This is a genomic window from Pseudomaricurvus hydrocarbonicus (assembly GCF_011602365.1).
GTDB classification, from domain to species: Bacteria; Pseudomonadota; Gammaproteobacteria; order Pseudomonadales; family Cellvibrionaceae; genus Pseudomaricurvus; species Pseudomaricurvus hydrocarbonicus.
Window position 1 is genome coordinate 115,344 of sequence record NZ_JAAONZ010000016.1, and the last position, 46,355, is coordinate 161,698.

At 52.7% G+C, this 46,355-nt stretch carries 41 protein-coding genes and 1 pseudogene (1 of these 42 only partly in view); 15 read left to right on the plus strand and 27 right to left on the minus strand.

Annotated features, from left to right (window positions below; all coding sequences use genetic code 11):
- Positions 1-418: the end of a family 43 glycosylhydrolase gene (locus G8770_RS17800; RefSeq protein ID WP_167190005.1), read on the plus strand. It extends 1,223 nt beyond the left edge of the window; only the last 418 of its 1,641 coding nucleotides appear in the window; its start codon lies off the left edge, out of view; the stop codon is at positions 416-418.
- Positions 419-826: 408 nt separating this feature from the next.
- Here G8770_RS17800 and G8770_RS17805 read toward each other — a convergent pair whose 3' ends face one another.
- Positions 827-1,786, minus strand: coding sequence for an IS30 family transposase (locus G8770_RS17805; RefSeq protein ID WP_167190008.1), 960 nt, complete (start codon positions 1,784-1,786; stop codon positions 827-829).
- 86 nt (positions 1,787-1,872) lie between these two features.
- Between G8770_RS17805 and G8770_RS24735 the strand changes: the two genes are divergently transcribed.
- The gene (locus G8770_RS24735) at positions 1,873-2,049 is read left to right on the plus strand and encodes a DUF5597 domain-containing protein (RefSeq protein WP_167190011.1); all 177 of its coding nucleotides are present in this window, start codon (positions 1,873-1,875) and stop codon (positions 2,047-2,049) included.
- 288 nt (positions 2,050-2,337) lie between these two features.
- Here the strand turns inward: G8770_RS24735 and G8770_RS17815 are convergent, their stop codons facing one another.
- Positions 2,338-3,603: an FAD-dependent oxidoreductase gene (locus G8770_RS17815; RefSeq protein WP_208022347.1), complete on the minus strand. Its 1,266-nt coding sequence runs from the start codon at positions 3,601-3,603 to the stop codon at positions 2,338-2,340.
- A gap of 110 nt (positions 3,604-3,713) precedes the next feature.
- Here G8770_RS17815 and G8770_RS17820 point away from each other — a divergent pair, with 110 nt between their 5' ends.
- Both G8770_RS17820 and G8770_RS17825 read left to right on the plus strand, forming a co-directional pair.
- Positions 3,714-4,676, plus strand: a complete 963-nt coding sequence (locus tag G8770_RS17820; RefSeq protein WP_167190014.1) for an AraC family transcriptional regulator — start codon at positions 3,714-3,716, stop codon at positions 4,674-4,676.
- Positions 4,677-4,958: 282 nt separating this feature from the next.
- Positions 4,959-6,146 carry a lytic murein transglycosylase gene (locus G8770_RS17825; protein WP_167190017.1) on the plus strand — a complete coding sequence of 396 codons (1,188 nt, stop codon included), beginning with the start codon at positions 4,959-4,961 and terminating at the stop codon, positions 6,144-6,146.
- A gap of 202 nt (positions 6,147-6,348) precedes the next feature.
- Here G8770_RS17825 and G8770_RS17830 read toward each other — a convergent pair whose 3' ends face one another.
- The 4 genes from G8770_RS17830 to G8770_RS17845 all read right to left on the minus strand — a co-directional run bounded on the left by G8770_RS17830 (position 6,349) and on the right by G8770_RS17845 (position 9,431).
- Positions 6,349-7,191: an SDR family NAD(P)-dependent oxidoreductase gene (locus tag G8770_RS17830; RefSeq protein WP_167190020.1), complete on the minus strand. Its 843-nt coding sequence runs from the start codon at positions 7,189-7,191 to the stop codon at positions 6,349-6,351.
- A gap of 5 nt (positions 7,192-7,196) precedes the next feature.
- Entirely contained in the window at positions 7,197-7,646 is a 450-nt protein-coding gene (locus G8770_RS17835) for a nuclear transport factor 2 family protein (protein ID WP_167190023.1), read from the minus strand.
- Positions 7,647-7,749: 103 nt separating this feature from the next.
- A complete protein-coding gene (locus G8770_RS17840; RefSeq protein WP_167190026.1) occupies positions 7,750-9,024 on the minus strand; it encodes a cytochrome P450 in 1,275 nt (424 codons plus the stop codon).
- Positions 9,025-9,113: 89 nt separating this feature from the next.
- Complete coding sequence (locus tag G8770_RS17845; RefSeq protein WP_167190029.1) at positions 9,114-9,431, minus strand: 2Fe-2S iron-sulfur cluster-binding protein; 318 nt, start codon at positions 9,429-9,431, stop codon at positions 9,114-9,116.
- 227 nt (positions 9,432-9,658) lie between these two features.
- Here G8770_RS17845 and G8770_RS17850 point away from each other — a divergent pair, with 227 nt between their 5' ends.
- Entirely contained in the window at positions 9,659-10,231 is a 573-nt protein-coding gene (locus tag G8770_RS17850; RefSeq protein ID WP_167190032.1) for a TetR/AcrR family transcriptional regulator, read from the plus strand.
- Between the two features lie 256 nt (positions 10,232-10,487).
- Here the strand turns inward: G8770_RS17850 and G8770_RS17855 are convergent, their stop codons facing one another.
- Positions 10,488-12,317, minus strand: a complete 1,830-nt coding sequence (locus G8770_RS17855) for a DUF3604 domain-containing protein (protein ID WP_167190035.1) — start codon at positions 12,315-12,317, stop codon at positions 10,488-10,490.
- 785 nt (positions 12,318-13,102) lie between these two features.
- Here G8770_RS17855 and G8770_RS17860 point away from each other — a divergent pair.
- On the plus strand, positions 13,103-13,390 hold the full coding sequence (locus G8770_RS17860; RefSeq protein ID WP_208022348.1) for a hypothetical protein: 288 nt from the start codon (positions 13,103-13,105) through the stop codon (positions 13,388-13,390).
- 284 nt (positions 13,391-13,674) lie between these two features.
- On the opposite strand, the gene G8770_RS17865 is transcribed toward G8770_RS17860, so the two are convergent.
- The 11 genes from G8770_RS17865 to G8770_RS17920 form a co-directional block, all read right to left on the minus strand.
- Positions 13,675-15,786: a TonB-dependent receptor gene (locus G8770_RS17865; protein ID WP_167190038.1), complete on the minus strand. Its 2,112-nt coding sequence runs from the start codon at positions 15,784-15,786 to the stop codon at positions 13,675-13,677.
- 554 nt (positions 15,787-16,340) lie between these two features.
- On the minus strand, positions 16,341-16,709 hold the full coding sequence (locus G8770_RS17870; protein WP_167190041.1) for a DsrE family protein: 369 nt from the start codon (positions 16,707-16,709) through the stop codon (positions 16,341-16,343).
- A gap of 176 nt (positions 16,710-16,885) precedes the next feature.
- Positions 16,886-17,575 carry a winged helix-turn-helix transcriptional regulator gene (locus tag G8770_RS17875; RefSeq protein WP_167190044.1) on the minus strand — a complete coding sequence of 230 codons (690 nt, stop codon included), beginning with the start codon at positions 17,573-17,575 and terminating at the stop codon, positions 16,886-16,888.
- A gap of 433 nt (positions 17,576-18,008) precedes the next feature.
- A complete protein-coding gene (locus tag G8770_RS17880; protein WP_167190047.1) occupies positions 18,009-18,257 on the minus strand; it encodes a DUF6868 family protein in 249 nt (82 codons plus the stop codon).
- Between the two features lie 760 nt (positions 18,258-19,017).
- The gene (locus G8770_RS24740) at positions 19,018-19,194 is read right to left on the minus strand and encodes a MerR family DNA-binding protein (RefSeq protein WP_167190050.1); all 177 of its coding nucleotides are present in this window, start codon (positions 19,192-19,194) and stop codon (positions 19,018-19,020) included.
- Positions 19,195-19,394: 200 nt separating this feature from the next.
- Positions 19,395-20,273 (minus strand): SDR family NAD(P)-dependent oxidoreductase, encoded by an 879-nt coding sequence (locus G8770_RS17895; RefSeq protein ID WP_167190053.1) that lies wholly within the window; start codon positions 20,271-20,273, stop codon positions 19,395-19,397.
- 24 nt (positions 20,274-20,297) lie between these two features.
- Positions 20,298-21,083: an SDR family oxidoreductase gene (locus tag G8770_RS17900; RefSeq protein WP_167190056.1), complete on the minus strand. Its 786-nt coding sequence runs from the start codon at positions 21,081-21,083 to the stop codon at positions 20,298-20,300.
- A 109-nt stretch (positions 21,084-21,192) separates the two neighbouring features.
- A complete protein-coding gene (locus G8770_RS17905) occupies positions 21,193-21,990 on the minus strand; it encodes an NAD(P)-dependent oxidoreductase (protein ID WP_167190059.1) in 798 nt (265 codons plus the stop codon).
- A gap of 12 nt (positions 21,991-22,002) precedes the next feature.
- Positions 22,003-22,767 (minus strand): SDR family oxidoreductase, encoded by a 765-nt coding sequence (locus tag G8770_RS17910; protein ID WP_167190062.1) that lies wholly within the window; start codon positions 22,765-22,767, stop codon positions 22,003-22,005.
- 6 nt (positions 22,768-22,773) lie between these two features.
- Positions 22,774-23,604, minus strand: a complete 831-nt coding sequence (locus tag G8770_RS17915) for a carboxymuconolactone decarboxylase family protein (RefSeq protein WP_208022349.1) — start codon at positions 23,602-23,604, stop codon at positions 22,774-22,776.
- Positions 23,577-25,055 carry an aldehyde dehydrogenase family protein gene (locus G8770_RS17920; protein ID WP_167190065.1) on the minus strand — a complete coding sequence of 493 codons (1,479 nt, stop codon included), beginning with the start codon at positions 25,053-25,055 and terminating at the stop codon, positions 23,577-23,579. The genes G8770_RS17915 and G8770_RS17920 overlap by 28 nt, the downstream gene beginning before the upstream one ends.
- A 255-nt stretch (positions 25,056-25,310) precedes the next feature.
- Between G8770_RS17920 and G8770_RS17925 the strand changes: the two genes are divergently transcribed.
- Complete coding sequence (locus tag G8770_RS17925; protein ID WP_167190068.1) at positions 25,311-26,033, plus strand: GntR family transcriptional regulator; 723 nt, start codon at positions 25,311-25,313, stop codon at positions 26,031-26,033.
- 235 nt (positions 26,034-26,268) lie between these two features.
- Here the strand turns inward: G8770_RS17925 and G8770_RS17930 are convergent, their stop codons facing one another.
- The 7 genes from G8770_RS17930 to G8770_RS17960 all read right to left on the minus strand — a co-directional run bounded on the left by G8770_RS17930 (position 26,269) and on the right by G8770_RS17960 (position 34,879).
- Positions 26,269-28,488: a TonB-dependent receptor gene (locus tag G8770_RS17930; RefSeq protein WP_167190071.1), complete on the minus strand. Its 2,220-nt coding sequence runs from the start codon at positions 28,486-28,488 to the stop codon at positions 26,269-26,271.
- Positions 28,489-28,670: 182 nt separating this feature from the next.
- Positions 28,671-29,237, minus strand: a complete 567-nt coding sequence (locus G8770_RS17935; RefSeq protein WP_167190074.1) for a nuclear transport factor 2 family protein — start codon at positions 29,235-29,237, stop codon at positions 28,671-28,673.
- Between the two features lie 92 nt (positions 29,238-29,329).
- Positions 29,330-30,190 carry an SDR family NAD(P)-dependent oxidoreductase gene (locus G8770_RS17940; protein ID WP_167190077.1) on the minus strand — a complete coding sequence of 287 codons (861 nt, stop codon included), beginning with the start codon at positions 30,188-30,190 and terminating at the stop codon, positions 29,330-29,332.
- Positions 30,191-30,261: 71 nt separating this feature from the next.
- A complete protein-coding gene (locus tag G8770_RS17945; protein ID WP_167190080.1) occupies positions 30,262-31,182 on the minus strand; it encodes an SDR family NAD(P)-dependent oxidoreductase in 921 nt (306 codons plus the stop codon).
- A 90-nt stretch (positions 31,183-31,272) separates the two neighbouring features.
- On the minus strand, positions 31,273-32,445 hold the full coding sequence (locus G8770_RS17950) for an FAS1-like dehydratase domain-containing protein (RefSeq protein WP_167190082.1): 1,173 nt from the start codon (positions 32,443-32,445) through the stop codon (positions 31,273-31,275).
- A 231-nt stretch (positions 32,446-32,676) separates the two neighbouring features.
- The gene (locus G8770_RS17955; RefSeq protein ID WP_167190085.1) at positions 32,677-33,750 is read right to left on the minus strand and encodes a helix-turn-helix domain-containing protein; all 1,074 of its coding nucleotides are present in this window, start codon (positions 33,748-33,750) and stop codon (positions 32,677-32,679) included.
- Between the two features lie 223 nt (positions 33,751-33,973).
- Positions 33,974-34,879 carry a LysR family transcriptional regulator gene (locus G8770_RS17960; protein ID WP_167190087.1) on the minus strand — a complete coding sequence of 302 codons (906 nt, stop codon included), beginning with the start codon at positions 34,877-34,879 and terminating at the stop codon, positions 33,974-33,976.
- A 128-nt stretch (positions 34,880-35,007) separates the two neighbouring features.
- Between G8770_RS17960 and G8770_RS17965 the strand changes: the two genes are divergently transcribed.
- The 5 genes from G8770_RS17965 to G8770_RS17985 all read left to right on the plus strand — a co-directional run bounded on the left by G8770_RS17965 (position 35,008) and on the right by G8770_RS17985 (position 40,062).
- Entirely contained in the window at positions 35,008-35,679 is a 672-nt protein-coding gene (locus tag G8770_RS17965) for a histidine phosphatase family protein (RefSeq protein ID WP_167190090.1), read from the plus strand.
- A 13-nt stretch (positions 35,680-35,692) separates the two neighbouring features.
- On the plus strand, positions 35,693-36,916 hold the full coding sequence (locus tag G8770_RS17970) for an acyl-CoA dehydrogenase family protein (protein WP_167190093.1): 1,224 nt from the start codon (positions 35,693-35,695) through the stop codon (positions 36,914-36,916).
- A 10-nt stretch (positions 36,917-36,926) separates the two neighbouring features.
- Entirely contained in the window at positions 36,927-37,958 is a 1,032-nt protein-coding gene (locus tag G8770_RS17975; protein WP_167190096.1) for a phosphotransferase family protein, read from the plus strand.
- Between the two features lie 95 nt (positions 37,959-38,053).
- Positions 38,054-39,229 (plus strand): acyl-CoA dehydrogenase family protein, encoded by a 1,176-nt coding sequence (locus G8770_RS17980; RefSeq protein WP_167190099.1) that lies wholly within the window; start codon positions 38,054-38,056, stop codon positions 39,227-39,229.
- Positions 39,230-39,282: 53 nt separating this feature from the next.
- Positions 39,283-40,062 carry an SDR family NAD(P)-dependent oxidoreductase gene (locus G8770_RS17985; RefSeq protein ID WP_167190102.1) on the plus strand — a complete coding sequence of 260 codons (780 nt, stop codon included), beginning with the start codon at positions 39,283-39,285 and terminating at the stop codon, positions 40,060-40,062.
- A 124-nt stretch (positions 40,063-40,186) separates the two neighbouring features.
- Here the strand turns inward: G8770_RS17985 and G8770_RS17990 are convergent, their stop codons facing one another.
- Both G8770_RS17990 and fdhD read right to left on the minus strand, forming a co-directional pair.
- Positions 40,187-42,568 (minus strand): FdhF/YdeP family oxidoreductase, encoded by a 2,382-nt coding sequence (locus G8770_RS17990; protein WP_167190105.1) that lies wholly within the window; start codon positions 42,566-42,568, stop codon positions 40,187-40,189.
- A gap of 130 nt (positions 42,569-42,698) precedes the next feature.
- Complete coding sequence (fdhD, locus tag G8770_RS17995; RefSeq protein ID WP_167190107.1) at positions 42,699-43,616, minus strand: formate dehydrogenase accessory sulfurtransferase FdhD; 918 nt, start codon at positions 43,614-43,616, stop codon at positions 42,699-42,701.
- 203 nt (positions 43,617-43,819) lie between these two features.
- Here fdhD and G8770_RS18000 point away from each other — a divergent pair, with 203 nt between their 5' ends.
- From G8770_RS18000 to G8770_RS24745, 3 genes and pseudogenes are all read left to right on the plus strand, one after another.
- The gene (locus tag G8770_RS18000; protein WP_341771169.1) at positions 43,820-44,914 is read left to right on the plus strand and encodes a substrate-binding domain-containing protein; all 1,095 of its coding nucleotides are present in this window, start codon (positions 43,820-43,822) and stop codon (positions 44,912-44,914) included.
- Positions 44,915-45,391: 477 nt separating this feature from the next.
- Entirely contained in the window at positions 45,392-45,541 is a 150-nt protein-coding gene (locus G8770_RS23935; protein WP_208022350.1) for an IS6 family transposase, read from the plus strand.
- A 114-nt stretch (positions 45,542-45,655) separates the two neighbouring features.
- Positions 45,656-45,979: pseudogene (locus G8770_RS24745) on the plus strand (DDE-type integrase/transposase/recombinase).
- Positions 45,980-46,355: the final 376 nt, after the last annotated feature.

Consider the following 46,355-nt stretch of genomic DNA (forward strand, 5'->3'; position numbering starts at 1 on the left):
TGGTAACAGCTCACCGTTGGTGGTCACTGTAGGAGATAAGTCCTATGAATGCTCTGTCACGATGACACTGGAGCCGGAATCTCAAGGTGGGCTTTTACTCTTTTACAACAACCGGCTCTTTTTGGGTATGGGCTGTGATGGGAAGAGGATGCACACCTACCGAGGCGGAAAGTTGAGTTATTGGCAAGAGCCCGTACCCAGCACTCGAAAAATCGAGCTAAAAATCCGCAACGAGAACAATATTGTCAGCTTTTACTATCGAGAACATGGAAAAGAATGGACACGACATATGATCAGGAGTGAGGTTTCCGGTTACAACGCTAACACAGCTGATGACCTTCAGGGACTAAAGCCCGCTTTATTTTCGGCAGGTGAAGGAACTGTCGAATTTTCAAATTTCAAATACAGGGCTATTTAATTGTTATTTTCTTGGTGTAATTGGCTACAGCACTTTTTAAAAAATTATTAGGTTCGCATATGAAAAACAATTCAATAATTTATTTTTTATTATTTTGTGGTATTAATTTAATTTTTTTATCATGCACCGTAAAATCATCTCCTCTACCAGAAATAAAGACAACTGGTTCAGTTCGGCAGTTATTCGTTAATGACAAGCCCTATATTATTTTAGGAGGTGAACTTCATAACTCTTCAGCCTCAAGCCTGGAATATATGAAAAATCATTGGGATCATTTGAAAGAATTGAATCTAAATACTATCTTAATTCCCGCATATTGGGAGCAGATCGAATCTAAAGAGGGTTTCTATGACTTCAGTCTGATTAAAAACCACGCGGATTCAAATCCGAAGTGCATCACCGGTTTATTCAAGCCGCCATTTCCATCCATCGCTGGTTTGGCGTCTTGTAACCTAAAGTTTTTCTTGGCCGAGTGTTTAGTCGCCTGACAGCTTTCCTGACTTCACATTGACCGACCAACTTTAAGTTGGTGCCTTTGGGAAAGTACTGTCGCAGAAGTCCATTTGAGTTTTCATTCAACCCCCTCTCCCAAGAACTGTAAGGGTGCGCAAAATACACTTCAGCATCAAGTGCTTTTGCAATTTTTTCATGCCCCGAGAACTCTTTGCCGTTGTCAGCGGTAATCGTATGTACATAGTTCTTATACGGCATCAACAGCGCTATCGTCGCTTTTGTCACCTCTGCTGCTGTTTTGTGGGCAACCTGTGCACACAATACCTTCTGAGTGGTGCGCTCCACAATCGTTACCAAAGCGCCCTGATGACCCTTGCCTATCATCGTGTCAATTTCCCAATCGCCAAGCCTGCCGCGATCGTCAACTATCGCAGGTCGTTCTTCTATGCCAACCCTATTTTTAATCTGGCCTCGGGTTGATTTACCATGCCGTCGTTTATCGTACTTCTTGCCTTGACGCCGCAGATGTTGGTAAAGGTCACCGCCAGCTTGCTTGTCATTCCAAACATGCAAGTAAATAGATTCGTGACTGATGGGCTTGCCGTGCGCCACCTTCAACCAACCGGATATTTGCTCAGGACTCCATTCCAGACGCAGCTTGCTTTCAATCAGTCTCACCATGGATACCGTCATCTTTGTCACTTTACAGGCCGCTTTGCGGCGTTCCGTGGCCGCTCTCTGAGCCTGCTTGTAGCGATATCCCCGATCTCCCGAGTTACGCGATAGCTCTCTACTGATAGTGGATTGATTGGTGCCAATTTCGTTAGCGATAGCTCGCTGGCTAAAACCGGTTTTCTTTAATGTGTAAATCTGGCATCGTTGCTCATAGGTTAGCTGTTGGTATTGTCTCTTCACTGCTTCATCTCTTGCCGGAGAAAAAGGGCGAGAGCTTACCTTCAGCTAGCCCCTTCTTCTACAGGTTGAGGTGATGCACTTCGGATTTGAATCCGCGAAATAATAATTCTACCCGAAAAGTTGAATATGACCGTATCGAAGAAGGTGTTTATCATAAAGGAAAATGGATGCCAGGAAGAATTCTCAATGGAGATGAAAGAATTTCACTTCTACCAGATAATGATTTTAAACTAATTAATATCAAACTTCTCGACATCAAGTAAATTCAAATTTTAAGGTAAATACTAAACCACCGCTATCTATCAAACATTTATTTCACACCAAACCTCTGTACTGTTATTATGCAGAGGTTTGATTAATCAGCATGGCACCACAGACTAATGTGTGCATAAGTTGTAAGAACTTTAAAAAAGTGGGTGACAAAAAACGTGTTATACACTCACAGAAACGTCCGACAAATTACTTCAGGCTCTGAAATTTGTCGGATAATAGGGTTTTAATTTTCGGTTTCTATGCCTGTCATTACTGATTTTAATTGAGTACTCATAAAATCATATATGTAACTCCTCTAGCGACAAACTCATCGCCTCCTGATCTTTGAGGTAATCCTTATGAATCATCTTTTCCAGCACAGACGTCTTATCAAACACCAGATCGCGCAGCTTTGCTAAAGGGTAAGGTAATTGATGGAATACATTGCCGAGCTTGCGTGCAAATTCCACATGATGATTCACGTACGCAACCCGCTGTGATTCGAACTCACTGAAGGACCGCTTAACGGACTCGACATCACTCAAGTCACAGCCTTGCAAGGCCTGCCCCAGAAAATAACCGTCTTCAATCGCCATGCCCATGCCATAGGCAGCGTAAGGCGACACCGGGTGAACGGCATCCCCCAGGCAGACCACACGCCCATTCGACCAGGAGCTCATCGAGGGTCGGTTATAGATATCCCAGCAAAAAATTTGTTTGTCGAAGTCAGTCACCTGTGGAAACCTGGGTAACGGATCGGCCCAATCACGCAGGATATTTTCAACATGGGTTTTCACACAGGCAGGTTCGGGGGCGTGTTCTTTTACGGGCTCAACAATCCACCACTCATAACCCGGCTTGCCATCCTGCAGCATGGGAAAATAACTGGCCTGATACTTGTGAGAGTGGGTGATAGCACCTTCATTGGGTGGAATATCAGGCACATCTGCCGCATCACACCAGGCCAGCCAAACCCGCAAACCGACATGAAACAAATCTGCCTTACCAAACGCCTGCTGTGACACACCAGAGCGAACACCGTCTGCGCCGATCACAATATCGGCTTCGACACTGCGTGCGTTGCTAAAATGGACAGTCACACCTTCTTCAGTCTCTTCATAAGACTGAAACTCATGGCTGGCAACCAGAGTTCCCTCAGGTAGCAACTCCATCATCCTGGCGAAAGCGTTGGAACGCAGCATCCCATAGTGCCAGCCCTTGATGCCAAATGACCGCTCGATTGACGGGTTAAACGGCAAGCGGGCTCGTACCTTGCCCTTATCGTTGCGAAATTCAGTCACCGTATAGGAGCCAAAATTATTCAGATCAACGCCGTAGTCTCGCAAAACGGCCAATACCGGTACACTCAACAGCACTGCCCCACCCAAGGGTTTCGGTTCAAGGTTGCGCTCGAAGATACGCACATCAAAACCTTGCTTGATTAAGGCCAGTGCTGCTGAAACCCCACCCGGCCCCGCCCCGACAATGGCCACACGTTTGCCTTTGCGCCATGAGGGCATTCCGCCCGCCAAATTACTGTCCGTTACATAATTATTATCTGTCATTGAGCACCTCGTTTTAATCTTTCACTTGATACGATTAGTGTAACGACTAACGAATGGACTAAATATGTTAATTAATCCATAATATCGGACAAATAGTCTTTGGTATTGTTATGGATTTGCTCAGCAGTGTATTGTCGGCCTTATCCATTGAATCCACCAGCATCTCTCGCTGGCGCTTGTCAGCGCCTTGGGCAGTGGATGTCAGAGAATTCTCTCCGGGTTATTGCCTCACCGTCGTTGCCGGAGGTTGCTGGATACTCACCGATCAAGAGGAGCCCATCTGGTTAAATGCGGGGGATACAATCCTGGTGCCCAGAGGTGGGGTCTGCCAGTTGTTGTCTGAACCCGGACTTCAGGCAACCCCCATTAATGAACTGCCCTGGACCGGGGACGAATATCGAGGCCTGGATGCCCGACACCGGCCCTCTTCGGCGCAACAGCTGATTTGGGGCGGCGACGGCAAGCCCTGCGATTTACTGGGATTGGCATTTACCTTCCAACGCAATCGCAGTGATTTTTTGTTGTCAACGCTGCCTGCCATCATTGTGTTAAACCGTGTTGACGGCAAACTTTTGCCCCTCACCGAAATGGCGATTGAAAGCTTGATTGATGACGATCAACCCGGGTATGTCGCGGTAGCGGCTCAGCTTGCCGAGTTTATTATCATCAGCCTGATTCGCTCAGTGATTTTGTCAGACACCAGCAATCAAACGGGTACCGGTTGGCTGCGTGGCCTACAGGACAGGCATATTCAACGCGCCTTGACGGCGATGCACGCTGATCCTCAGCGGGACTGGTCACTGCGGTCACTGGCACAAGAGGCCCACCTGTCGCGGTCGGCTTTTGCTGATCGCTTTCATCGACTGGTAGGCCAGCCACCCATGGAATATCTTCACGGCTGGCGAGTGCAGCTGGCTACTGACCTGTTGGCCAAAGGCCAGCTTGCTATTACGGAGATAGCCGGGCAACTGGGTTATCAATCCGACCGGGCTTTTCGTCGAGTTTTTAAGCAATTCCTGGGGGAGTCGCCATCGGCTTATCGCAAGCAATATCAGGGTAAAGAGCAAAATTAGTCGTTATCGCACGCCGCTCAACCGCCTTGTGTCGCCCACGCTACCACTACTCGCCCTGATCGCTACAAATCCAGATTTAATGCTAATCAATAATCTTAATTATAGACCCGTTAATTAAATCCATATTGCCATTATTTGTCTATTATTTGAGATCGACTGCTAACAAATGTGTAAAGCTCGGGAGATGAAATCACAGAATGCAAAATCGGATTAGAAGATCGGCCCTCAGAGGGATAAAATCAAGCTCTCAATTCATCCCTGTGTGGGAGTTATGTGCTCGTGATGAAAAGTAAGTTTTATGGTCGTTTGATTGCAGTTCTGGGGTTATCACTGATGGCGGGAGGTGCCCTGGCACAGACCGAAGCCTTTCCCCAGTGTATTCAGCGCTTGCAGGGTGAAGCCCGCGAACGGGGTTTCCCTGATCACCTGGTCGCAGTGCTTGGAGAGGTCAAGCCTCAGGAGCGTACCATCACCTACGACCGCAACCAGCCTGAGTTCGTCCAAACCTTCGCCGGTTATTACAACAAACGGGTGAATGACTTTCGCATAGACAAGGGCCGCAAGTTGCTCAGCGAGAACCGGGAATTTCTGGCGGAGCTGACACGACGTTATGGGGTGCCAGGACAGTATCTGGTGTCGTTTTGGGGTATGGAGAGTAATTTTGGTAATTTTATCGGCAAGATTCCCATTCTGGATACCCTCGCCACCCTCGCCTGCGACAATCGCCGCAGCACGTTTTTTACCGGTGAACTCTTCTCAGCCCTGGAGCTGATGCAGACCTACGAGTTTGAGGTTGGGGACATGGAAGGCTCATGGGCCGGGGCCATCGGCCAAACCCAGTTTATCCCCTCGGTCTACGTCAGATACGGTATCGATGGTGACGGTGACGGCAAAGTGGATTTGTGGCGCAGCGAGAAAGATGCGCTGGCGTCAGCGGCCAACTTCCTCCAGCAACTGGGCTGGACACCAGAACTGCGCTGGGGCCGTGAAGTCCATTTGCCCGATGATTTCCCCTACCATCATGCTGGCATCAATAATGTTCGACCCCTGAGTGAATGGAAACAACTGGGGGTTGCCAAAGCCGACGGCTCGCCTTTACCCAATGCTGATGTTAAGGCTGTACTGTTGGTCCCTATCGGTGCCGACGGCCCCAAGTTTCTGGCCTACGATAATTTTCATGTGATCATGAAATGGAACCGCTCGCAGTTTTACGCGCTTTCGGTCGGGGTGCTGGCGGACCGCATCAATGGTGCGGGGGGGTTACGCCAGCCTCTTCCGGACACCCCTCCCCTGACCCGTGATCAGATCGTGCAGATACAGACACAACTCAAAGCCCGAGGCTTTGATGCCGGCGAAGCGGATGGGCAACTGGGGCCACAAACCAACAGCGCCATCCGTGACTTTCAAAAAAGCCAGAATCTACAGGCCGATGGTTTTGCCGATATGGAGCTTTTCCAGTCGCTGAACTGAGATGGCCGTTTGGATGGCCATTCCGTATCACGGACACAGTCGTCGCTACTTCGCCTGTAACGACGTTACAGGCATCTTTTTTGCTGTTGGTACAACCCCGGTGAGGAACCCCGAGATTAAACCCATACAGTGAAAACAGATGCCCGTTTAGGCCTGCAGAAATATCTCAAAGTGATCCAGCGCATACCTACAATCACAACGGTCAATCCACCTGCCCCCGATCGTGGGCGTGCAAAAGTTGCTCGAAGATCGCTACCAGACTGTCTCGGTACTCACCATGGGTAATGATGTAGCGCTGGTTGGCCGCCAGATCTTCCACCAAATGCCGGGTGGCGTACTCAACCGTCGCGACCTGGTCTGCCGAGGTCATGTTGCGGCTCGCCAGCATCACATCGATGTCCTCTCGGCACACTTCGGTCTTGCCAAGCTCTGATGGTCTGGCTTGAATGCTGCTTTCGAGATGGCGGGTTATCATGCCCGACGGTAACATGATCGACACACCAATGCCCTCGTCCGCCAGTTCCATCCGCAGGGTCTCGCCATACCCCATCACCGCGTACTTACTGGTGGTGTACGCCCCCATCCTCACACCCGGGGTCAATGACGCAGACGATGCGGTGATGACTATATGGCGGTGGCCCGCAATCTGGCGCAGCAGCGGCAGAAAGGCGTTAACCGTATGCACGACCCCCATCACGTTAACCCCCAGCACCCACTGCCAATCCTGCTCGGTCAGTCGATCCAGGGCGCCAAACTGTTGCACACCGACATTGGCACAGACCACGGTACAGCCACCAAACATTTCCTGTGTCGCCTTGGCAGCCGCGGCCAAAGAATGTTGATCGGCGACGTCCACAGCCATGGCAATGGCACTGCCTCCCCCATCACGGATCCGCTGAGCGGTAGCTTCAGCTGTGACACCATCGATATCCAATGCCACGATGGACATTCCCTCTGCCGCAAATCGCTCGACCATGCCCGCCCCGAGACCGGATCCAGCGCCCGTCACAACCGCGACCCCGCCGCTAAAATAATTCTCTGCCATGTCCGTCACTCCTCGCGGTTCGGGTGCACATCCAGAAACAGCCGTGTCAGCTGTTGGCGCTGGATGCGCCAACGGCCATCGGCGCAGCGAACATAATGTTCATGATAGTGACCATATCCCGTAAAGCCCGGATTGCCCTTGTGTTGCGTCTGTTCGGCTGACCATACAATACGGTCCTGCATGGCCCAGATGACATCGGCGCTGTCGCCGTGAAATGTAATTTCAGGCGAATGCACCTGGTGTGCTGTGTTGGCCGCTTCGACCGAGCTGCGAATACTGGAGATCGCCTCTGCACGTCCGTGAATGGTATAGCCGCCCGCCGGGGCGGTATCGAGCAATAAGTCTTCGGTGAAGACATCGGTAAACTCTTCCCAGTTCTTACTATCGAGGGCCCGGCAATAGCGCGCCTTGGTTTCACAAATGTCTAAATAATCACTAAAACTAAGCACCGTCATTTTCTTCACCTGCTAACTCCCAGATTTAATTCGCGTTACAAAACCGGGTAAATCAGAAATACAAGGGGCTCACACACTGAACCCCAACCCTGAGCCTGTTTTTTTAGGCGGGCACCAAATCGACGTGGAGATTCGCTAATCCGCGAATGATATAACTCGGTTCGTAATTCAATGTTCGATTGCCGGGCGTGCCGTGCTTGTCCTCATTCAACGCAATGTGCGCAGTCTGCTTGAGAAAATGCTCCAGAATCACCGCCACTTCCGCTTTCGCCAGAGGGGCACCGGCACAGGTGTGCGAGCCTCGACCAAAGGCCAGATGCTCACGGATACGAGGTCGTTTAAGCTGAAATTCGTTCGGATGTTCCCAGCGCCGAGGATCCCGATTGGCGGCAGCCAGTCCTACCACAATTCGCTTTCCGGCAGGCACAGAAACGCCTCCAATTTTGGTGTCCCTGACAGCCAGTCGGAAGGTTGCCTTGGTCGAGCCTTCCAGGCGCAGAACCTCCTCCAGAAAATCCGGGATCAAACCGGGATCAGCCCGCAGTGTATCCTGCAACCCAGGGGTTTCAGTGATAAAACGCGTTGCGTTACTGAGCAATTTCGCACTGGTATCCTGGCCGGCGCCAAACATGAACGTCGACAGTTTCACCAACTCGATCAAATCCGGCAGAGACCCATCCGGGTAGGTAAATTCTGCCAGCTCGCTCAGCACATCCACACCGGGATTTTCACGTCGCGCCTGCAGGTAGCCAAAGAAGAACATGCCCATATATTCCAGCGGCGACGGACCTTCCGTTTGCGTGCTCTCCATATCACCCGGCGGGGGGGCCGAGTCAATCACTTCTCTAAACTTATCCCTGTCCTCGGACGGCACCCCGAGCAGATCGGCAATCACCATGGTGACATAGGGCGTGGCAATTTCGTTGACCATTTCACAGCGACCCTTTGCAACCGCGGCTTTCACTAACATCTCCGAGTAACTGAGCATAAACTCCTTGTTGGCTTTCAGGCGACTGGGCGTAAATAACCGGTTTACGATGGAGCGCACTTTCGAATGCAGTTCACCGTCATAGGTGACCACCAGACCGTAGGGGTCCATTTCCGCACGGTGCGCTTCAATCTGCTCAGAAATATCTTCACCCTCAGGCTCAAACGGCAAAGGTTGAGCCGCCCCGGATGTGCTGATCGCGGAGGAAAAATCCCGGTTGTTTCTCAACACCTCAATGCATTCATCATAACCACTGACAAACAGGGCGTCGTGTGTCTGCATTTGATACACGGGCCCCTGGGCCCGGATTTCTTCAAAATATTCATAGGGGTTTAACAGCACCGATAAATCGGTAAAGTAATCTCGTTCCACAAAGTTTCTGCCACTCATGTTCCATTCTCCCATCGCGTCTTTACTATCAGAAGACCAACCAGCTGCACATTCAATTTACGCTCGATACTTCACCATCATCGCAAGCGTTAATCTTCTTCTGCCACTGTCACTCTCAGGTTGTGATGTTCATTGGTGAGACGTATTTGACAGGAAAGCCGCGAATACTCATTGAAATGCTCCGAGCCTTCCAGCAGGAATTGTTCATCTTCAGACATTGGTGACAACATCGATACAGACGCAGGATCGATGTGCACATGACAGGTGGCACAGGAACATACCCCGCCACAAATGGCCAATAACTCATCGACTCCGCCATCACTCATGGCCTGCATGAGGGTCGCCCCTTCCATAAATTCAATGATGCTATGTTCACCGTCTCTTTTGGTCACAATGACTTCGGGCATGTGCAGCTCCTGATTATTTTTATGTCGTTACATTTTAGTGTGGATAAATACTGTGGCAGCCAATAAGCGGGGACGAAGGTCATGCGCTCCTTTACTGTGATACTGTGTGTATCATATAATTTTGCAACCTGATGTCAACGACGAATTGACGAGGTCGCTGAAAATAAAAACTTACATTTATTGTTCACGCCGTATAATGCGAAAAACCACACCACTTCCAGACCGCCATGACACCAAAAACCGACCCCCATACACAGCCGAAAGAAGATGCAAGAAAGACCCGCTCACGGGAAGCCATCGATGCCGCCTTTTTAAGGCTGCTGGAACACAAATCCCTGGATCAGATTTCCGTGAGAGAAATTGCTCAGGAAGCCGGCATCGGCCATGCCACGTTTTATCGCCATTACACCACCAAAGAAGAACTTTTGGACGTTTTGGCCGCTGATGAAATCCAACGGATGGTCGATTTATCCCTTCCGTTGATGCAAGCTGAAGACACCATGGAATCCTGCCTCGCCCAGTGTCGGTATATCGATAAACACCGAACGCTATGGACCACACTGCTAACAGGAGGTGCCGCGTCAACCGTCAAGGAAGAGTTATTAAGAATTGCTCGCGAAGTGGCCTCACAGGCCCCCATACCTGCCGGTGCGCATTTACCCAGAGAACTTTCTACCATCCTGACCGTTACCGCCATGATTGAAACCATCTCCTGGTGGCTGCAACAGAAAAAACCTCTAGCCGTGAATAAAATCGCCAGGTACATCCATCAAATCATCACTGCCAATGCCTTTGTGTAAATTCCTTGCAAAAACTCCCTCCCCTACCCTGAGACAACATGATGGGCTGTTAAATCAGGTGTCTATGTTGTGCTTGCCATGTGGACGCTAATTTAATGGGTGTATTTGATTACTGTTAGCGCCAGTGCGAATACTGGCCTGTATCTGAAACGCAAAAAAAACGGCGCCCCCTAACCAGGAGTGCCGTTTTCGTCGCTTGCGAGGTCTGTGGATTAAAGCAGCAGTATTAGCACTAAGTCATTCCAGATTAAACTCGCTAGGGTGTATACCAGATGGGTGAAGTCCAGGCTCTTTCCTGAATGCTCACTGGCAAATCCTTTGGTCTTTCGAGCCCATGGCGTACCGCATCGTAGGTAGACCAGCGCGGTGTTGGAATTTGCAGTACGCGGGCGTAGTAGACCGCCGGCAGAGAAGCGTCGAACTCAGGATCGCTCCAGGAGACGCTCAATTGAGTATCGCCAATGGAATTCGAATAGCTGGCGTCGGCTTCATTCACGGTATTGCCCACCAGAGGAATCTTGCCTTCAGGGCCGGGTTTACGGTCATCCGACAGCGCAACGTCATAGATTTTGGACTGCTCTTTACCGCTCTTATCAACCCAACCTTTTATGATCTGGATGCGATCGAGGTTCGCACCGTCTGCTTCCTTGACCGCGTATACAATAAAGGTGGGCACCTGATCTTTTGGTGCCGACGCCAGCTCACCGCCCATGGGCACTCCATCGGTATAGGCTTTCCTCAAAGCGCTGTCGTCACCGAGCGTCGCCATATTCAGTCCAAACCCACCGAAGAAACGCACCTTGAGCCGCGGCCCCGAGGTTGCAAACGTTTCCTTGCGCTTTATCGCCTCAAAGATGCCGTCACGGGTGTTGGTCACTGCCCATACCCCCGCCACCCCGCCGGAACTGAATTGTCTCACCTGGCGTGCGGCCTCAGGCGGTGTACCGGGAGGCCCCTGTAGGCGATGTTTGGGGTCGTTTTCGAAACCGAATTTGCCGGTGTAGTTGTCCTCTTCGATCGTCGATGCGGAGTTGTGGGTGTCGGAATCGCCGATGAAGCCATACTTAAAAGGATTGCCCTTGCCTTGGCTTTCGAGTGTCAGACCGCGAATGAGCGCCTCGCGGACATAACCGCCTCGTTTATGTTCCGGGGCTGTCGCGGTTGGCGCGAGGGTGTAATCCCAGAGCTCAAAGTCGCCGAACTCATCATTAGGGAACAGACTCGGGTGGGTTTCCGAAGTGCCCTTGATTTGGGTAATCTCATACACCGGTTCATTGCGCATGCGCGCAGCGGCGTAATCGGTGTTCAGCTCGCTGCCGCCAAAGGACCGTCCAACCGGGAACATAATACCGTCACTGGCGTTGCCGTTGTGCGGGACGGCCAGCAGGTCGTTACCCGCTGAACGCTGCTGATCCATCCAGCGCCAGAGGTCTTCGGGCTTGCTCGAATCCAGAGCGCTGAACGGCACGGCGGGGACGCGCTCACTGTCTCGAAAAATAACCACCCGGTGAATGTTTCTCCAGTCCGGTGCCGAAGTCCATTCGTAACCGGCCATGGTGGTAAACTTGCCGGGCTTATAATGACTGTCGGCAATTTCGACCACTTTCGACCAGACGGTTTTGGCCAGCTCGGGATCCCCAAGAATCGGATCCACGTTGGGCGGCACGCTGTACATGCCCTTACTGATCGTCCCGTAGGCGTCAAAGGATTTCTTTGCATCATCGCCCGTGACATCGGCGGCCAGTGGGTGTTTGCTCACCGGGCTGTCGGGATCCGCCATCAACGGCAGAGCCCCCAGATATTCCGCATGATCGGAGACAATATACCAGTCGAGCGGCGCCTTGATTTGCAGTGGCGTACCATCGCCACCACCGGGGATCGCCTCGCCCTTGGCCCAGCGGTAGGCGTCGTCTGGCGTGTTCACCGAGCCATTGATGTAGCCGTCGAACGACCAGCTGGTATGCACATGGAGATTACCAAAATAGGCTTCCCGATTTGGATGCAGCGGGGCATCTTCAGCGAACGCAGTTAAACAGGGGGCCATCAGTATGGCTGTGAATAGTGTGTTCAGTTGATGTTTTTTCATAGTAGAGATTCCTTTCCGGGCCTCTGCGAGATGGTTTAGTGGTTCGTTAATGACCAACACTTTCAACAGCCCGCTATCTCTGTTGATGACTGGATCAGATGAAACTGTTGGCTCAGCCTCTCTGTGCTGAATATTGGGCATCGGTTGCTTTGCCGTTCAAAGCTAACGTTAATTTCACTATAAAACGAGGGTTCGTTATGTAAAACGATTGTGTGACTTTTCAATGGTATAACTATTCACTAGCCTAGTACACTTGGTAATAATGTAGAAACAAACACTAAACGCCCAGTATAGACTATCCGTTTCTATTATTTAAAAAATCGGTCTGCGGCTAATATGGCATGTATATTAGTGTTGTTGTATGTATTTTCAGAGTACAACTCTTTCCGAATACACAATAATAAAACTGAATGTGAGAAAGCAGAGAGTCTGGTTTAAAAAGACAAAGAGTCTGCGCATGATTCATCAATGTGATAGCGGTACTCGTGAGGAAAAGAAACCATTATTTTGATGAGATGTTGCAACTGATCTGCGGGGATGTATCCGGACACTTGTCTTACTAACACCAGATTGAAAGACACCTATTTTCCCAAGCTATCATTTCGCTCCGAAGAGACGTAAATAATTGGTTAACGTGAAGCTCATTGAGTGTTTTAACGTTGCTTCAGAAAGAGACTACACCCTTATTCCACACTGACCTTTTATTGATATACATCAGAGAACTCCCTTTACCGATGTTTATACTGAGCCTCTTTTACTGCGCTTCCCTGAGGAGAAATAAGGCAATGCTTTTCAAAAAAATGGCCGGTACCGCGGCTGTGTTTGTGTTTGCCGATCAACACGCCAATACACCGGTAGAACGGCAAGGCATGATGTGGAACGAAGAAGAGCTGCATTTGCATACCATCCCCAGCCAGTTGACCTCCAAACCGGCGATGGCCACCAATCTGGCGCTGGAAGGGCTGGAATCCTACGACCCGCCCAACCACGGCGACCTGCGTCGAGTAGAAGCACTGGATACGGATTTTGTCTACATCAAACCCATTCTGGGCTGGGTGGAATTGGCCACCTGAAAGTCAGCAAGGCCTTGAGCGGGCTGGGGAGTTTGTGACAAACCTTCAAAGAAGCAAACGCCGTTACGGTTTCACGGTCGATATCTGGTTTCAGAAAATTTTTGAATGACGCCTGTAAATAACGGCGTACAACTGACGTTTGCTTTAGATTAGGCAGAAGAACGAGGTAAATGATCCTTTAAAACGCCTGCCCTGTAGGCAAGTTTGAAGCAGATAAAAAAAGCTGCCACAGTGTTTCGGGCAGCTTTCTAATGACACCTTTACACAGACTTCGGATGCGTGCGCTAAAAGGCTTTTTCCCAGCCCAGACTGACTGCACGGCCACGGCCGGCAAAGTAAGTACTGTCGTTTACATAAGTCAGTGTCTGTGAGTAATAGGTGATGTACTCTTCGTTCAGCAGGTTTTCGATACCGAGGGTAAATTTACCGAGCTCTTCATCCCGGAATGACACCAGGGCGTCCAACAAATCATAACCTTCAAAATCGTGCTGGGGTAAACCGCCATCAAAATCGCGATCCAGCAATCTTGAAAATTGCAGGCGGCCGTACCAATCGGTTGCGAAAGGCGCTTCGACGTACAGATTAATACGATCCGGGGCGATGTTGCGACCATCCAGATCTTTATCGACAGCCCCATCCCCATCACTGTCAAAGCGTCCATCCAGCTGACTGTAACCCAAACCGGTTGCAATGCCTGAATCAAATCGGTAGCTGGCAGTAATCTCCAGACCTTCAATTTCCGTTTTCTGACGGGTCAGTTCTCCAATACCGTCGACCACCAAAATGCGTGAACCCAGATCGGAATCGGACCAGAAATAACTGGCGGCCAGATCCAGCCCACCGCGACGGAAGTTTGCACCGACTTCAATGTTATCCGCCACTACGGGTTGCAAATCGATCAGCGAATCGATGGATTGATCGGCCGTATTGACGCCCCGCAAGATCAGCCCCGCATCCGGCATGGTGAAGCCTTCGGCATAGGAGGCAAACAATGTGAGCTCTTCTGTCAGATCAAACACAACACCAAAGTTACCCAACAACTCTTCGAAGGAAGGCTCGCCACCCGCCACAGACGTACTGTTGGCTCCGGCAACGGTGGTGAAATCCGGCACTTCCAGTTCAACATTTTCAAAACGGGCTCCCATGGAGATCCGCAGCCGGTCATCGACCAGGCGCTGCTCCAGCTGCACAAACGGGGCCCAGCCTTTGTAAATCATTTCAGGAACCCAAATACGACCGGTTTGAGCCAGTTCCTGATAGGTTTTATCGTGCAGATAATCAAGTCCTGCCGCGACCTGCAGCCCTTCCCAGAAGGTGTTGTCACGTACATAGGTTAGCTTGGTGCCGTATTTTTCTGAGCTGAGAGCGGACTGATCAAACAAAGTGCCATTCGCGGCAATGCTGGGGTCCTGAAATGCGGGAAAGGTGCCGCCACCATAGAGCGCATAAAAATCGTAATAAAAACCCTGCAGGGTGAGTTCACCGTCCAACAGGTTGCTGTGACTATAGGTCATTGTGACATTGGTGGCTTTATTATAGGTGGGGTCGCCGTCTTCCTGGCCGCTTTCGGACGTCGCCGGAATGCCCGCCAACATATCACCAGTAACAACCCGATAATCGCCGTCGCCTTCCAGTTTGAAATAGTTGCCCGTCGCCTCGAGTCGCTGGTCTTCATCCAGGTCCAGGCCGCCTTTAAGAAATACATTCCAGCTGCGGCTGTCCATGGTGTCGCCCTGGATGGGATCTATCGCTACTGGATCACCGTTACCATCGTGGTACAAATCCTGAACATCGTGCGCCACACCAAGCACAATATCCTTGTTGTCCACTTTTTTACCGACAATGCCTGCCACCCGGTAATGCAAACCATCATCTTCAAAATTGTCCGTGGTCAATTTGGCCGAAAACTTTTGCAACAGATCACCATTCTCTGGCGCATCCAGTGTGACGTAGTTAATAACCCCACCCGTTGCTCCTACTCCTTGAATGGCATTTGCGCCGTAAATCACTTCAACGCGCTCAATAAACGCCGGATCCACCGTATAGCCACTTCTCTCGCCGTTGCGCAGCGGCGTCGATTGAGGGACACCGTCGGACATGTACAGAGGCGTCCTGCCGCGCAAGGTTACACCATTGCTGGTCATTTTTTGATGAGCCGGTGTCAGACTTGGCACCATAAAGCTCAGACCATCAAGAAGGCTGGTATTGAGCGCCAGTTGCGCCTCCAGAGCATCTCGATCAATGATTTTGACCGTATTGGGAATGGCGGTGATCGGCTTGTTAGTTCGGCTGGCCGAGACAACGACTTCCTCTATCGTGTTGCCTGCAGATACACCAACTGCCGTTAACGCGTTACAAGCTAACAGGATACAGGTCGAGTATTTAATGGATTCCATGGTTAATCTAACGTCCTCTCTCTATTGTTTATTGGCTGTGGGGCCAAAATCGACCGAAACTTTAAAGCAAATGATTGTGATTATCAATAACAGAATAAATTAGATGGGTGGATCAGGTGACAGGTGACAGGTGACAGGTGACAGGTGACAGGTGACAGGTGACAGGTGACAGGTGACAGGTGACAGGTGACAGGTGACAGGTGACAGGTGACAGTTTGAGACCCTGGCGCAGAAATGGATAGCTAAGGACATGAGTTTCTCGCAAGCATCCCATCACAAACAATAACCCTGTCTGGCAAATTCAATAATGGGACATCATTTTTACTAACCTATAGCTGCCAGGCTGTCCCACTAACCCATAGGATATGGAATACGCTAAGCCACAGTTATTTTAAAGGCATTGCTGCAGTTAAATGCTCATGTTCACCTTAACGGTTATAGGAACCCTTCAATGACAGGCAGTCCGGGCCGTGGATTTCCAATTACCAGATTTTGCGGGCCCGGACATGTGTTTGTATACGGATACTGTCAGCAGCTTTCAGCTCCCTCAATGGTTAAAAGGTTAGCGTAGCCGCCCCCTTGCCAATACGCTCCATAATCACACTGGCGCCGTGGATGACAACGCCGTCTATCAGACTGTCCTGATCATAGCCCCGAGCGGTGGTACAAGGCGGGCAGGCCCAGACATCGCCGCCGCGGGCAATGAACGAATCCAGCAAACTTTTTAGACTTTCCATGGGTTGAACGTGTGTGTGGTCAATACCATTCTTGCGCACCAGGTCAATGGCACTACTGGTAAGAAACAGCCCAACCGTTTTGCCAGAAGTAAGTGCACCGTTGGCAATGGTCAGGCCGACTGAAGAGACTTCGTCGTAAATTCCCTTGGTCATGACAATGATGAGATCAGTGGTTTCGTTATTCATGATTTACGCCCTCATGGTTGGGAATGATGTATTCACGCCAAGTGCCTGGATTAAAAATGCTCTGCACTTAAAATAGGTTGCATTAAAAGTGCGCTTGGTTGAAATAAGTCTATGCAAGGTGCGATTAGCGAGACAGGTCAATATCTGTAGTAAGTCACTACAGATATTGAAGTAAATCAGGACTGAAAAGGTTGAGGATTGTCGCTGGTGAAGGAACTGATGCCCAACCAGCGCGAGAGATTTCTGGTATAGACCGAGGGACCCACGACCTTGAGCAGGCCATTCTCTATGGCTTGATGAATGTCGGTCTCACCATACCAGACGCGAGTCAATGCTTTGGTGGTCGCGGTTATATAGACATCGACGTCGAAGCCGAGATTTTGCGAGCATTCCTGGACGACATTATTACGGACATAAAAATAGTGTTTCTTATGCGGCTTTACATCGGTCAAGAGCAACTGGATCACCGTATCCCCAGAAGGCAGTTCATCGGTGTTAATCCCCCCCGCAATATCTCTGATGAGACTGGGCACGGGGTTATGCTTATCCGTCATCCCTTCACTCGCATAGCGCATGCCCCATCGACCGAGCTCTGTCAGCACGGGCGCCAGAGCTTTTCCAGCGGGGGTAAGATGATACTCATGACGCCCTCCCGAGGTACTGGCTTTACGAATAATGATACCCTGCTCTTCGAGAAAGCGCAGCCGTGTACGCAATAATGACGGGGAAAGATTGGGAATGTATTTCTGTATTTCGGAGTATCGCGTAGAACCGAAAAACAGTTCTCTGACAATCTGCAACGTCCATTTTTCACACAGCACAGAGGTCGCCATGGAGATAGGACACGCTTCACCATAGTCGTACATAACACTGTAACCTTTTATTTATTCGCACGCATAACGCCAGACCGGCGTGCAATTGTGAACAGATCGTCAACCGCCGGTCACGACATTCGGTACGCCGTTAACCCCGGATTATCTGCTGGAGACCAGGAGGCTTGCCAAACCCACGGTTCAGACAGAGCGCTCTATACTGATGGCTCAATAACCGGCTCCACATCCAGAGTGCGATATACAACATCATAGTCAAAGAACTTGGGACAGGACATCCTTTCTGGCGACACTTCCAGACTGCGGTGGTGTATTGTCACCTGCCAACAGAGCCTACACTCGCCCAAGGACTTTGAGAGTAACACCATCAATGACCGTACCTGCGTGGTGTTGCGAAGTTCCGGGAATATCAGCAACCCCAACATCCAGCTTGCGCTTCTGCTGCCGTGAAGCTTACGGAATTACCGGTTTAATAGCCCATTACCTTGAGAGCTATGTAGGGCACCAGGTTGGTGATGAATATCGCCAGCTTATAGTTACCCAAAAAATTAAAATACAGAACATCCAATGTATCAGAGTGAATGTTAGTAATTGAGGAATGGATATTTTTAAAAGGAGTACTAAACAAGGTCATCATGAAGGCACTGACCACGTACAGGCACAGGTTAATGAACGTGCACCAGCCTAAAAAAGTGGTTACAACAGATATATTATCCACATCTATACTCCTGTCTTTTTCATTATGCTCTTGAGTATAAACAATAAAGTCTCTTTTCTGATTAAATATGCCGTTTATTCACGGATCTGTGACTGATTGTAAACTGCGACAGCCTCTCTAACTGGCTGTCCGGGACCTGATGTAACTCTGATCCGTTCTAAATTCGATTCTTTAACACGGTCCCAATAAAGTCATTCAGATATTCACGCCTTTGCTACTAATCCACTGGTCAGCCGAGAAGCTGTGGGGCCCTGTTCTGGTGCTGTCAAATCCCCCACTTTTTTTGCCGCTAATTCTGGCCTCCACATCACAAAACTCTTGCCCCCTCATCATTTACCGGTAATTTCAGATCTCTGTGGTTTTCTATCGGGCGGCTGTAAGGAAGGTCTTATTGAGGGCGTCGAGAGGATTCGAAATGAGTCATTATGTGCAAAACATGATACCTTCGGCGGAAACCGAGGTGGTCAGCATCGGTCGATCATTAAAACAGCAGCGGTCCTGCACTGACTCAAAAATCAGGTATGTCTGAATCAAAGGATCACAGAAAGTTTCTGTATGCCATCAACAAAGTCGCTTAACTCGGATCAAACGCCCTTGCCTCAGGCCCAATCGCTGCTGCCTGATCATCCGGATTGCTCAGGTGACAATCTTCAACTGTCAGACAACCACAACCGATGCATACGGTCAGCTTGTTCCAGAGCGCAACCAGTTTGTCGATACGAGCCTCCAGCTCATGGCGCCACTGCTCTGACAGTTTTTTTCAATCAGCTGCGGATGGGGCTTTATTATGAGGCAGCGTGCTCAGTTGCTCGCGGATTTCCTTTAAGGACAAGCCCAGACTCTGTGCCACTCTAATGATGGCCAGTTGACGTAAAATATAACGCGAGTAGCGGCGCTGTATCGCCTTTGTGACTGAGTCCGAGGTGCTTGAGGTCATTGAGGACGGTTTGCTGGACGAGCGCTAAGCGACTGGTGTCCGCCGTTTGATGGCTTCTGCCTGTGCTATTCCGGCAGGAGAAATATCAGCTCTGCCTTGCAATTGGTGATTGATCGGCTGAGGTATCGCGATTAATGAACCGGTTTCGACCGGGTTTTTCGTCACGTTTCAAGCACGGTGGGGGGTATCGATATCACGGCTTACAATGGTCGTCTCGGCAGTCCTAACTCACCCCGCTCAATCTCGGCAATTTTTTGACGGATAAACGCATCCGGGCTTTCAGCGTGTCGCTGCATCTCAGCCCTTACATGATCGTGGGTGGGGATGAATATCTGCCCTGCGACCATACCGTCGGCCAGTTTGATCGCAGCCTGCTCGGCCGTGATTAAGTCAAACTGTGATCCGGGCCCGCTCATGACGGCATCGTTCGACCAGCTTTTCATCGCTTTCATAACATTAGTCATGACCGGACCTGGACAAAAGCAGCTCACGCGAATGCCTTTAGGCTCAAGATACAAGGCCAGCGATTCCGACAATGCGATGACCGCTGCCTTGGACGCGGCGTAGGGAATGCGGTTGGAGGCGTAGGGGTAGAGTCCGGAAAAAGACGCCGTGTTGACTAAATGCCCGCGCCCTCGTTTCAGTAGTTTGGGGAGAAACAGATCGTTGCTGCGAATCACCGGAAACAGGTTCAGGTCGATTACCCGCTGCCACTCGCTGAACGGCATATCCTCCGGGTTGCCGGAGACAATCACGCCGACGTTGTTGACCACAATGTCGATATCACCCAAACCAGTTTCGGCTGCACTGACAGCATGACACATGGACTCCTCAACCGTGACATCACACTGCAGAGCGATGGCCTGAGCTTCTTTTTCATCTCGACTTACAGCATTACCAGCCGATGCATTGACCGTCGCAGCGGTGTTGGCAGCCGCAGCGGCGTCGATATCCGCCACCGCGACCCTGGCCCCGCGCCGAGCAAACTCCAGTGCGATGGCTTGACCGATGCCGTGCCCCCCACCAAAGATCAGAGCTGTTTTTTGTTGGAACACGTCTGGCTGCTTCAGGCTGCTCATACAAATCTCTCTGCCCGATTGTTGTTAAGGCCGGATCACCCAGCCGCCATCCACATGCAGCACCTGGCCCGTCATCCAGTCACCGGCCTGCGAACACAGCAACAGCAGAGAGCCCACCAGTTCATCCGGCGCACCCCGCACCCGCATGGCAACGCTGGCCTGCAAGAACTGATAGAACGGCGAATCATCCGGCACCAGTTGCTTGCCAGCATCGCTGGTGACATTGCCCGGGGCAATGGCGTTAACGTTGATGTTTTCGCGGCCCAGCTGGCGCGCCAGAGTGGTCGTCAAACCAAGCAGCGAAAGCTTGCTGATACCGTAAATGGAGGTCGCCGGAAAAGCCCCACCGGAGGTTTGATTGACAATCTTGCCGCCGCCGCGCTTGCGCATCAGCGGTACGATCGCCTGTACACAATTGAGCGCACCGGTCACATTGACATTCATGATGCGGTTCCACTCGTCCAGGGAGATGTCCACCGCCTGCTCGGATTTCAACTCCGCCATCAGCGCGGCATTGTTCACCAAAATGTCCACCCCGCCAAACGTTGCCTCGGCGTGGTCCGCCATCGCCTTGACCGAAGCGGGATCGGTGATGTCCACACACACCGCCGCTGCCTGGCCACCGGCGGCCTGAATTTCTTCCGCCACCGCCATTGCACCTTCGAGATTCAGGTCGGCCACGACTACCGCAGCACCAGCCGCCGCCAGACCCATGGCGTAGGCACGACCAATGCTGTTACCTCGACCACCGGCACCCGTCACCACGGCCACTTTGCCGTCAAGACGGTATTGTTCTATTGAAAAAGCCATATTCTCTCTCCACACCGGGAAGCCCGGTTGTTTATTTCATAGGGGTTGCTGTTTTTTGTATCGATCTTGATCTCGCTTTCAGCAATTGGTCTAGCCAAATCAACGGGTGTCAGACTTTCAGTGCTGCCTGCAGAAATGCTTGCGCGGTATCACGAATCAGCGGGTAAGACGCGTCATCGCCCAAGGCTTCGCCCAGCAAGCCGACATCTTTGTTGAGCATGCGGGCACCGTGGGCAAAATCGCTGGCGTTTTGAATGCGACTGCCCACCTCGAACGCAAAGCTGCGGCCACTGCTGACCTTGACCAGTTCCACAAACGCCTCCCGATTCACACCCAGGGCGCTGGCAGCCGCCAGCGAGTTGTGGGCAATCGCCAGGTTCGCTGCCATCATGGAGTTGTTCACCAGTTTCGCCATCTGACCGGCACCCACGTCGCCCAGATGAATCAGCAGGCCACTGAAGGTTTCAAACACAGGACGCATGATCTTGAGCGCCTCGTCACTGCCACCGACCATCACCGTCAGTGTTTTATCGCTCGCCGCACTGCCTCCGCCGCTCACGGGGGCATCCACGAGGTACAGGCCGCGTGCGGTTGCCGCTGCCGCCAGATCGCGGCACAACTGCGGGTGTACGGTGGCATGAATGGCAATACAACCGCCTGGCGCCATCGCCGGGATCAGTTCGTCACAGACATCACACACACCGGCATCGTCCACCACACAGATGCCACAGAATTGCACTTGCTCACCCAGCTCCCGTACACTGCCAGCCACCGTGGCCGACGTGCTGACAAAGGGCTGCAACGACTCTGCACGACGTGCCCACAGCATCACGTCATAACCGCCGTCGATCATCGCCTGCGCCATGGGCGCCCCCTGGCTACCCAGTCCGATAAATCCGCACTTCATGGGTTTCCCCCCTTAACCGGCCGTAATGCCGTTGTCGATGGAAATACAATTGCCGTGGTAGCCGCGTGCCGCATCCGACGCCATGAAGGCCACCAGATTAGCCACATCGTCTACTTCCACCGTCCCGCGCAGCGGCTTGAAGCGTTGCATCAGGCTGCCATCCAGATCCTTCGGCATGTTCATAAAACTGGAGACAATATTGGTCACCATGCCACCGGGCGCCACCGCGTTGATACGGATCGGTTTGTGCATGTATTCCATGGCCATGGCCTTGGTGAGGTTGGTCAGGCCCGCTTTGGTCGCGCAGTAAGCGGCAGCGTAGGCCTCGCCCATAAAACTGGCCGACGAGGTCACATTAACAATGGCTCCGTGCTGCTCGAGCAGGTGTGGAATCGCCGCCTGCGACAAAAAGAAAGGTGCGCTCAAATTGACCGCCATGGTGGTGTCCCATTGCACCTGGGTCATATCCGTCGAGTGATTAAAAAAGATCACTCCGGCCACGTTGCACAGCGCATCCAGACGGCCAAACGCGGCCACGGTTTCAGCCACCACTGCCTCGCAATTGTCTTTTTGCGAGAGATCCGCCGGACGCACCAGGCATTCCACCCCCAAGGCTTGAACAAGGGTCGCCGTCTCCTGCAAACCAGCTTCGTTCAAATCCACCAGGCACACCTTGGCGCCAGCCGTTGCCAGCGCCACCGCGGTGCCACGGCCCAGCCCGGATGCCGCGCCGGTCACCAGGGCTACTTTTTCACTCATATCACTTGCTTGTTGCACGGTTGATTACTCCTTCGGTTTTCCGTCCCAGGTGAGGTTCTTTTTCACTTTTTCGGCCATTTCAAACACCACGCCCTGCACGTAAGAGGCTCGCGGCCAACCGGCATGAACGGCATACTGCAGCACAAACTCGTTCATCTCTTCGTAGCTGGCGTTGCCGCTGGCCATGGCGCCGTAGATGTGTGTACGGATAGGAATGTCAGCCGACGAATTGGCCACGCCCACCAGTGTTAACCAGCGCCGACCGCGCTGATCCAGCCCTGGTCGATGCCAGACTTCGCCAAACACGAAATTGAGAATGCCGCCTTCAAAATACGGCGCCACCGGGGGCGGCCCGCCAAACGTCATGACGTTGTGAAACTCGGCAGCGCCTTTCTGCAGACGCTCTTGGGGATCCCAGGGCTCGGCGCGTATCGGGTCATAACCTTGCGCTTCGATGCCCTGCTCTGTCAGCACAAAATCTATGGCCTTATCGATAGCGGTACCGCTGTCCCAGCCCCCGTAAATGGCACAATGCAAGGCGGCTTCACGCAACTCCAATTGGCTCAGACTGTCATTGAGCAGTGCACCGCGCACGTAATCGTTCAGGCGCTCACTGTGCACACCCGACTCGGCGACGCTGGCTATCGAAATCAGATAGCGCGAGCGCAGATCGAGGCCGTCCCGGGTCCAGACTTCGGCAAAAATATAATCTCGCCACGACGACTGAAACAGTGTCGCCGGCTCTGCGGCGGTCTTGCCCAACAGCGTTTCCTGCTGCGCATGCCCACGCTCTGTGCGCGCTTTCGGGTTCAGTAATGTCATTGCCGTTACTCCACCGGTGTCAGATTCATCCACACATTTTTCACCTGCAGGAATTCCAGCAACCCCTGCTCGCCGCCCAGGCGGCCGAAGCCACTTTGCTTGTAACCACCAAACGGCGCGAACGGCTGCATGCCTTCACCGGAAGCGTTGACCTGTACCATACCCGCCTGCATCTGACCGGCCACATGATGGGCGCGACGCAAATTCTGGGTGTGTATATAGGCGCCGAGACCGTAATCGGTACTGTTGGCCAGTTCGATGGCTTCTTCCTCGGTATCAAATGGGGTGATGGTCAGCACCGGACCAAAGACTTCGTGCTGTGCCAGATCACTGTGGTGATCCACATCGGCAAAAATGGTCAGCGGCATGTAATAGCCTTCACCAAATTCTCCGTCAGCACGCTCACCACCACACAGTAAACGCGCGCCCTGCTCTTGGCCCTTGGCGATGATATTCTCGATCCGCTGCAGAGACTGTGCGCTAATGATGGGGCCCATCACCGTGGACGGGTCTGCCGGGTCGCCGAGCTGAATGTGTGCGGCCATGGCCTGAATCATGGCCAGAAACTGATCGTACACCGTGCGCTGTACCAACAGGCGAGTGCCGTTAACACACCCCTGCCCACTGACACTGACCGCGCCACTGAGACCGCGCTTGGCGGCATCCTGCAGATTGGCGTCGTCAAAGACGATTACCGCAGACTTTCCCCCCAACTCCAGGCCACAGGGCTTCAGGGTTTGCGAGGCCGTTTGCAACACTTTCTTGGCCGTATTACCGCTGCCGACAAACTGCACCTTATCCACTCCCGGGCTGGCAACAATGGCCTCACCTACATCCGGGCCGCCGCACACCATATTCACCACCCCGGGCGGAAAACCGGCTTCGGCAAACAGTTCTGCCAGACGCATGACCGAGTAAGGCGCCAGCTCCGGAGCCTTAATCACCACGCAGTTGCCCGCGGCCAACGCCGGAGCCAGCACCATCGCCGCCGCAAAGATAGGGCCGTTCCACGGCACAATGGCGCCCACCACACCGTAGGGTTCGTAGTTCACATAGTTATGCGCTGGTCCGTTCCAGGCATCCAGGGTTTCACCTCGCACCTTGTCTGCCCAGCCAGCGTAGTAGCGAAAGCGCTGCGCCATTACCACGGGTGTATAAGGCGAAAGCATGGCTGGATAACCATTGCCCAGCGTATCCAGCTGGGCCAGCTCCTGCGATTTTTGCTCAATGAGATCCGCCACTTTCAACAGCAGGTTGCGGCGCTGTTCGCCCGTCAACGCACGCCAGGCGGGCAACGCTTTCCGCGCAGCATTCACTGCCAACTCAACCTCAGCGACACCGGCCAACTTCAGTTGCGCGGTCACCTCGCCATTGGCCGGGTAGATGTGGTCCCAGGTAATACCTGAGCCCTGCTCAATACGCTCCTCGCCGGCGATGGCGACATAGCGTGGACGTTTGGATGTATCGGGTAGCTGAAATGCCATAAGGCGTCTCTCCTGACTGATTCCCCCAGCCGTGTTGAAAGCCAGGAGGCAGCTGATTCAAATCAGCATTGGTTATGATTGGCTCACAATATAATACGCACATTATTATGATGTAAAGTGTATTTTTTCTGTTTTACCTCTATATAACCCCAAATTAAGAGCGTGTAATTCCATTTTACGAAAACTGTCCCTCGCCGGGATTGCTGCTACAATGCCCAGCCTTACACCAAACCACCCGCAGACATGGATCCGGATGTGAAAGAGAAAAAACCTCAAAAGCGCCACCTGGTGCAGAATACCGCCGAAAAGCTGCGCGAATTTATTCTCGATGAAGAGCCCGGCAACTACCTGGGTTCACTGAATGAAGTGGCGGAAAAGCTGGATGTGGGTATCGTCACGGTCCAGCAAGCCGCCCGAGTTCTGGAGCACGAAGGTCTGTTAACGGTGAAGCGGGGACCCGGCGGCGGCTACTATGGTGCCCGCCCCGATGACGCCGCGCTGCTGCGCTCGTTTGCCACTTACATGCGATTGCACAACATCAGTTATCGGGATGCGTTTGAACTGTCTGTGCTGCTGGACTGTGAGATCATCAAATCGGTCGCCGAGAGTTACGATGCGTCACACGTCGAGCACATCACCCAATTGCAAGATCAATTGCAACAGTGTGCCAACGCCAATGACGTGATTGCGTTTGAACAAAACTTCCGCGAGACCCTGTTACAGATCTCCAGTCGTCCGCTGCTGGAATTGCTGTCCCGGGTGGCCATGCAAATGTACATCGCCAAAGACGACCAGGAACAATTCACGCGCTTGTTTGGTATCGAGGAATGGCGACAGGGCCGCCAGCGTATCTTGCAAGCCATCATGGCTCACGATGCCGAGCTGGCGTCTTTTGAGGCGCAACGCTTTCAAGCCCTGGCGCAGAAGTGGATGAGCGATGATAGAAACACCGCCGCAAAGGCCCCCCGGGATTCATAACCGGGGGCACTTTTTTAAATCATCAAGGGCCGCCAACCTGAAGGCGCTATCATGAACCATCAGGATGAAAACGCCTGCCCTTACTAAAATTGGCTACCATGATCCGCATTGCCGAGCCCCCTTTAAGAGGCGATTGATGTTTGCCAAAATTCACAAACTTCAACTGGAGTCCCACTCGAAGTAACCGAAACACAGAAAATCTCGACGACTACTGTGTTTCGGTTACTGCACTTGCCTAATTCAGCTTTACGTTGAGCGAGATTCCCAGGGTAGCAGGTGCTCCCCACATGGACATGGCACCCAGCTGTTGCGGTAATACCTGGGTGCGATACTCGGCATCCGTCAAGTTGTCCCCATACACTGCGACCGAATAACGCTCTGACGGTGCCGTCCACTGCGCACGAGCACTTAATAACTCATAAGAATCCTGCTCGAACTGCTCTGAAGAATCAAAATAAAAGTCAGAGGTGTAATAGAAGGTACTGGAGAGATCCAAAGTGCCCCCGGCGATCAGGGTGGAATAGCTGACGCCGAGGTTGGCGGTTAACTCTGGAGAGCGCTGCATCTGGAACCCCGCCGCTTCAACGTAGCCAGGAACAAAAATGCCATAGGGTGAACCAGCGCACCCCGTAAACGCCAGGCATTGTTCCCAGGCCTGCGAACGGTCAAAGTTTTCATACTCTGCATTCACGTAAGCGCCACCCACGTTCACACTTAATTCATGAGTCAGGGCGAGCCGCAATTGCGCATCCATACCGTACACCCGCGAGTCAGCCGCATTTTCGATGAGGCTTTTGGGGCCATCGTAGGTCGCCACTTGCAGATCCTGATAATCATAGTAGAAAGCAGCCACATCAAACGTCAGCTCGTTGGAGGCATACTTGTAACCCACTTCATAAGCGCGAATTTCTTCAGGGTCGACATCGATACCATCAACACTGGTGCTCCCCACATTCAGTAAACCGGCTTTAAAGCCCTGTGTGTAGGATGCATAGACACTGGAGTTGTCCGTAGGGGTATAGCGCATTACAACCCGGGGGGTCAGATTGGTATCACTGATATCGTCCACATCCTGTTGAGTAATGCCTCCCAGTCCGTCAGCAGCAACCGTCAGGTAAGCGTCCTGGGTTTTGTCATAGCTCAAGCGCAAACCACCGGTTAAAAACAGACGGTCCATCAATGCATAGGTCACATCACCAAAGGCCGCGATAGAGCGGGAGTCGGTACCGGAGCCACCATTGAGAACAAAGCCAGCGCCCTGATCGGCCTGATTGTCAGTAAACTCGTTGTCATCCATAAACAAAAACAAACCCGTGGTCCACTGCAGCGCACTGCCCGAGTCTGATGCCAGCAAAAATTCCTGCGTGAAGATGTCACTGTTAACGTCGTACTTGTAATGAAAAAAAGTTGCCGAAGAGAAATCAAAGTCCATTTCATTATGGGTACGCTCACGCCGATACTGGGTATAGGAGGTCAACACAGCCCCCTCCAGCTGATGCTCCAACGTCATCTGGTAAACGTCACTTTCAGCCAGAAACTCCGGCTGAAAGTTCACCGAAACCTGATCCGGATCCGTGGCCACCTGCCCGCCCCAAAATAAGGCCGAACTGTATATCCGCCCATCCTCTTCGAAGCCATTGGGAGTTACGGCCGTGCGGTTGTCGGTATCGGTATGGGTGTAGCGAACAATCAACGACGTCTGATCATTGATGTCCCAGCGCGCCCCCAGACGCACCATCCAATTGTCATAGGCAGCCGCTTCATCACTGCCGGTGGTAATATTGTCGTCAAAGTTATCACTCTGGCGAACTTGCGCTGCCAGATCAAAAGCCAGGTCGTCACTGGGTCCACCGGTGGCGTACAGTTTCGCGCTCTTGGTGTCGTAGCTGCCGTAGGCAAACTCTGCTTCCGCACGGGGATCACTGTCAGGTTTGACGGTCGTCACCAGAATGGCGCCACCGGTGGAGTTGCGACCGAACAGGGTGCCTTGCGGCCCTTTAAGTACCTGCACACTTTCGACGTTTAGCAATTCTGAATCGACAAAGAACGGGTTGGGAGACAAAAACCCGTCGGTGTAGATGCCCACATTGGAGCCGCCACCGGAAACCGCCACCGCAGTGCCCACCCCACGAATGGTCGGCTGAGCCAGGGAACCCTGATTATCAAAACGCAGACCCGGTGTCAGCTTCATAATGTCACTGAGCTGTTGCACATCACCTTTGCCCAGCATATCTGCACTGATGGCGGTAATGCTGATCGGCACATCCTCGGATTTTTCAGCACGACGCTGGGCTGTCACCGTGACCTCTTCCAGCACGGCTGCTTGCTGTGCCAATAGCTGCGGTGACAAAAATAGGGAGCAGGCCAGCACGCTGGCCGGCATCGCCTGTTGGGTCGCTCTGACCAGGCACTTTATGTGGGAGGGAATTGAGCTGCGAAATACTGAGTCGTTCATGGGCTCTCCGGTATGATGTTTCATTGTTGTTGTTTTAGAATTGGTTGAACTTCAGGGCGGCTGTGATAAAAAATCGAGTGTGAAAATTGGTCATATCGTTGGGAACGATAAACTTGGGGGGCAAAAAAATCGGTTTTTTACCCCCAAACAACCTGCGCTCAGGAAACGGCTTGGCCCGTTTGTCAACCTTCGGCGGGGGACTTCAGGTCCCGATGATTCTTAAGCGGACGGCTGTAGGAGGGATCCTCTTGCGTACGTGAACTCACTCCGTTGAGGTGCAAATCCGCCACATCCGCAAACGGGATAGGCAGGGTGGGCAAGCTACCAGACCACTCAATCACATTGGTTCGAAAGGCAATCTTCCACTCGCCCTCTCGACGTTCCAGTCGATCAATGTATCGCCCTCCGGCAACCCAGTTAGAGTCGTCTCGATTGCGCCCGACAAACTGATAATAGATTTCGCTGTGGGCCGTATCGCCCTCAATGTCACAGGTATGGTTAAGCAGATTGTGCTGAGTGGCGCTTTGACCGTGTTCATGCAGGTCTTTGGCCCAGTCGTATATCTCTGCCGGCCCGGCCACATACTCGCCCGCCGACAGCAGCGCGTCTTGATGAAAGGCTGACAAAAACAAATCGCGGTCAAAGCGATCCATGCCACGACTGAAACGCACCAGACAATCGTAAATATCCTGGCGGTCCAACATTTGTTGCAAGCGTTGCATTTGCTGCTGAGTATTCGAATTCGACATTTTGATACCTGTTGCTGTTTTTATGATTGTCGTTAGAGCAGACGTTCAGCCATTCTCAACCAAGGTAAGTGACCTTACTACTGACATTGCCATTACACCGGCTGCCAAATGGGCGCTCCCCGGGTCTCTCGCAGCGACGGAATCTCCCGGCCGTCAACATCCTTGACCCCATACTCAGCGGCCATTTCTGCCGTAATGAACGTGCCGCCGGAGTGACGCATCACCTCCGGGTCACTGGCCAGGGCGACAATGACCCGTCCGGGAAACTCGGGGGAGCAACCATCGGCCGGTCGGGTAGCAGCACCCTCCTTGAGTCCGGGAATGTTGGCCAGGTTGCGCTCGGCCCGCTCGGTGAGCGTCAGCCCCTGCCACAAAGACAGCGACGCAACCTGATGCGGTTTTAATTCCACCGCCATATCCCGGGACATGCGATCAACCGCCGACTTGCTGGTGCCAAACACGACACCGTAGGTGTAGGCAACACCGGTATAGCCGGAGATCGCTACAATCAAACCACTTTTCTGTGGTGCCATAATCTGAGCGGCGTGCCACGCTGCCACAAAGTTGGAGCGCACACCGACATCAATCATCTCCCAGTTGGAGAGCGGCTTCTCCCAAAAACCTTTGACTTCCGTCAGGTCATCGGGCAGCGAAAAGGCATTGTTAACGAGGATATCCAGGCGCCCCTGCTCGCGCTTCACCTGCTCAAACAGAGCGGCTACCTGTTCATCATTACCGTGATCCACCTGGACGGCGACACCCTGTCCGCCACGACGGCTCACCTCTTCCGCCGTCTCTCCGACGGTACCCGGCAATGGGTATTCACCTTTCGTTACCGTCCGGCCTGTAACGTACACCGTTGCGCCGGCTTCTCCCAAAGCCAGCGCGATGCCCTTGCCTATACCGCGACTCGCGCCGGTAACAACAGCGACCTTTCCCGTCAGCGTTCCCATAGCTATCACCTCTCCTAAGCTTTTGTTATCTGTGTCCAGTTTGTTATGAACACGGTTTCTGCTTTGTGTGTTTATTTCTCCATTCCATCACGCGCCATCTGGAAACTCTTCTCCAGGTGGTCCATGTATCCGGAGGGAACCGGTGGCAGCAACCATAGATTATCGGTATTGCGGATGGCATCGATATTGTCGGCCACCTCGTCAATAGACCAGTTCGGGCGATAGACACCTTCTGTCTCGGCCACCAGGGCACGAGCGACACGCCCGGCAATCGAAATGTACAACTCACCGCTGACACTGCAGGACTCATGAGCCAGCCAGCCCACCACCGGGGACACCATATCGGCACCCATCGGTGGGTATTGGGAAGTATCCAGGCCATCGGCCATGCGGGTGACCGCCCCGGGCAAGATGACATTGCTCTTGATGCCTTTATCAGAGCCTTCGATGGCAATGACATTGTTCAGGCCGATGGTGCCGGCTTTGGAGACCCCGTAGTTGGCGACATTGTGGGTGCCATAGATACCGCCGATGGAGGAAGTCAGTACCACACGACCATAACCGGCTTTGGCCATGATCGGAAACGCCGGGCGGACGACATGAAAGGCGCCCATCAGGTGCACATCCACGACGGATTCAAAATCGTCCTGTGACAGCTCTTCCAGAGATCCGTAACGCACGTTACCGGCGTTGTGAATCAGGATATCAACGCGCCCATAGTGATCCATAGCGGCCTGAATAATGGCCTGCCCACCGGCCGGCGTTGCCACCGAATCGGTATTGGCGATGGCCTCCCCGCCGGCAGCGCGGATCTCCTGCACCACGCTGTCAGCGGGCCGGTCATCAGTATCGCCACCGGCCATAGTGCCACCTACATCGTTGACAACAACCCTGGCGCCTTTGGCGGCCAGCAGTAGGGCATATTCACGCCCCAAGCCACGGCCGGCCCCGGTAATGACCGCCACCCGGCCATCGAATCGTCGCTCTGTCATACAGATATCTCCAAATGCGTTGTTATCGTTATGCGCACGGTTACCGTTATGTGCCCTGTTGGTCGTTTGAAATTATGTGGTCCTCTGAGATTATTTGGTGGGCAGCTCAATCTCAGCCGTCGCCGTGGCCGAGGTGACGCCCTGCTGGTTGACCATTTTAAATTTCACCTGCACCAGATGGCGCCCTTCGTCATCCACCATCTTGTCTACCACATCGGCCGTCATAATGGTGATATCGCCAGTAAATGAAGGCCCCCGATACGCGCATTCGGAGTGAACCACAAAGCCCCACTCCCCGGCCCAGCCGGCAAGATAGTCCAAAATCCAGGCACCCATGGACGCACCATAGCCGTAACCGCGCGGCATACCAATCTGGCGAGCGTAGCGTGGGAACAGATGGCCCCGCGATGGCCCGATGTAGGCACCGTCGGTCATCTCCGGGTTTTCCAGCTCCAGCACAGGATCCTGTTCTTTGCCAGCCATATCCCCGGTAAAGCCCAACGCTTCCATATCCAGATCGGTACGACGTTTCACGCCGCACCAAATGGTAAACAGGTAAGCGCGCCACTCGGTGGAAAAACTGGCAATACTGTGAGGACCGATAACCCGCGTCGGCAAGCTGTCTCCCACCTGCACATCTTCCCAGTAGCGCTTGCCATGCCCCAGATCGTGCAGCATTTTGATCCATTCAAACTTTTGATCTTCCAGTTTGGCCAGCTCTTCATCGTCCCAAACTGGATCATCCTGTCGATCGTCATTTTCACTGGCCATTTCCCGGGCCAGGTCGGGACGGTAGCGGATGGCGGTGGAGCGCTGAGTCGCGATCAAGTCACCTTCCTGATTGTAATAGTAGTTATCGCCACGCTGGAAACAGGTAGGCCCAGCAAACTTGGTGTCTTTAACGACGTAGTCCACCGGCACCCGGTGGTTGTGCAACATATCTCCGGCAAACACCCGCGGGCCGTGGAACCACCATTCATCACCCCCAAACACCAGATGGGACTCCGGGATAAACCCCACACAGGAAGGACCGGTGCCGTGCGCATCGTCCATCGCCACCGGCAGTGATTGCGGAGCAACCATACGACCAAAGCGGCTCTCTTGGGCGTAATCCAGATCATAGTGAAGACGGTTCGGGTAATGCATCGCCTGCACCCAGCGACGGAAATCCATATTGGCAAAGGGTTCACGCATACGTGCAGGTTGAATGGGCACGCCCATGTGGTTGTCCAGATCGGTACAGTCCAGAGTCAAATCGGTCATGTCTAGCATCTCTTTCAGGTAAGGTTTACGGCCTCGGCTGGCAGGTTCAGCCCCACGTCAGCGTCCGGACTTGTTATTAGTCATCGATGTTGATCATTTTAGGAGGCCGGGGGATGCCCGGTTAGTCATTTAGCGCATAATATGATGCATTTTACGCAATGCGCACCGAGAGACGGGTATGACAATGCCAGAAAAAGAAGGGTTACGGTATAGAAGAATTCGGGATAAGAATTATTGCTGTGCCCGTCGGTATTGTTGGGGTGACATGCCCGTCCAGCGTTTAAACGCCCTGCCAAAGCTGGTGCGTTCGGAATATCCCAGCTGATCGGCCACCGCCGCCACCGGGCAGGTGTCATTTCTCAAGATACACTTGGCCCGTTCCAGCCGGTGATATTCCACCACCTCGGAATAGCTTTTACCGACGGCCTGCAGGCGCAACTGCAAAGATCGGGGGGACATACCCAAATGTTTCGCACAGGACTCCATAGAAAGGTCCGCAGTGCTCAACCCCCGGGCCACAAACACATTCACCCGCTCCAGAATGGTCTGGCGAGGCAGGCCCTTGAGCCGGAACAGGTAACCGTACAACAACTGGTACAGAGGCGAGTTGGCGCTAAGCACCGGCTGGTCCAGCCAATTTGTCGGAAAACCAATACAGGAGATACCAGTACCCACCCTTAGGGGGCACTCAATAATCGCCTCAAACTCCTCCACCAGCTCGGGAGGAAGGCTTCCCGGAATACAGACATATTCTGGCTGAAAGGAAGTATCACCTATTTCCCGCAGCGTTTTGAGATTAAGTAACAGCCCTTGATAGTTAGCCTGGGTGTTGCTGGAAAAACCGGAACGAGCCATCCAGCGAAGCTCGGAAGTCAGGCTGCCCGGCACCAGCTCCAGCACACTTTCCGAAGAGTGCACCACCGGAATAAAGTCAATCAAACAGGTCAAGGCCTCACGCACCGTACTGGCTGCCCGGCACAGCGCGACCACCGTTCCGTAGGTATCAGCCTGCTGATGTTGCGCCAGATGCAGGCCGAACAACGGATCTTTCAACTCTCTGGCGCATTGCTCATATAGATTCACATAGGACTGGCAGTCAATGAAACTGTTGGCGTCTTCGATCAGGCGGGGGGCAATACCGTGTTGCTCCAGCAGCGCTTGATAATCTCCCCCCAGGGAAGTCACTAATTGAGGGAAATAGGCCAGATTGGCACTGCGCACCTGACTGAAGTCTGGCAGTGTATGAAGAGGCTTCTGCAGGCTGAAAAATGGGGCAAAAGTATCAGTATTCGTTGTATTGGCCATATTGGATTCCGTTAACAGGTGACCCCCAAGGCGTTTGCGCTCCAATTATACGCCTGCATCAGTGGAATCCTACTACTTATGAATTCTTACTCCTTGTGGATCAATAGCCGTTGTAGATTTATACTACTTTTGCCGGAGAAGGCTGGTTATTTTCGCCGTTGAAGCAAGGGTAATCAGAACACGATGACTGCCCCCTGCCCTCGGGTGTATTAACCCATCCGCTTCAGGGCTGCCCCAGCACCTCGCTCACCACCTCCATCAGTAACTGCCGTATCCATTGCGATGCGGGATCCAGATCGGCGTTTTTATGCCAGTATAAATTCCAGCTCAGAGGCTCCACATTAAAAGGAACCGCACTGGTGTGTAAACCGGACTTTTCCGCCAGCACTTTCGGGGCTGTCCACAGCAAATCGGTCTGACTCGCGATCTCGATGGCCACCAGATAACTTTGCACCCGCATTTTGATGTTGCGCCGCTGCCCCAGGGCATGCAGGGCAATGTCCATCTGACCACGCCCCTTGCGTCGACTGGACACGTGCAGGTGCTCACTGTCCAGAAACCCCTCCAGAGTCAAATCCAGCTTCGACAGCGGATGTTTTTTGCGCATCGCCACCACGTAGGGTAATTGCGCCAGCGGCACATGGTTAAACTCTTTTGCATTGACTGCGGGCACATCCAGCAACAGGTCAAGCCCCCCGGATTTGAGGTCTTCGGTGGCCATGGTCCGGTCAATGTAATAACTCTGGACAGTGATTTCCGGCGCCTCCTGCTTTATCCGCAAACGTAATTTGGGCAACAGCAAAGATTCTGCGAGATCGTTCATGCCCAGACGAAACAGCTTTTCGGACTGAGCAGGATGAAATCTGGTGTTGGAGAGGATGCTGCGTCCCAGCAATGCCAGCGCCTTGCGGACATCAGCGATCACATTATCCGCCACCGGGGTTGGCAACATGCCCTCCGGGGTCCGCACAAACAGCTGATCATCAAACAGTTTGCGCAAACGACTCAACGCATTACTGACCGCAGGCTGGGTCAAATTCAACAGCAGTGCCACTTTGGTCACACTCTGTTCTTTATACAAAGCATCCAGCACCACAAACAAATTCAGATCGACTTTTTCCAACCGCATGGGCCACCTCTCAACATTTATTAAATCAATTCTAATACATCACTTAAATAAATTAGAATGATTATATAACAGATTCTATACTGCCTTCCAAACAACAGCCTTCAGATCGAAAAGAATGAGTGTATACGATGGCGGAAATCACCCTGATCCGACACGGACAAGCGTCCTTCGGCTCGAAGAATTATGACCAGCTAAGCGAACTCGGTCAGCAACAGGCCGTTTGGCTCGGTGAGCACTGGCGCCAGTCAGGCATCGAGTTTGACCGTATTGTCACCGGTACCATGGTCCGCCACCGGCAAACGGCTGAAGGCCTGTTGCGAGGGCATGGTCTCGATATGCCTCTGGAGCACCATGCCGGGTTGAACGAATACCACTTTCAAGGGATATTGGATCCCTTGCGGGAGCAACACCCGGCGTTGTGGCAGGACACCGGTCACGCCAAACGAGACTACTATGTCAATATGAAACAGGCCTTGACCTTCTGGATGGACGGCCGCATTGCGGACGATGGGCAAGACAGCTGGAAAGCGTTTTGCCAGCGCATCCAGGTAGGTTTTGAGTTTGCGTATCAAACTGAAGCCAAGCGCACCCTGGTGGTGAGCTCCGGAGGACCCATTTCGGTGATACTGGCCGAGGTTCTGAAGCTCGATCACGCCACTACCCGCAATATTACCCTGCAGATCAAAAACAGCAGTTGCAGCAAGCTGCTGTACAACGGTCGCGAATTCAGCATGGACAGTTTTAACGACATCAGTCATTTACGGTCCAACCACACACCATCAGCGATTACCTTTTCCTAGGCGGAGAGACCCTATGTTTCAACACAGCGAAAAATCCCAGCTGCTGCTGGCCAAGCTTAAGACTTTTATGGATGAGCATATTTACCCCAATGAAACGGCCTACGCCGAGCAGCTACACCGTGCCGAAAACCGCTTTGCACCGCTGCCGCTAATGGACGAACTGAAAGAAAAAGCCAAAGCCGCCGGACTGTGGAACCTGTTTGTGCCAGAAGACCATGCGCAATACTGCGAGCATGGCGGCTTGTCGTTTTTTGATTACGCGCCACTGGCCGAAGAAATGGGACGTGTCATCTGGGCGCCGGAGGTGTTTAACTGTAACGCACCGGACACCGGCAACATGGAGGTGTTTATGAATTACGCCACCCAGGCACAGCAGGACAAGTGGCTTAAGCCGCTGCTGGCCGGTGAAATTCGATCCTCTTATGCCATGACCGAGCCTCAGGTAGCTTCCAGTGACGCCACCAACATCCAACTGGAAATCAAAAAGGACGGCGACGAGTGGGTACTCAATGGTCGCAAGTGGTTTATCACCGGCGCCATGTACGAGCGCACCAAAATTTTTATTGTGATGGGCAAATCCGATCCGCAGAATCCCAGCCGACACCTGCAGCAAACTCAGGTGCTGGTGCCTAAAGACACCCCGGGCATTACCCTGATCCGCCCGCTCACCACGCTCGGTTACGACGACGCTCCCATCGGTCATGCGGAGATTGTTTTTGACAACGTGCGGGTGCCACTGGAAAATGTTTTGCTAGGTGAAGGTCGTGGTTTCGAAATTGCACAAGGGCGTCTCGGTCCAGGCCGTATGCACCATTGCATGCGCTTGATCGGCTCCGCACAACGCTCTTTGGAATTGGCCTGTAAACGGGCCGCTAGCCGTACAACTTTCGGCCGCACCCTGAGCAAACACCAGTCCGTGCGTGAAGAAATTTCAAAAAGTTTCTCGGAAATCGAAATGGCACGCTTGCTGGTACTGCGTACCAGCCACAAAATTGATGAAGAAGGTGTAGCGGCTTCAGTGGACATGATTGCCGCCACCAAGACTACCGTTCCGCTGCTGGTTCAAACTGTCATTGACCGCTGCATGCAAATGCACGGCGCGGGTGGCTTGACAGAAGACTACTTCATGGCCGAAGCGTTCAATTATGCCCGCTGGTGCCGTCAGGCCGATGGACCCGATCAGGTCCATCAGATGGCATTGGGTAAAAAAATCATCGACCGCTACGCCGACCAGTAAGGATCGAACCATGAGCGAATCTCATCAAACTGCCTTTGCCTTCGATACCGACAAACTGGCCCTGTATCTGGAGCAACACGTGGTGGGGTTTAAAGGCCCGATCACAGCCGAAAAATTTTCCGGAGGACAGTCCAATCCCACCTTTCTGCTGCACGCAGCCAGCGGCAAATACGTATTGCGCCGCAAGCCACCTGGTGAACTGCTGAAATCCGCGCACGCCGTCGACCGCGAGTATCGGGTGATTGCCGCGCTTGCGGGTACTGGCGTCCCGGTCGCCAAAGCGTATCACCTGTGCGAAGACGACAGTGTGATTGGCAGCATGTTCTACCTGATGGAGTACATCGACGGTCGGGTGATGTGGGATCCGTCCCTGCCCGAAGAAACGCCACAAAATCGCGCCGCCATTTACACCGAAATGAACCGAGTGCTGGCGGCCCTGCACTCGGTTGACATTGAGGCAGTCGGTCTCAGTGACTACGGCAAACCCGGCAACTACTTCGAGCGCCAAATTGGCCGCTGGAGCACACAATACCGGGCATCAGAAACGCAAACCATTGCGGAAATGGAAACCTTGATGGAATGGTTACCGGCCAATATGCCCGCCGATGATGGTCGTATTGCCCTCGCACATGGAGATTTTCGTCTGGACAACATGATGTTCCACCGCGAAAAACCGCAAGTGTTGGCCCTGGTAGACTGGGAACTGTCGACGTTGGGGCATCCCTTTGCGGATCTCGCCTACCAGTGCATGCAATTACGCATGGAAAGCTCCGGCGTGATGTCAGGCTTGGGGGGTGTAGATCGTGCAGCCTTGGGTATTCCCAGCGAAGAACAATACGTGGCACAGTACTGTGAACGCATGGGGCTAGACGGCATTGAACACTGGAATTTTTACCTGGTGTTCAGTTTTTTCCGCTTTGCCGCCATATTACAAGGGGTTAAAAAGCGTGCACAGGGCGGTAACGCCTCCAGTGAAAAAGCCGTGCAAATGGGCGCATTGGTCTCACCCTTGGCCAGGCAGGCTGTGCGCCTGATTGAATAACAGGCACCGCATCTGGGCTTAGGCTATTCATATACAAATATAAAAGATCACCATCAACAGCGGGCAGATCGTGTAAACGGCTGGAGGGAAAAGTGATGTTTAAGCGTGATTTTACTGAAGAGCAAGGCATGTTTCGGCATGCCTATCGCAAGTTTTTGCATCAGGAAATCCAGCCCCACATGGAGCAGTGGCGCGAACAGGGGATTGTCGATCGTGAAGCTTTCTTAAAAGCCGGCGCCAACGGTTTCCTCTGCACCTGGGCCGATGAAGCTTTTGGCGGACTGGGTGACCCCGACTTTCGCTTTGAACAAATCATGATTGAGGAAACCCAGTACGCGCTGTGTGCCGATTGGTATTCTACGTTGCATAGCCGTTTGGTTGCGCCTTACCTGAAACGGTTTGGCACCCCGGAACAACAACAGCGCTTTCTGCCCAAATGCGTCAGCGGTGACACCATTCTAGCCGTTGCCATGACCGAAGCCGATGCCGGCAGCGATTTGGCCGGTATGCGCAGTACCGCTATCGACCAGGGCGATCATTATCTACTGAACGGCAGTAAAACTTATATCTCCAACGGCATCAACGCCGACCTGGTGATCGTTGCTGCCAAAACTGATCCGCTGAATAACCCTCGTGCCGTTAGCCTGTTTCTTGTCGAGCGGGGTATGGCCGGGTTTGAGCGCGGTGCCAACCTTAAGAAAATGGGCAAAAAAGGCCAGGATACCGCGGAGCTGTTCTTTGCTGACGTAAAAATCCCAAAGGAAAACCTACTGGGTGTAGAGGGCAAGGGATTATCACAACTGATGGAAGCACTGGCGGAAGAGCGTTTAATCTCGGCAGTAGAAGCTTTGGCTGCCGCCCAAAAAGCGTTCGATATCACCGTGGAATTTACCCAACAAAGAAAGCTGTTCCAGAAACAGCTGTGTGACTTTCAGAATACCCAGTTCCAACTGGCTGACTTGCGGGCTCAACTGGATATGCAACAGGTGTTCATTGATCAATGCGTAAAAGCCGTCAATGCTGACCAACTCACCGCAGTGGACGCCGCCAAAGCCAAGTACCTCACCACAGAATTGTTGTGCAAAGTCGTGGATGAAGGCGTTCAGCTGCATGGTGGTGCCGGCTATATGGACGAGTACCCCATTTCCCGGATGTACACAGATGCCCGTGTGACCCGTATCTATGCCGGTACCTCAGAGATCATGAAGCTGCTGATCAGCAGGGACATCTACAGCGGCGATTATTGCCCGTTTATCGATCGCGACCTGTAACTCCCAACACACGCCATACTGAAAACAAAACTGCCGTCAGGAGAAATACACCCATGTCACCATCCATTCAAAACCTGCTGTCGCTGGAGGGAAAAACCGTACTCATCTCTGGCGCCTCCAGCGGACTCGGCGCTCACTTTGCCGAGATCATGACAGACGCAGGTGCCGAAGTCATCGTTGCAGCACGGCGGGTCGATAAACTGCAACAATTGGTTGAAACCCTAATTGCTAATGGTGGAAAAGCGCAGGCATTGGAGATGGACGTCACCGATGCCGACAGTGTCAACAAGGCCTTTGCACAACTGGACGGAATGATCGACTCCCTCGACATTTTGGTGAACAACGCGGGCATCAGCTCAGCCCCCACCCGTTTCACAGAGTTGGACGAAGACGACTGGGGGTATGTGCTGGACGTCAATTTAAAAGGCGCCTGGCGGGTCGCCAAACACGCCGCTATCCGTATGAAAGCGAGCGGTAAAGGCTCCATCATCAACACCGGCTCTATTTACAGTTTGTGCACGGGTCTTCTAAAAGCCGACTACAACGTCTCCAAAGCGGCCATTGCCCAGCTCACCAAAAACATGGCCCTGGAGTTGTCCCGCTACGGTGTTCGCGTCAACAGCCTGTATCCCGGCTATTTCGCGTCAGCGATTAACGAAAGTGAGTTCAGCACAGAACGGGGTAAAGCCTACATTGCCCGTCTGGTTCCTCAACGTCTGGGAGAGTTCCACGAATTAAATGGGCCTCTGCTGTTGCTGGCCAGTGATGCCGGCTCCTACATGACCGGAACGTCTTTGGTGGTCGATGGGGGCAGCCTGCTCAGTCCCATTTGATGATACGGCGACTCATCGAATCAAACGGATGGAGAAGCTACCATGGTCGTATTGGTTTTAACGGCGCTGCACACAACGAAATGACGGCTGGGTAACGCCTAATGAAGGCACTTCACTGTGACTCTCACTCCTGACGGATACCTGGCGTTAATTGCACGGCAATGGATTTGTACGTCGGTGTGCCACAGCCTTCCGCCACACTGTCAAGCGGCACCAGCGGATTGGTCTCCGGATAGTAGGCGGCCAGGCAGCCCCTGGGGATTTGAAACTCAACCACTTTAAAGCCTTTGACCTGGCGCAAACGGTTGTCACTGTCCGGCTGATTCACCGTGGTGATGTCCACCCGGTCGCCGGGTGTTAAGCCTTGTTGCTTAATGTCGTCCGGGTTCATGAACAACACATTGCGCTCGCCACTGATGCCTCGATAACGATCGTTCATGCCGTAGATGGTGGTGTTGTATTGATCGTGTGAGCGCAAAGTCTGCAGCGTAAAACCCGTGTTCGCGGCGCGGTGCTGCTGATCCTGCTCGTGCATCAATGCCTCCGGTAACGCACTGTCGGAAAAGACAGCCCGCTGAGTGGCTGTACGCCACTCGCGCAACGCGGCCGAATTGGTCAGATGAAAACCGCGTTTTTGCCGGATGCGCTCATTAAAATCTTCAAACCCGGGCAGCACCTGGCTGATTTCTTCCCGGATCAGTTGATAATCATCCGCCAGCGACAACCAGCTGAGGTGGGCCGCAGGCTGTCGGGTTGCCCTCAGCGTGGCCTGGGCAATCCCCGCCACAATCGCGGTTTCAGAGCGCAGCGATGGCGCAGCGGGTTCATTGCTGCCCTGCGAACTGTGCACCATGCTCATGGAATCTTCGACCGTGATGATTTGCTCACCGCTCGCTTGCCGGTCGATTTCCGTGCGCCCAAGACAGGGCAGGATCAGGGCTTTTTGGCCGGTGATCACGTGGCTGCGATTGAGCTTGGTACTGATGTGGACGGTGAGCGCGCAATGGCTCAGCGCGCGGTGCGTCTGGGCCGTGTCGGGGGTGGCGGCCGCAAAATTTCCCCCCAGCCCGATGAAGACCCTGGCCTTGTGATCCAGCATCGCCTGAATGGATTCGACGGTGTTCAAACCCTGCTGCCGGGGAATGGCAAAGTCATAGCGCTGCTGTAAGGCGTCCAAAAGTTCAGCCGGGGGGCGCTCGTTGATACCGACGGTGCGATTGCCCTGGACGTTGGAATGACCGCGCACAGGACAGGCGCCTGCACCGGGTTTGCCGATGTTGCCTTTCATCAGCAGCAGGTTCACCAGCTCCCGCACCGTGGCAACAGAATGCCGGTGCTGGGTAATGCCCATGGCCCAGGTGAAAATACTGCGTTCACTACTCATATAAATGCGGCCGAGCTTTTCGATCTCCTGCTGTTCCAGTCCGCTTTGGGCGATGATTTTCGCCCAGGGCGTTGCTTTGACCACAGCTTCATAAGCGTCAAAGTTATCGCAATGTTGAGCGATAAAATCCCGGTCTATCACCCCCTGGGTATCCGCACCCTTGTCGGTCTGATCCTGTTCCTGTTCCTGTTCAAACAGAAATTTGGCCATGCCCCGCAGCAGCGCCATGTCACCCCCCAGCCGCGGGGTAACGTAGTGCTGGCTGATGGCGGTACTGCTGCCAATGAGCATCTCTTTCGGGCTTTGTGGGTCCGAGAACCTTTGTAAGCCGCGCTCTTTCAGATTGTTGATGGCCACCACCTGGGCGCCGCGCTTTGCCGCCTTGCGCAGGGTGGCGAGCATCCTCGGGTGGTTGGTGCCCGGGTTCTGCCCAAACACAAAAATGGCTTCAGCCTGCTCAAAGTCGTGCATAGTCACGGTGCCTTTGCCGGTACCGATGCTCAGCCCCAGCCCTACCCCGGACGCTTCGTGGCACATGTTCGAACAGTCGGGAAAATTGTTGGTGCCAAAAGCCCGCCCAAACAGTTGATACAGATAGGCCACTTCATTACTGGCGCGACCCGAGGTATAAAACAGCGCCTCATCGGGTGACGCAAGCGCGTTCAATTCCCCGGCAATCAGTTGGAAAGCCCGACCCCAGCTGACCGGTTGATAGTGGTCGTGCTCACCGTCGTAAAACATCGGCTCGCACAGGCGACCGCTTTTCTCTAACGCGTAATCACTCCAGCTGCGCAGCTCTGCCAGGCTGTGACGCGCAAAAAAGTCGGCGTCGGCGCGCTTGCTGGTCACTTCCCAGGCGACAGCCTTGACCCCATTTTCACAAAAATCAATTTTACCCGCCGTCGGCTCTTCCCCCCAGGCGCAACCCGGACAATCAAATCCACCCGGCTGATTGGCTTTTAACAGAGTTTTGACGCCCTTGGCGGCATCTTCGCTCTGGATCAAATGCTTCGCCGAACTTTTTAAGGCGCCCCAGCCGCCGGCCGGATGGGGGTATGGCACCGGCTCCTCGGGGTGGCTGTTAGAAGGATTGCGCTGGCTGTCGTCGTGGCGGTGACTCATGTTGTGTCTCTCGAAAAAAATAATGACGGTCGATCAAAACGTTGTGAACGCCAATAAAAACGCTGCTGTCGTGCCATGAGACCTGGTCCTAAAGCCGGCCTATGACATCCTCAACCGCTCACAAGTATTATCAGGCGAAGCGTTTAAGCTCTGATTGCTGAAAACAAAACAACAGCACCCCCGACTGTGCGGCCGACTGCACAGCCAGGTTGGTGGGCGGCGCCAAAGTCACCAGACAAGCAATCCCTGCGCGCGCGCACTTAATCACCAGATCGTGGCTGCAGCGGCTGGTGAGCATGGCAAACCCGGTGTTCAGAGGCTGCTGTTCCAGGGAGGCTTTGCCGATCAATTTGTCCAGGGCCGAATGGCGACCGACGTCTTCACTGATCACCAACGCCTCTGCACCGTGGTGATGGCTGAACAAGGCGGCACTGTGATGGCCACGGGCGTATCGATATTGCTTTTGCAGTGCACCCAGGGTGTGCTTGGCGCACTCTATGGTGTCAAAACTGGGCGCCATAACCCCAGAGGTGGTCTCGCGCTTAACCAGGCTATCTTGATTCATAGCCGCCTCAAGCGAATCGATACCGCACAACCCACAGCCACTGGGGCCGGCCATCAGGCGTTTTCGGTCTTTCAGTTGGTATTCGCAGGAGGCCAGCACGGTGAGGTCCACTTGCCAGCCCAAAGGCTGAGCTTCACAGTCGATGGACAAAATGTCATGTGTCCCCGTGATGAACCCTTCACTGATGCAAAACCCTACAGCAAAGGCTTCCAGATCGTTTGGGGATACCATCATGACGGCCTGGCAAATGCCGTTAATGCACAGAGCTACGGCGACTTCCTGCAGTTCGGTTTGTGCGGAAAGGTGGGTTAGAGCCAGGCTATGGGGATGAGGCACGCTGTGCGCTTGATCCGGGCCGGGCCGGGCTGACATACCAGCCGCTTCGGCTGCAGCAGGCTTAGGGGAAGACATTTTAGCGTTTGGCAGAAAGTCAGTGTTCACAAGACTCGCCATGGCAACACCCTTATATGCATTAGAGTTCATATTTAAATGCCTTTATGATGATCAACTGAGGCTAAAGTATCACTGGCTAGAACTTTGTAAAATATGCATTTTTGTGCCTATTTACTATAATATCGACCCTGGAAGATATGTTGTACCTTTATCGACCCTCTACCTTTGCCAGTTTTACCTTTATCACTCCTGTACCTTTAACAACCCGGGTACACCCTCGAGAGGCAGCTGTTGTGACGACGAAACAAATTCATATCGACCCCGGCTGGACGTTTCGGGATGAGGCGGGCAACACCCTCGAACCGCAATTATTTTCATTACTGCAGGCCATCTTTGAGCACAAGAAATTAACCCTGGCGGCCAAGGCCGCAGGCATCTCTTATCGCCATGCCTGGAATTTATTGCAGAAGTGGTCCGGCTTTTTTGGTACCGATCTGGTCACCATGTCCCGGGGCCGCGGGGCTGAATTGACCCTGCTGGGGGAGAAATTACTCTGGGCAGAGCAGCGCGTCATGGCCCGGTTTCAACCGCAAATGGCCAATATTGCCTCAGAGCTTAACCTGGAAATCCATAAAGCCATGGCGGGTGTCTCGCCGGTGTTGCGCATACAAGCCAGCCACGGCTACGCGGTCGCCTTACTACCGAAAGCGCTCAGTGAGATTCAGCTGGATCTGCAATACAGCAGTCCTGTAGAAGCCCTGTCAGCCCTCAATCGCGGCAGTTGCGATATCGCGGGCTTCCACCTGCCCACACAGGTGTCGATACCGGCCGTCAATGAACACTACCAGCGATTATTAAAGCCCCGCGCCCATAAAATCATACGCTTTATCTCCCGCCAGCAAGGCTTGATGATCAAGGCCGACAACCCCTGCGGGATTCATGGTTTGAACGATCTGGTGCCAAAAGAAAATAGTGAAATGCAGCCTGCTGCAGTCTGGCCGCGATTCATCAATCGACAAGAGGACTCCGGCACGCGGGCACTGTTTGATCAACTGCTGCTGGATCAGGGCCTCAGTCACGAAGCCATCAACGGTTACAATAATCGCGAGTACACCCACTCGGCGGTGGCGGCCTATGTGGCTGCCGGCATGGCGGATGTGGGTTTTGGCGTCGAAGAAGCGGCACACAAATTTGGCCTGCAGTTTATCCCCCTGTGCCGCGAAGATTACCTGTTTGTGTGTCACCAGAAAAAGCTCAAGCAAGCAGTGGTGGAAAACTTTGTGACCGCGCTGTCAGCACCTTCTTTCAAAAAGAACATAGAACAGCTCGCCGGGTACAGCGCCCATGACTGTGGCCAGATAGTGGATGTTGCCACGGTGCTTGACTGACCGAGACAAACCTTTGCCGCTGCTACCGCTCAAACCATCACACCCAATCTGTTCGCTTAACGCCTGCCCTTCAAACTTATTTCGACTGAATCGATATTTTAATCCTTAAAGTCAAATAAACAGAAAACTTTATAGAAATCAATATGGTAGAGAGTCCAAAAACAGCCAATACCACGATTAATACCATGGCTCCATCGGCTAAGATTTTGCTTCCTCCAACTAGACTTTATTGCGATAACAAAACCCATAATCACTAAGAAGGTGCATATACAATTCAAGCTTCGCGAACAGATGACTTTGGATATTATTTGCTGCAGTTCTGAAACCATACACACACAGAAAAATAATGAGATTATTGCTGTCAGAATACCTGGACTGGGAGAGGTATAACACCGGGTCACAGGAGAAACTGGTTGCGTCGCATCAGCAGCACTGATTAGCGTACAAATTGTCGTTTGATGTTTAGATAGAGTTGTCGTGATCAGTTTCAAGGGCTATTGTTACCCCCAATCCGTTATTCTGCAGTGCGTCCGTTGGTACGCCGCCCATTGTTTAAGCTATCGCGACATCGAGGAGATGATGAAAGAGCGCGGAATTGACGTAGACCACAGCACCCTCAATCGCTGAGTTCTGAAGTTTTCTCCACTTCTTGAGAAAGAATTTCAGAAGAGGAAGCGCCGTCTGGGTGCCGGGGTAAGACTTGACGAAACCTATCTTATTATAAAAAGTCATTAAAAATACCTGTACCGCGCTGTCGATAAAGAAGGCAACACAATCGACTTCCTGCTGACCGCTAAACGGGACAGAAAGGCCGCCAAGCGATTCCTTAATAAGATGATTAGTCGCAATGGTAGAGCGAGCTTAATTAATATCGACTAAAGTGGCGCCAACAATGTTGCGATCAATGATTACAATCAAGAGAACAGAACGCGAATCAAAATTCGGCAATGTGAATACTTGAACAATCTGATTGAGCAAGACCATCGATTCATAAAAAGAAAAATGAAACAGGCCATGGGCTTTGAAAAATTTAACAGTGCTGCTAAAACCATTGCTCGACTGTAGCTATAGCGGATTCTCAAAAAGGGTCAGAAGAGATGGGGAGGCTCGCAGTCTCCCGGTGCACTGTTCTATACCTTGGCAATGTGAGCTATAGTCAGCTTTGGAATATTCTGGTTTTCAATAATAGATGCGACACAACCGATATTTAGCCCGAAAAACGGGAAAGCGGAACCTCTATCAAGAAATGTTGTAAAATATAGCGTTATTCAGAGGTTCCTCAGTCATCTATTGAGTATTTTTGAGCATAAAAAAAAGGTATTGGTCCTACCCACCAAAAGTAGACACCTTAACTAAGCGGCCATTGCCGCGTCCTTTTCAAACTGCGCAGGACTTACATATCCCAGAGAAGAGTGCCTACGCAAGCGGTTGTAAAATATTT

Bases quoted from the DNA above. Each gene is read 5' to 3' on its own strand.
- G8770_RS17845 (WP_167190029.1), bottom strand. From the start codon at position 9,431: ATGCCCGAAGTCATTGTGACCAAAAGAGACGGTGAACATAGCATCATT.
- G8770_RS17820 (WP_167190014.1), top strand. From the start codon at position 3,714: ATGGATTTGCTCAGCAGTGTATTGTCGGCCTTATCCATTGAATCCACC.
- G8770_RS17840 (WP_167190026.1), bottom strand. From the start codon at position 9,024: ATGAGTGGCAGAAACTTTGTGGAACGAGATTACTTTACCGATTTATCG.
- G8770_RS17980 (WP_167190099.1), top strand. From the start codon at position 38,054: ATGTTTAAGCGTGATTTTACTGAAGAGCAAGGCATGTTTCGGCATGCC.
- G8770_RS17975 (WP_167190096.1), top strand. From the start codon at position 36,927: ATGAGCGAATCTCATCAAACTGCCTTTGCCTTCGATACCGACAAACTG.
- G8770_RS17855 (WP_167190035.1), bottom strand. From the start codon at position 12,317: ATGAAAAAACATCAACTGAACACACTATTCACAGCCATACTGATGGCC.
- G8770_RS17970 (WP_167190093.1), top strand. From the start codon at position 35,693: ATGTTTCAACACAGCGAAAAATCCCAGCTGCTGCTGGCCAAGCTTAAG.
- G8770_RS17930 (WP_167190071.1), bottom strand. From the start codon at position 28,488: ATGAACGACTCAGTATTTCGCAGCTCAATTCCCTCCCACATAAAGTGC.
- G8770_RS17945 (WP_167190080.1), bottom strand. From the start codon at position 31,182: ATGACAGAGCGACGATTCGATGGCCGGGTGGCGGTCATTACCGGGGCC.
- G8770_RS17960 (WP_167190087.1), bottom strand. From the start codon at position 34,879: ATGCGGTTGGAAAAAGTCGATCTGAATTTGTTTGTGGTGCTGGATGCT.
- G8770_RS17895 (WP_167190053.1), bottom strand. From the start codon at position 20,273: ATGAGCAGCCTGAAGCAGCCAGACGTGTTCCAACAAAAAACAGCTCTG.
- G8770_RS17990 (WP_167190105.1), bottom strand. From the start codon at position 42,568: ATGAGTCACCGCCACGACGACAGCCAGCGCAATCCTTCTAACAGCCAC.
- G8770_RS17900 (WP_167190056.1), bottom strand. From the start codon at position 21,083: ATGGCTTTTTCAATAGAACAATACCGTCTTGACGGCAAAGTGGCCGTG.
- G8770_RS17940 (WP_167190077.1), bottom strand. From the start codon at position 30,190: ATGGGAACGCTGACGGGAAAGGTCGCTGTTGTTACCGGCGCGAGTCGC.
- G8770_RS17965 (WP_167190090.1), top strand. From the start codon at position 35,008: ATGGCGGAAATCACCCTGATCCGACACGGACAAGCGTCCTTCGGCTCG.
- G8770_RS24740 (WP_167190050.1), bottom strand. From the start codon at position 19,194: ATGACCTCAAGCACCTCGGACTCAGTCACAAAGGCGATACAGCGCCGC.
- G8770_RS17865 (WP_167190038.1), bottom strand. From the start codon at position 15,786: ATGGAATCCATTAAATACTCGACCTGTATCCTGTTAGCTTGTAACGCG.
- G8770_RS17815 (WP_208022347.1), bottom strand. From the start codon at position 3,603: ATGACAGATAATAATTATGTAACGGACAGTAATTTGGCGGGCGGAATG.
- G8770_RS17935 (WP_167190074.1), bottom strand. From the start codon at position 29,237: ATGTCGAATTCGAATACTCAGCAGCAAATGCAACGCTTGCAACAAATG.
- G8770_RS17950 (WP_167190082.1), bottom strand. From the start codon at position 32,445: ATGACCGATTTGACTCTGGACTGTACCGATCTGGACAACCACATGGGC.
- G8770_RS17955 (WP_167190085.1), bottom strand. From the start codon at position 33,750: ATGGCCAATACAACGAATACTGATACTTTTGCCCCATTTTTCAGCCTG.
- fdhD (WP_167190107.1), bottom strand. From the start codon at position 43,616: ATGAACTCTAATGCATATAAGGGTGTTGCCATGGCGAGTCTTGTGAAC.
- G8770_RS17875 (WP_167190044.1), bottom strand. From the start codon at position 17,575: ATGTACGACTATGGTGAAGCGTGTCCTATCTCCATGGCGACCTCTGTG.
- G8770_RS17835 (WP_167190023.1), bottom strand. From the start codon at position 7,646: ATGACGGTGCTTAGTTTTAGTGATTATTTAGACATTTGTGAAACCAAG.
- G8770_RS17920 (WP_167190065.1), bottom strand. From the start codon at position 25,055: ATGGCATTTCAGCTACCCGATACATCCAAACGTCCACGCTATGTCGCC.
- G8770_RS17860 (WP_208022348.1), top strand. From the start codon at position 13,103: ATGCTTTTCAAAAAAATGGCCGGTACCGCGGCTGTGTTTGTGTTTGCC.
- G8770_RS17830 (WP_167190020.1), bottom strand. From the start codon at position 7,191: ATGGCAGAGAATTATTTTAGCGGCGGGGTCGCGGTTGTGACGGGCGCT.
- G8770_RS17905 (WP_167190059.1), bottom strand. From the start codon at position 21,990: ATGAAGTGCGGATTTATCGGACTGGGTAGCCAGGGGGCGCCCATGGCG.
- G8770_RS17870 (WP_167190041.1), bottom strand. From the start codon at position 16,709: ATGAATAACGAAACCACTGATCTCATCATTGTCATGACCAAGGGAATT.
- G8770_RS17850 (WP_167190032.1), top strand. From the start codon at position 9,659: ATGACACCAAAAACCGACCCCCATACACAGCCGAAAGAAGATGCAAGA.
- G8770_RS17825 (WP_167190017.1), top strand. From the start codon at position 4,959: ATGAAAAGTAAGTTTTATGGTCGTTTGATTGCAGTTCTGGGGTTATCA.
- G8770_RS17985 (WP_167190102.1), top strand. From the start codon at position 39,283: ATGTCACCATCCATTCAAAACCTGCTGTCGCTGGAGGGAAAAACCGTA.